This window comes from Thermoactinomyces sp. DSM 45892 (genome assembly GCF_900107305.1).
In the GTDB taxonomy this organism is placed as follows: domain Bacteria; phylum Bacillota; class Bacilli; order Thermoactinomycetales; family Thermoactinomycetaceae; genus Baia.
On sequence record NZ_FNPL01000006.1, the window covers coordinates 115,344 to 173,014 of the forward strand.

57 protein-coding genes (2 of these 57 cut by a window edge) are annotated in these 57,671 nt (G+C 42.0%); 13 read left to right on the top strand and 44 right to left on the bottom strand.

The genetic code is table 11. The annotated features are described in order from the left end of the window. From murF to BLU58_RS06520, 16 genes are all read right to left on the bottom strand, one after another. A protein-coding gene (gene murF / locus BLU58_RS06445; RefSeq protein ID WP_093291400.1) for a UDP-N-acetylmuramoyl-tripeptide--D-alanyl-D-alanine ligase crosses the window boundary here: on the bottom strand, nucleotides 1-1,022 show its 5' portion. The gene continues 370 nt to the left of window position 1, outside the view; 1,022 of the gene's 1,392 nt are visible here — the first part of the coding sequence; the start codon lies at nucleotides 1,020-1,022; its stop codon lies beyond the left edge, outside the window. Beyond that, a complete protein-coding gene (locus tag BLU58_RS06450; RefSeq protein ID WP_093291401.1) occupies nucleotides 1,019-2,506 on the bottom strand; it encodes a UDP-N-acetylmuramoyl-L-alanyl-D-glutamate--2,6-diaminopimelate ligase in 1,488 nt (495 codons plus the stop codon). The genes murF and BLU58_RS06450 overlap by 4 nt, the downstream gene beginning before the upstream one ends. An 88-nt stretch (nucleotides 2,507-2,594) precedes the next feature. Beyond that, nucleotides 2,595-4,526, bottom strand: a complete 1,932-nt coding sequence (locus tag BLU58_RS06455) for a stage V sporulation protein D (RefSeq protein ID WP_093291402.1) — start codon at nucleotides 4,524-4,526, stop codon at nucleotides 2,595-2,597. 120 nt (nucleotides 4,527-4,646) lie between these two features. Next, nucleotides 4,647-5,336: a spore coat protein gene (locus BLU58_RS06460; RefSeq protein WP_093291403.1), complete on the bottom strand. Its 690-nt coding sequence runs from the start codon at nucleotides 5,334-5,336 to the stop codon at nucleotides 4,647-4,649. A 120-nt stretch (nucleotides 5,337-5,456) separates the two neighbouring features. Next, nucleotides 5,457-7,244, bottom strand: coding sequence for a peptidoglycan D,D-transpeptidase FtsI family protein (locus tag BLU58_RS06465; RefSeq protein WP_093291404.1), 1,788 nt, complete (start codon nucleotides 7,242-7,244; stop codon nucleotides 5,457-5,459). Between the two features lie 57 nt (nucleotides 7,245-7,301). Next, a complete protein-coding gene (ftsL, locus tag BLU58_RS06470) occupies nucleotides 7,302-7,685 on the bottom strand; it encodes a cell division protein FtsL (RefSeq protein ID WP_093291405.1) in 384 nt (127 codons plus the stop codon). 107 nt (nucleotides 7,686-7,792) lie between these two features. Then, a complete protein-coding gene (gene rsmH, locus BLU58_RS06475) occupies nucleotides 7,793-8,725 on the bottom strand; it encodes a 16S rRNA (cytosine(1402)-N(4))-methyltransferase RsmH (protein ID WP_093291406.1) in 933 nt (310 codons plus the stop codon). 18 nt (nucleotides 8,726-8,743) lie between these two features. Beyond that, nucleotides 8,744-9,175 (bottom strand): division/cell wall cluster transcriptional repressor MraZ, encoded by a 432-nt coding sequence (mraZ, locus tag BLU58_RS06480; protein WP_072331757.1) that lies wholly within the window; start codon nucleotides 9,173-9,175, stop codon nucleotides 8,744-8,746. 127 nt (nucleotides 9,176-9,302) lie between these two features. Further along, nucleotides 9,303-10,565 carry an adenosylhomocysteinase gene (locus BLU58_RS06485; RefSeq protein ID WP_093291407.1) on the bottom strand — a complete coding sequence of 421 codons (1,263 nt, stop codon included), beginning with the start codon at nucleotides 10,563-10,565 and terminating at the stop codon, nucleotides 9,303-9,305. A gap of 191 nt (nucleotides 10,566-10,756) precedes the next feature. After that, nucleotides 10,757-12,397, bottom strand: a complete 1,641-nt coding sequence (gene bshC, locus BLU58_RS06490) for a bacillithiol biosynthesis cysteine-adding enzyme BshC (protein WP_176786530.1) — start codon at nucleotides 12,395-12,397, stop codon at nucleotides 10,757-10,759. Nucleotides 12,398-12,510: 113 nt separating this feature from the next. Continuing rightward, nucleotides 12,511-13,461 (bottom strand): ketopantoate reductase family protein, encoded by a 951-nt coding sequence (locus tag BLU58_RS06495; RefSeq protein WP_176786531.1) that lies wholly within the window; start codon nucleotides 13,459-13,461, stop codon nucleotides 12,511-12,513. Between the two features lie 80 nt (nucleotides 13,462-13,541). After that, nucleotides 13,542-15,080 carry an acyl-CoA carboxylase subunit beta gene (locus BLU58_RS06500; RefSeq protein WP_093291410.1) on the bottom strand — a complete coding sequence of 513 codons (1,539 nt, stop codon included), beginning with the start codon at nucleotides 15,078-15,080 and terminating at the stop codon, nucleotides 13,542-13,544. 14 nt (nucleotides 15,081-15,094) lie between these two features. After that, nucleotides 15,095-15,871, bottom strand: a complete 777-nt coding sequence (locus BLU58_RS06505; protein ID WP_093291411.1) for an enoyl-CoA hydratase-related protein — start codon at nucleotides 15,869-15,871, stop codon at nucleotides 15,095-15,097. A 15-nt stretch (nucleotides 15,872-15,886) separates the two neighbouring features. Beyond that, nucleotides 15,887-16,771 carry a hydroxymethylglutaryl-CoA lyase gene (locus BLU58_RS06510; protein ID WP_093291412.1) on the bottom strand — a complete coding sequence of 295 codons (885 nt, stop codon included), beginning with the start codon at nucleotides 16,769-16,771 and terminating at the stop codon, nucleotides 15,887-15,889. A gap of 1 nt (nucleotide 16,772) precedes the next feature. Then, a complete protein-coding gene (locus tag BLU58_RS06515; protein WP_093291413.1) occupies nucleotides 16,773-16,991 on the bottom strand; it encodes an acetyl-CoA carboxylase biotin carboxyl carrier protein subunit in 219 nt (72 codons plus the stop codon). A 4-nt stretch (nucleotides 16,992-16,995) separates the two neighbouring features. Continuing rightward, entirely contained in the window at nucleotides 16,996-18,342 is a 1,347-nt protein-coding gene (locus BLU58_RS06520; protein ID WP_369813690.1) for an acetyl-CoA carboxylase biotin carboxylase subunit, read from the bottom strand. Nucleotides 18,343-18,483: 141 nt separating this feature from the next. Between BLU58_RS06520 and BLU58_RS06525 the strand changes: the two genes are divergently transcribed. Beyond that, on the top strand, nucleotides 18,484-18,957 hold the full coding sequence (locus BLU58_RS06525; protein ID WP_093291414.1) for an N-acetyltransferase: 474 nt from the start codon (nucleotides 18,484-18,486) through the stop codon (nucleotides 18,955-18,957). A 36-nt stretch (nucleotides 18,958-18,993) separates the two neighbouring features. Here BLU58_RS06525 and BLU58_RS06530 read toward each other — a convergent pair whose 3' ends face one another. Beyond that, the gene (locus BLU58_RS06530) at nucleotides 18,994-19,659 is read right to left on the bottom strand and encodes an RsfA family transcriptional regulator (protein ID WP_093291415.1); all 666 of its coding nucleotides are present in this window, start codon (nucleotides 19,657-19,659) and stop codon (nucleotides 18,994-18,996) included. A 154-nt stretch (nucleotides 19,660-19,813) separates the two neighbouring features. Continuing rightward, nucleotides 19,814-20,584, bottom strand: a complete 771-nt coding sequence (locus BLU58_RS06535; protein WP_093291416.1) for an enoyl-CoA hydratase/isomerase family protein — start codon at nucleotides 20,582-20,584, stop codon at nucleotides 19,814-19,816. A 134-nt stretch (nucleotides 20,585-20,718) separates the two neighbouring features. Here BLU58_RS06535 and BLU58_RS06540 point away from each other — a divergent pair, with 134 nt between their 5' ends. Further along, entirely contained in the window at nucleotides 20,719-20,952 is a 234-nt protein-coding gene (locus BLU58_RS06540; protein ID WP_243649399.1) for a DUF2626 family protein, read from the top strand. Between the two features lie 48 nt (nucleotides 20,953-21,000). On the opposite strand, the gene BLU58_RS06545 is transcribed toward BLU58_RS06540, so the two are convergent. From BLU58_RS06545 to BLU58_RS06570, 6 genes are all read right to left on the bottom strand, one after another. Beyond that, entirely contained in the window at nucleotides 21,001-22,116 is a 1,116-nt protein-coding gene (locus BLU58_RS06545; RefSeq protein ID WP_093291418.1) for a class I SAM-dependent methyltransferase, read from the bottom strand. 81 nt (nucleotides 22,117-22,197) lie between these two features. Further along, nucleotides 22,198-22,512 (bottom strand): rhodanese-like domain-containing protein, encoded by a 315-nt coding sequence (locus tag BLU58_RS06550; protein ID WP_093291419.1) that lies wholly within the window; start codon nucleotides 22,510-22,512, stop codon nucleotides 22,198-22,200. A 12-nt stretch (nucleotides 22,513-22,524) separates the two neighbouring features. Then, complete coding sequence (gene resA, locus BLU58_RS06555) at nucleotides 22,525-23,052, bottom strand: thiol-disulfide oxidoreductase ResA (RefSeq protein ID WP_093291420.1); 528 nt, start codon at nucleotides 23,050-23,052, stop codon at nucleotides 22,525-22,527. 16 nt (nucleotides 23,053-23,068) lie between these two features. After that, nucleotides 23,069-23,788, bottom strand: coding sequence for a cytochrome c biogenesis CcdA family protein (locus BLU58_RS06560; RefSeq protein WP_093291421.1), 720 nt, complete (start codon nucleotides 23,786-23,788; stop codon nucleotides 23,069-23,071). Between the two features lie 25 nt (nucleotides 23,789-23,813). Then, nucleotides 23,814-24,386 carry a TlpA family protein disulfide reductase gene (locus BLU58_RS06565; protein ID WP_176786532.1) on the bottom strand — a complete coding sequence of 191 codons (573 nt, stop codon included), beginning with the start codon at nucleotides 24,384-24,386 and terminating at the stop codon, nucleotides 23,814-23,816. A 22-nt stretch (nucleotides 24,387-24,408) separates the two neighbouring features. Then, complete coding sequence (locus BLU58_RS06570; protein WP_093291463.1) at nucleotides 24,409-25,038, bottom strand: MBL fold metallo-hydrolase; 630 nt, start codon at nucleotides 25,036-25,038, stop codon at nucleotides 24,409-24,411. Nucleotides 25,039-25,164: 126 nt separating this feature from the next. Here BLU58_RS06570 and BLU58_RS06575 point away from each other — a divergent pair, with 126 nt between their 5' ends. Beyond that, nucleotides 25,165-25,758, top strand: coding sequence for a YhcN/YlaJ family sporulation lipoprotein (locus tag BLU58_RS06575; RefSeq protein ID WP_093291423.1), 594 nt, complete (start codon nucleotides 25,165-25,167; stop codon nucleotides 25,756-25,758). A gap of 73 nt (nucleotides 25,759-25,831) precedes the next feature. Continuing rightward, nucleotides 25,832-26,101, top strand: coding sequence for a DUF2197 domain-containing protein (locus BLU58_RS06580; RefSeq protein ID WP_093291424.1), 270 nt, complete (start codon nucleotides 25,832-25,834; stop codon nucleotides 26,099-26,101). Between the two features lie 59 nt (nucleotides 26,102-26,160). On the opposite strand, the gene BLU58_RS06585 is transcribed toward BLU58_RS06580, so the two are convergent. From BLU58_RS06585 to BLU58_RS06610, 6 genes are all read right to left on the bottom strand, one after another. After that, entirely contained in the window at nucleotides 26,161-26,439 is a 279-nt protein-coding gene (locus BLU58_RS06585) for a hypothetical protein (protein WP_093291425.1), read from the bottom strand. 328 nt (nucleotides 26,440-26,767) lie between these two features. Next, complete coding sequence (locus BLU58_RS06590; RefSeq protein WP_093291426.1) at nucleotides 26,768-27,040, bottom strand: YlaH-like family protein; 273 nt, start codon at nucleotides 27,038-27,040, stop codon at nucleotides 26,768-26,770. 11 nt (nucleotides 27,041-27,051) lie between these two features. Continuing rightward, nucleotides 27,052-27,885, bottom strand: coding sequence for a deoxyribonuclease IV (locus tag BLU58_RS06595; protein ID WP_093291427.1), 834 nt, complete (start codon nucleotides 27,883-27,885; stop codon nucleotides 27,052-27,054). A gap of 71 nt (nucleotides 27,886-27,956) precedes the next feature. After that, complete coding sequence (locus BLU58_RS06600) at nucleotides 27,957-28,712, bottom strand: glycerophosphodiester phosphodiesterase (RefSeq protein WP_255404630.1); 756 nt, start codon at nucleotides 28,710-28,712, stop codon at nucleotides 27,957-27,959. A gap of 22 nt (nucleotides 28,713-28,734) precedes the next feature. Beyond that, nucleotides 28,735-30,225 (bottom strand): leucyl aminopeptidase, encoded by a 1,491-nt coding sequence (locus tag BLU58_RS06605; RefSeq protein ID WP_176786533.1) that lies wholly within the window; start codon nucleotides 30,223-30,225, stop codon nucleotides 28,735-28,737. 114 nt (nucleotides 30,226-30,339) lie between these two features. Then, nucleotides 30,340-30,534, bottom strand: a complete 195-nt coding sequence (locus tag BLU58_RS06610; protein WP_255404631.1) for a hypothetical protein — start codon at nucleotides 30,532-30,534, stop codon at nucleotides 30,340-30,342. A gap of 334 nt (nucleotides 30,535-30,868) precedes the next feature. On the opposite strand from BLU58_RS06610, the gene BLU58_RS06615 reads away from it, so the two are divergent. Both BLU58_RS06615 and BLU58_RS06620 read left to right on the top strand, forming a co-directional pair. After that, nucleotides 30,869-31,507, top strand: a complete 639-nt coding sequence (locus BLU58_RS06615) for a YktB family protein (protein ID WP_255404632.1) — start codon at nucleotides 30,869-30,871, stop codon at nucleotides 31,505-31,507. Between the two features lie 296 nt (nucleotides 31,508-31,803). Continuing rightward, entirely contained in the window at nucleotides 31,804-33,276 is a 1,473-nt protein-coding gene (locus BLU58_RS06620) for an aminotransferase class I/II-fold pyridoxal phosphate-dependent enzyme (RefSeq protein WP_093291430.1), read from the top strand. An 85-nt stretch (nucleotides 33,277-33,361) separates the two neighbouring features. Here BLU58_RS06620 and BLU58_RS17270 read toward each other — a convergent pair whose 3' ends face one another. Both BLU58_RS17270 and BLU58_RS06625 read right to left on the bottom strand, forming a co-directional pair. Further along, nucleotides 33,362-33,523 (bottom strand): GapA-binding peptide SR1P, encoded by a 162-nt coding sequence (locus BLU58_RS17270; RefSeq protein WP_143123726.1) that lies wholly within the window; start codon nucleotides 33,521-33,523, stop codon nucleotides 33,362-33,364. A 175-nt stretch (nucleotides 33,524-33,698) separates the two neighbouring features. After that, a complete protein-coding gene (locus BLU58_RS06625; RefSeq protein WP_093291431.1) occupies nucleotides 33,699-34,181 on the bottom strand; it encodes a hypothetical protein in 483 nt (160 codons plus the stop codon). Nucleotides 34,182-34,297: 116 nt separating this feature from the next. Between BLU58_RS06625 and BLU58_RS06630 the strand changes: the two genes are divergently transcribed. Continuing rightward, entirely contained in the window at nucleotides 34,298-34,711 is a 414-nt protein-coding gene (locus BLU58_RS06630; RefSeq protein WP_093291432.1) for a DUF1885 family protein, read from the top strand. Between the two features lie 63 nt (nucleotides 34,712-34,774). On the opposite strand, the gene BLU58_RS06635 is transcribed toward BLU58_RS06630, so the two are convergent. The 3 genes from BLU58_RS06635 to BLU58_RS06645 form a co-directional block, all read right to left on the bottom strand. Further along, nucleotides 34,775-35,881 (bottom strand): M23 family metallopeptidase, encoded by a 1,107-nt coding sequence (locus tag BLU58_RS06635; RefSeq protein WP_093291433.1) that lies wholly within the window; start codon nucleotides 35,879-35,881, stop codon nucleotides 34,775-34,777. A gap of 186 nt (nucleotides 35,882-36,067) precedes the next feature. Beyond that, nucleotides 36,068-39,793 (bottom strand): dynamin family protein, encoded by a 3,726-nt coding sequence (locus BLU58_RS06640; RefSeq protein WP_093291434.1) that lies wholly within the window; start codon nucleotides 39,791-39,793, stop codon nucleotides 36,068-36,070. Nucleotides 39,794-39,927: 134 nt separating this feature from the next. Further along, complete coding sequence (locus BLU58_RS06645; protein WP_176786534.1) at nucleotides 39,928-40,353, bottom strand: DnaA N-terminal domain-containing protein; 426 nt, start codon at nucleotides 40,351-40,353, stop codon at nucleotides 39,928-39,930. Between the two features lie 370 nt (nucleotides 40,354-40,723). On the opposite strand from BLU58_RS06645, the gene BLU58_RS16875 reads away from it, so the two are divergent. After that, nucleotides 40,724-41,443: a serine/threonine-protein kinase gene (locus BLU58_RS16875; RefSeq protein WP_255404633.1), complete on the top strand. Its 720-nt coding sequence runs from the start codon at nucleotides 40,724-40,726 to the stop codon at nucleotides 41,441-41,443. A gap of 47 nt (nucleotides 41,444-41,490) precedes the next feature. Here BLU58_RS16875 and BLU58_RS06655 read toward each other — a convergent pair whose 3' ends face one another. After that, on the bottom strand, nucleotides 41,491-43,032 hold the full coding sequence (locus BLU58_RS06655; RefSeq protein ID WP_093291436.1) for a sigma-54 interaction domain-containing protein: 1,542 nt from the start codon (nucleotides 43,030-43,032) through the stop codon (nucleotides 41,491-41,493). 69 nt (nucleotides 43,033-43,101) lie between these two features. After that, nucleotides 43,102-44,307 carry a methionine gamma-lyase gene (gene megL / locus BLU58_RS06660; RefSeq protein ID WP_255404634.1) on the bottom strand — a complete coding sequence of 402 codons (1,206 nt, stop codon included), beginning with the start codon at nucleotides 44,305-44,307 and terminating at the stop codon, nucleotides 43,102-43,104. 171 nt (nucleotides 44,308-44,478) lie between these two features. Here megL and BLU58_RS06665 point away from each other — a divergent pair, with 171 nt between their 5' ends. Then, the gene (locus BLU58_RS06665; RefSeq protein WP_176786535.1) at nucleotides 44,479-45,114 is read left to right on the top strand and encodes a lysoplasmalogenase; all 636 of its coding nucleotides are present in this window, start codon (nucleotides 44,479-44,481) and stop codon (nucleotides 45,112-45,114) included. A 133-nt stretch (nucleotides 45,115-45,247) separates the two neighbouring features. Then, nucleotides 45,248-46,405, top strand: coding sequence for a sulfate adenylyltransferase (gene sat, locus BLU58_RS06670; RefSeq protein ID WP_093291438.1), 1,158 nt, complete (start codon nucleotides 45,248-45,250; stop codon nucleotides 46,403-46,405). A 135-nt stretch (nucleotides 46,406-46,540) separates the two neighbouring features. Here the strand turns inward: sat and BLU58_RS06675 are convergent, their stop codons facing one another. From BLU58_RS06675 to BLU58_RS06695, 5 genes are all read right to left on the bottom strand, one after another. Next, nucleotides 46,541-47,449 (bottom strand): ABC transporter permease, encoded by a 909-nt coding sequence (locus BLU58_RS06675; RefSeq protein WP_093291439.1) that lies wholly within the window; start codon nucleotides 47,447-47,449, stop codon nucleotides 46,541-46,543. A 3-nt stretch (nucleotides 47,450-47,452) separates the two neighbouring features. Beyond that, nucleotides 47,453-48,466, bottom strand: a complete 1,014-nt coding sequence (locus tag BLU58_RS06680) for an ABC transporter permease (RefSeq protein WP_093291440.1) — start codon at nucleotides 48,464-48,466, stop codon at nucleotides 47,453-47,455. A 71-nt stretch (nucleotides 48,467-48,537) separates the two neighbouring features. After that, nucleotides 48,538-50,157 carry an ABC transporter substrate-binding protein gene (locus tag BLU58_RS06685; RefSeq protein ID WP_093291441.1) on the bottom strand — a complete coding sequence of 540 codons (1,620 nt, stop codon included), beginning with the start codon at nucleotides 50,155-50,157 and terminating at the stop codon, nucleotides 48,538-48,540. An 86-nt stretch (nucleotides 50,158-50,243) separates the two neighbouring features. Next, nucleotides 50,244-51,197 (bottom strand): ABC transporter ATP-binding protein, encoded by a 954-nt coding sequence (locus tag BLU58_RS06690; protein ID WP_304442027.1) that lies wholly within the window; start codon nucleotides 51,195-51,197, stop codon nucleotides 50,244-50,246. Next, nucleotides 51,178-52,173: an ABC transporter ATP-binding protein gene (locus BLU58_RS06695; RefSeq protein WP_093291443.1), complete on the bottom strand. Its 996-nt coding sequence runs from the start codon at nucleotides 52,171-52,173 to the stop codon at nucleotides 51,178-51,180. The genes BLU58_RS06690 and BLU58_RS06695 overlap by 20 nt, the downstream gene beginning before the upstream one ends. A gap of 244 nt (nucleotides 52,174-52,417) precedes the next feature. Between BLU58_RS06695 and BLU58_RS06700 the strand changes: the two genes are divergently transcribed. After that, a complete protein-coding gene (locus BLU58_RS06700) occupies nucleotides 52,418-53,152 on the top strand; it encodes an endonuclease/exonuclease/phosphatase family protein (RefSeq protein ID WP_093291444.1) in 735 nt (244 codons plus the stop codon). Here BLU58_RS06700 and BLU58_RS06705 read toward each other — a convergent pair. Next, nucleotides 53,149-54,369 (bottom strand): peptidoglycan DD-metalloendopeptidase family protein, encoded by a 1,221-nt coding sequence (locus BLU58_RS06705; RefSeq protein ID WP_093291445.1) that lies wholly within the window; start codon nucleotides 54,367-54,369, stop codon nucleotides 53,149-53,151. The two genes, BLU58_RS06700 and BLU58_RS06705, sit on opposite strands and share 4 nt — an antisense overlap. A 170-nt stretch (nucleotides 54,370-54,539) precedes the next feature. Here BLU58_RS06705 and BLU58_RS06710 point away from each other — a divergent pair, with 170 nt between their 5' ends. Both BLU58_RS06710 and BLU58_RS06715 read left to right on the top strand, forming a co-directional pair. Continuing rightward, entirely contained in the window at nucleotides 54,540-54,725 is a 186-nt protein-coding gene (locus BLU58_RS06710; RefSeq protein WP_093291446.1) for an H-type small acid-soluble spore protein, read from the top strand. Nucleotides 54,726-55,083: 358 nt separating this feature from the next. Next, on the top strand, nucleotides 55,084-56,355 hold the full coding sequence (locus BLU58_RS06715) for a cation:dicarboxylate symporter family transporter (protein WP_093291447.1): 1,272 nt from the start codon (nucleotides 55,084-55,086) through the stop codon (nucleotides 56,353-56,355). A gap of 208 nt (nucleotides 56,356-56,563) precedes the next feature. Here BLU58_RS06715 and BLU58_RS06720 read toward each other — a convergent pair whose 3' ends face one another. After that, a protein-coding gene (locus BLU58_RS06720; RefSeq protein WP_093291448.1) for an acyltransferase family protein crosses the window boundary here: on the bottom strand, nucleotides 56,564-57,671 show its 3' portion. Its footprint extends 8 nt past the window's final position; only the last 1,108 of its 1,116 coding nucleotides appear in the window; its start codon lies beyond the right edge, outside the window — the gene reads right to left on this strand; the stop codon is at nucleotides 56,564-56,566.

The following is a 57,671-nucleotide window of genomic DNA, read 5'->3' on the forward strand; positions in this document are numbered from 1 at the left end:
GGACTTGCGTTATAGCAATCATTTATGATTGGCATTCCATTTTTAGCAGTAATCATCTCCAAGCGCATACCTGTTAAACCAACATGCAAAAGCCCCTGAGCGATCTGTTCCTCACTCATGTGAAAAAAGCGCCCTACGGCAATCGCATAGCATGCATTCACTATATTATGACGACCTAGTAGCGATAGATGATAACGATGATGAGTTTGTTTGGACTGGAACGTAAAACCTTTTGTGCCCAACATCTCTATGTCCAGCGGCATCTCATCATTCTTCTCTTTCCAGCCAATTCGAATCTGTGTCTGTGGAATCTTCCGCACTTTTTCAGCTAGGAGCGACTCATCCCCATCATAAATAAGGGTTCCATTTGATGATAAGCCATCTATAATCTCCAATTTTGCATCGGCAATACCTTCTCTACTTCCAAAGTGAGCTATATGTGACTCTCCTATATTGGTCACAATGGCAACTTGTGGCATTGCAAGCTGAGATAACAGGGAGATCTCCCCAACATGATTCATTCCCATCTCCACAATCGCAATCTCTGTCTCTTCTGGGATACTAAGCAGTGTAAGAGGGACCCCAATATGGTTATTTAAATTTCCCGCTGTTTTATGAACCCGAAATACTTGACCTAAAACAGCAGCCACAAGATCCTTCGTGGTAGTCTTGCCATTTGAGCCTGTAATTCCAACCACCGGAATCGCAATCTCTTCGCGATATTTCTTAGCCATCTGTTGCAGAGCTGTCAATGTATCTGGTACCACTATCAACGGTATATCACAAAAGCCTTCCGGGATGGGTTCCAGCTCATTCCACAACGCAACAACTGCACCCGCTTCTATCGCTTGAGATAAAAATTGGTGACCATTAAAACGATCTCCTACGAGCGGCACATATAATGCCCCTTGCTGAAGACTTCGAGTATCCGTACTGACAGAAGAAATCATCCTATCTTTATCTTCCACAAAGACCGTCTGTCCACCTGTCGCTTTTTGAATCCAAGTTATACTCCGCTTCATTTCAAATCCTCCAACATAAACTGCCTTGCGATCACTCGATCGTCAAAATCATTTTTTACACCATTGATTTCTTGATAAGTCTCATGACCTTTTCCTGCAATCAGAATTACATCGCCTGATTGAGCATGCAGAATCGCATATCGAATCGCTTCCGCTCGATCTACAATGGTATGTATTTTTTCTGCCTTCACACTCAGTACACCCGATAACATATCCTCTAAAATCGCCTCAGGCTGTTCCGTTCTCGGATTATCTGATGTATAGATAGCCAGATCACTATAGTCTGCTGCTATCTTCGCCATCAAAGGACGCTTCGTACGATCACGGTCGCCACCACATCCTATCAATGTAATCACTCGTTTCGAAGCAAATTCACGTACGGTTTTTAACGCATTTTCCAAGCTGTCTGGGGTGTGCGCATAGTCAACCACAACAGTAAAATCTTGACCTGCATGAACAGGTTCAAAACGTCCGTCTACACCTGGAATTTGTTCGAGAGAGTTTATGATTTGCTCTAACGATAAGCCTTCAATCAGGCCGACACTAATAGCAGCAAGCATATTCAAAACATTAAATTTCCCCATTAGCTTCGTATTCACTGCACCATTCCCACAGAATGTATGCAAATCAAAGCTTGTTCCTTGTGGAGTAATGCGAATGTTACTTGCCATTACATCCGCTGATTGATCAATTCCAAATGTAACCACTTGAGCTGGTGTGATTCGGGCATAATATGAAGAAGCGGGATCATCCGCATTTAACACTGCATAACACTGCTCATCCGAAGAAGTAAGATACTGGTTCGCCAGTTGGTTAAATAGCAAACCTTTTGCTTCCCGGTACTGTTCCATCGTTTCATGATAATCCAAATGATCTTGTGTTAGATTGGTAAATACACCAATATGAAACTTACAACCTCGAGTTCTGCCCTGATCAAGCGCATGTGAGGATACTTCAATGAAGGAATACTCACAACCTTCATCACGCATCATACGAAAACTCTTTTGTAACTCAAGGATTTCAGGCGTTGTATTGGAAGTAGGGAGCTCCCGATCTCCAATTTTCATGCCAATCGTTCCGATTAATCCTGATTTCTTTTCATGATCAAGGAAAAGATTCTGAAGTAGGGTAGAGGTGGTTGTCTTCCCATTCGTCCCTGTGATCCCAATCAATTTCAGTTCATGTGTAGGGTGTCCGTAGTAAATATCTGCTACAATGGCCATGGCCCGGCGAGTATCAGGCACCTGTATCACTGTCACATGAGGCGGGACCTCCACCATCTCTTCTACCAGTATAGCAATAGCACCTCTTTGGACCGCTTGTGAAATATAGCGGTGTCCATCAACCGTAAACCCACGAACCGCAATAAAGAGATTACCTGGCTTTACTTGACGTGAATCCATCTCTATTCCACTAATTTCCACTGCCACATCCCCAGACACCCGCTTCAGTAAAAGCGACTGGATCACATTTTGAAGAATCATCTCTTTCCTCCTCAATCCAAAAAACAAGGTATGTATGAAATAAATAAATGCCAGGTTTTGTCCTGGCGTTTATTATACCATCTTTATTTTAATCTCCCATCATGGTTTTGTCACCCAAATACAACTGGATTGATGAACCCTTTTTGACTCTTTCCCCAGGAGCCGGAATCTGATCAATCACCACATTCCCTTGCCCAACTGGCTTTAGAGGGAAATCAAACAGACTGTTACGAATTTTGTCTAGCTCTTGACCGATTAAATCTGGTGTCTCTACGATTGGAGTTGTAAGAGGTGTATCTTCAGGTGGGATCTGATTCTTGCGCTTAGGAATCCCCAGATGGCGCAAACTATCACCGATAATATTTCCTACAATAGGCGCTGCTACCACTCCCCCAAATTGAATCCCTTGCGGATTATCCACTGCCACATATACCACCATTTTGGGATCGTCTGCAGGAGCAAAGCCTATAAACGAAACAATATGATTATTCGGCAAATAACCTCCATTTGGACCCACTTTTTGAGCTGTACCCGTCTTACCACCTACACGATAGCCATCCACGAAAGCTTTTCGTCCCGTGCCCTTGGCAACTACACTCTCCAACGACTCCCTTACTACTTTGGAAGTAGCTTCGGAGATGACTGTCCCCTCTACTTTCGGTTGATACGCTTCTATTATCTTCCCAGTATCTGGATCCACCCACTCTTTCATCACATGAGGAACCACCATCTTCCCTCCATTTATAGCCGCTGAAACAGCTCGTACCTGTTGAATGGGTGTGACGGAAACCCCTTGACCAAATGCAGTCGTTGCTTGTTCTACGGGTCCCATCCGCTCTGGTTTAAATAGAATCCCCTTAGCCTCACCGTTCAAGTCGATACCCGTTTTTTTGCCGAAACCAAATCGATTCACATAATCCAGCAACTTATTCTTTCCTAATCGATTTCCTAATTCCACAAATCCGGGGTTACAAGAGTTCTCCACCACTTCCAAGAACGATTCATGACCGTGGCCCCCTTTTTTCCAACATCTGAGACGGGCGCCGCTTACCATGACATACCCAGGATCATGAAACGACTCGGTCAAATTTACTTTTTTCTCTTCCAACGCCGCAGCAAGAGTAATGATTTTAAAAGTAGAGCCTGGTTCATACGTTTTCCAAATCGGTAAATTTCGGTTATAAATCAATGAATCGGTGGTCTGATATTCATCCGGACGAAAGGAGGGTTTACTGCTCATTCCCAAAATTTCACCATTGTTTGGGTCCATCGCGATCGCCAAAACGCTTTCCGGATTATACTGAGCCATAGCTTGATCTAACTCCCGCTCGATAATAGCTTGCACATCTAAGTCTAGAGTCAGCCTAAGGTCTTTGCCAGGCTTCGGCGGGATAAACTCTTCTTTCGAATTAGGCATTCTTTCTCCTTTCGCATTAGAAGCAAAGGAAATATAGCCTTTTTGTCCGCTTAATTGTTTATCATAAATGAGCTCTAAGCCTGCTAAACCTTGATTATCTCCACCTGTGAAACCAAGCATATGTGCCGCCATCGTCCCATAGGGATAATATCGTCTACTATCTTCTGTTATGAGGACACCCGGCAATTGCATCTCTTGAAGAATGTTAGCCTTCTCTTCAGAAATCTTCTGACCGATACTCTTTAGCCATACCTTTGATTCTTTTTTGGAAACAAATTCGAGTATTTTTTTCTCGTCTCCTTCAAGTACCTCTGCTAATTTCTTTGCTGTCCCAGCCTTGTCCTTAATCATGGCAGGAAAGAGTAGGACGGATGGAGCGCTTATATTATAAGCAATTTTCTTGCCATCCCGATCTAGAATCATACCCCGTTTCGCTAAAAAGTCGGCATCTCTACTTCCTAGCTCCTCTGCTTTTCGCGCCCACCATTCTCCTTGCGCCAACTGTACATAAGAAAGTCTACCGATCAATGTAATCATCACTAGGACTGCTATGATCAGTACGACAAACAACCTTTTTTTCACTATCGATTGTATCGCACGCATAAGAGTCCCCTCCTTGTCCCACTTGTTCTCCTATACCTATTCATCTAGATTCTGATACATGACAATTATATTCCAAAGAAAAGACCCTTCCGGCCTACTGGACAGAAGGGTCTAAACAGCTTAATGCGATTGGGGTGACCCATGATTCATAGAACTCGAAGGAGAAGGTGTCTGATTAATCGGTACTACTTTGCTACCTTGTGGTTGCCTAGAAGCTTGCGACTGATTGGTGGCCAGACCAAATGAATTTTGCATCTGCGCCATATCTGCCTCAGCCAATTGAGGTACTTGGTAATATTGATGCTTGTTTTGATACAAGAAGATTTCATATGCCATCTCAATACAGTTTGGAATGCTATCAGCCAAAACCCGTCTCACGACTGGATTAGTTGCTTCCGTGGCAGCCACTGTTCTGATGCCAGCCAATGTCTTCAGCATGATCAGCATATGACCAGAAATACCTTCATCCTTCACTTCCATCACTGAATGAATCGGCTTCTTAGGCTGCGAAGGCTTCATTCCGTAGACGATGGTATCATTATGCTGCGTCATTTGATAACGAAGCGTTCCATGTGCAGGATCTTCCCCTGTGGAAAACGCCTGTACTAGCATATTGTACTCATCTGTCAAAAACTTGTATTGACGGTCCAGAATGGTTAGTAGCTCTGAACACTTGACATACTGTCGGGACATCGTATATGAATCTAACGTGCTCACTGTTACGGATAAAACCTCGTGTATGTCAAATACTTCATGGCCACTGTGGTTTCGTTTTACCGTGCCAACGTGCATGTTTGGAGCGTTATTCATGAGAATCCCTCCTTAGGTCATATGATGTGCCCAATCTTATACTGTCCCAAAAGGCAAACACCCATGTAGGTAAGTATTGGAGTACAAAAAAGGGAAACGCATATTCACGTTCCCCCCTCACTATTTAATTTCTGGTTCTGTTTCCAAAGAAGGCACACGTAAAACTTGCATAGTCTGCTGGATGATATCCTTGGCAACAGGAGCAGCCATTGCACCACCTGAGGCATCTGCACCCTTTGGCTCATCAAGTGCCACATATACAATAACCTTGGGATTATCTGCTGGAGCGAAACCAATAAAGGAAGTGATATAGGTATTAGGTAAGTATTTACCCGTTTTTGGGTCTGGCTTTTGAGCAGTGCCTGTTTTTCCTGCCACCCGATAGCCGGGAACATCTGCCTTTTGCCCAGTACCTTTTTTAATGACATCGCGTAGAATTTGTTTCACCTCGGTTGTGGTCTCAGGACGAATAATCTGATGCTTCTCAACCGCTGGTTGTTCAACCGTTTTTTTCGTTTTTGGGTCGATCACTTCTTTTAACAAGTGAGGCTTGATCAGGTTTCCACCGTTCGCAATGCTACCCACCGCTTGGACTTGTTGAATTGGAGTTACGGCAATTCCTTGACCAAAAGCGGTTGTTGCTAATTCGGATGCGGCTAGCTCTCGACCAAAATAAAAACCGCTTGCTTCGCCCGGAAGGTCAATTCCTGTTTTACGACCTATCCGATCTGTCACCCGACCAAATCCAAAGCGATCGATATACTCATATAATTTCTCAGCACCCAAATGTTCTCCCATCTTCACAAAGCCAACATTACTGGACTGGATAACCCCTTCACGGTAGGAGATATCACCCCAACCGCCTCTCTTCCAGTCACAAATCGGATTGTTTAAACCTGATACTTGAATACATCCGGAAGTATATGTACGATCTGCCTCAAATTTACCTTCCTCGATAGCCGCCGCAAGGGTCACAATCTTAAACGTAGATCCTGGTTCAAATTGGCTTTGTACCGCCATATTATGTCCATTTTCTGTACTATAAGTAGTAGACGCTTTTCGGAGGTCGAAAGTCGGCCTACTTACCATCGCCAAAATCTCTCCATTTGATGGATCAGCCACAATAGCCGTTGCACCTTTGGCTTCATACTGTTTCATAGCCTGATCTAATACTTTCTCCACATGGCTCTGTATACTCGCATCGATGGTTAAAACAAGATCCTTTCCATCAATCGGCGGTTTGTACGACTCAGGTCCATCAGTTACCATCATACCATTAGCCGCTTTTTTATATTTCACATAGCCATCTTTACCACGGAGCAAATTTTGATACGTACTTTCAATTCCACCGACTGGCTTTTCCTCACTATTCAGGAAGCCTAATAGGTGCGCTGATCCAGCTTCGGTATATTGACGCTGGGTGGTTTTATAAGCGTAAATCCCTTTTAGTTCTTTCTTTTGCTTTAGTCGAAGGTAGTTCGCATACACTTCCCTTGAAAAATAAATTTTGCCTGCTTCTCGATCTCTTAATTCTGCATATTTCCCTTTTTTACGCAACAAGCTAATTAAATTTTCTTTCGAAATCTCTAGAAGGGAGGATAGTTGTGTTGCCGTTTTGTCTATATCTTTCTCTTTCAGTTGGCTTGGATCAGCAGTAAAAAAATAGGCTGGTTCTTCCCAAGCCATAACATAATTTTTACTACGATCATAAATGGTTCCACGTTTCGCTTTTAAAATCGGGTTGTTATTGTTCCAAATTTTCTCTGCATCCTTTGTTAGCTCAGACGAGGCAACCGTTTGGATCCACAGCAAGCGAAACGTAACACCTGTCAATAATCCTAACAAGACCAACCCGATGATAAGGGAGCGAAATTTACTTCGTTTTCCTGTCTGCTTTTCTGTCTGCATAAAATGGTTCTCCTCGGCAAAGAAATTATCTAAGATTCTTAATTATTCCATTATCATCTATGGTGTGTTCTTTTCTTTTCCTGCCGGAGAAATTTTCTTGCTTTCAATGATTTGCAAACCATTCTGTTCAGCATATTGACGAATTCGTGCATCGCTCTGGAGCTTGTTTTTCTCCGCTTCTAATTGAAGGTTGGCTTCTTTGACTTGTTGAATTTCTTTGTCAGCCTTCTGGATGGCAAGATTTAATTCCGCGGTTTCAGCATATCGAGATACAACTAAAACGGTCAGGGCTACGCATATAATGACACTTCCGATGTATAATAGCTTTTCTGGTACAGTAAGCCCTTTGATTAAGGGTTGTTTTTTTGCTTTGACCTGTGTATTTGTACTTGTAGGGGTAAGCGGTCTTGCTACCGCAACATTACCACGTTCCTGTCTCATCCAAATAGCCTCCTTACGCTACCTATACATTTCTTTTTTTCGTAACTCTCTTTCTTAACCTATACCCTGTTTGTAAGACCTTGTCACATGAAACAAGGTCTTATTATCTATATTTTTTCAGCAACACGTAATTTCGCAGAACGTGCACGAGCATTTTGTTCCAATTCTTCAGCGCTAGGCGCGATCGGCTTACGTGTGATGATCTTTAGCTTTGGTTTTTGGTGACACGTACATATAGGGAAATTTGGAGGGCAGATACATCCCTTTGCCTGTTCCAAATAAAATTGTTTACAAATACGGTCTTCTAGTGAGTGGAATGTGATCACACTGACTCTACCTCTAGGAGCTAGAATCTCCATCACTTGCTCCAACGCTTCTTCAAATACAGTTAATTCTTCATTTACTGCGATTCGAATTGCCTGAAATGAACGTCTAGCTGGGTGAGGTCCACTACGTCTTGTGGCAGCTGGAATCGCCTCTTTGATGATCTCGGCTAACTCCGTTGTCGTTTCAATCGGCTTACTTGTTCGATACTCCACAATCCGCTTAGCAATGCGACGACTAAACTTCTCTTCTCCGTATATGTACAGAATTCGAGCAATCTCTGCCTCGTCGTATTGGTTCACTACCTCAAATGCCGTCCGTTCCTGTTCCCGATCCATTCGCATGTCCAAAGGGGCTTCATAGTGATAGCTAAATCCCCGTTCACTCTCATCTAACTGTGGGGAAGAGACTCCTAGATCAAACAAAATCCCATCTACCCCAGTAAATCCTAAATCCTTCACTACTTGTGCGATATGACGAAAGTTCGTTTTTACCAAGTGAACTTTGCACGTCACGCCTTCTAGCCGCTTCCTTGCGGCAGATAATGCCTTCTCATCTTGATCCAAACCAATTAACACACCGTCTTGACTTAATCGACTTGCTATCAATCCGCTATGACCCGCTCCACCTAATGTGCAATCTACATAAATTCCATCTGGTTTGATTTTTAGTCCGTCTACAGCTTCATCTCTTAATACCGTTACATGATTAAACAATGGTGCTCATCCTTATCCTTAGAAATCCAGATCTACTAAGCTTTCGGCGATCTCGTTAAATGACTCTTCTGAAGCAGAATAATAAGAATCCCATTGTTCCTTGCACCAAATCTCAACACGAGTGGAGACGCCGATCACAACACATTCTTTCTGCAACTTAGCAAATTCTCGTAAATGTGGGGGAATATGGATACGCCCTTGTTTGTCTAACTCAGCTTCACTCGCTCCTGAAAAAAGGAATCGTGTGAACTTCCGGGCATCTGCTTTGGTAAATGGGAGTGTTTTACATTTCTGCTCTAATTGTGTCCATTCTGACCGAGGGTATGCAAATAAGCAATGATCCAAGCCACGGGTTACAACAAAAGACTGACCAAGTCCTTCGCGGAATTTAGCTGGCATGATGAGTCGACCTTTATCGTCAACCGAATGCCGGTATTCCCCCATAAACATCTTGGATCCCTCCCCTCGTCACCACTTCCCTCCACTTTCCTCCACATTGGTAAGTATACCACACGCAAAATAAAAAATCCTGCACGCAAATGCAGGATTAGAACATTTATACAATTTTTGGGATTAATCAATCCAATTGCCAGCTAGCTAGATATTTCTCTTGTTCATCTGTAAGTGAATCAATTTGGATTCCAAGAGATTCAAGGAAATAACGAGAAACCTGTTCATCAATTTCGTATGGAACTTCCATCACTCGCTTGCCAATACGTTGATAATTTTCATGAACAAAGAGCAATGATAGTGTTTGCAGGGCAAATGTCATATCCATAATCTCAGCTGGGTGACCATCTCCTGCTGCAAGGTTTACGAGGCGGCCTTCTGCAAGTAGATAAATCTTACGACCATCTGCTAACACAAACTCCTCAATATCTTTACGAACTGTTTGCTTACTTACTGCCATCGTTGCCAAGCCCTCGGTATCGATCTCAACATTAAAATGACCTGCATTGGATAAAATAGCACCATTTTTCATTGATTTCATGTGCTCAGCCGTAATAACTCCTTTATTACCTGTTACCGTAACAAAATAATCTCCTTGCTTCGCCGCTTCTGCTATGGGCAACACAGTAAAACCATCCATATGTGCTTCCGTCGCTTTCACAGCATCGATTTCCGTTACAATGACTTTCGCCCCTAAGCCTTTGGCACGCATAGCAACCCCGCGACCACACCAGCCATAACCAACTACGACAACCGTTTTACCCGCTACTACTAGGTTTGTCGTACGATTGATTCCATCCCATACAGATTGACCTGTTCCATAACGATTGTCAAACAAATATTTAGAAAGTGCATCATTTACCGCAATCATGGGGAATTTTAACTCGCCTGTTTTTTCTAACGCTTGAAGGCGTAAGATTCCAGTCGTCGTTTCTTCACATCCACCTCGAACTTGCTCAGCCAAATCAGGACGCTCTGAATGAAGAACCGTCACAAGATCCCCACCATCATCAATAATTAGATCGGGTTTGGTTTCTAGTGTTTTAATGAGATGGTCTTTATACTCTTCTGGTGATGGATTATATTTCGCAAATACCGTTACACCATCTGCTGCTAGCGCCGCACACACATCATCTTGGGTCGAAAGTGGATTACTACCCGTAATCACGACCTCTGCACCTGCATCTCGAATCACTTCTGCTAGGTTAGCTGTTTTCGCTTCTAAATGCAGGGAAATAGCTACACGCAACCCAGCTAATGGACGATTTACCTTTAATTGTTCACGTAAACGATTCATGACAGGCATATGATCCGCTGCCCAGTTAATTTTTAGTCTTCCGTCATGTGCTAATGCCGGATTTGCAATAATACTACGGTCTAATGAGTTCATAAAAGCACTCTCCTCTAGATTTATTAACTTGCTTCGATTTGTAGACGAAACAATGGATCTGTCTTATGGATAGTATGTAATAGAAAGGACATGTATGCATTATAACATACTTAACCACTCGGAATAACATGAATTATATACTTGATACTATTTTATTATATCGGAACCACTTGCAAGAAAGAAATAGATCTTTAGAAATGAACCATAAAATGATGAGTTGGTTGTTTGTCACGCAGCAACTGCAAAACGCGATCAATCCAATCAAGTCCATAAGCGTTCCAATAGTAGATCAGATTATAAACTCTTTCTTGAGGTTGCTCATTCGGAGAAATCCCTTGTAACAATTCATCCCATTGGCGTAAGGTGGTCTGATGGATATCACTCATCGTACGCTCGACAAATCGTTGATAAAATTGGATTTGCTCGGTCACTTTCTCAATGTTTTTTTGTCCCATCTCTTCCGTCTGTCTTCCTAGCTGAGAATGGATCTGTTTAATCATTGGTTGATATAGATCGACCACTTGTTTCTTCATCGCATCAAATAAAGGGTCGATTTGCAAAGTAAATTGGGCTTTTAACCACTCTTCTCGAATCAAAGTCCCCTCCGTAAGATATGTCTCCCATGAATGTCCAAATTCCCGTTTTCGAGTATCGACATGACGTTCTACCAAGGTCATCTGGAAGCGCGGATACACAATCGGCATAGACAAACCTGTGTGAGTGAAGGCTTCTTTCAAGACTCCCCAGTAAGCTACTTCACCCGGACCCGCTACAAAAGCTAAAACAGGAAACAAGTATTCCTGCATCAACGGACGTGTCGCGACATTATTACTAAATCGCTCTGGCGTATGCTGTGCAATATGGCAGATTTCGGGGGTCGTAAAGGTTTGTTTTCCTCCTCTAGTGACCCACTGATCACCTTCCCGATCTAAAAGAACGCGCTCGTTATCCGTGATCAAAAATAAATTCGCTTGATTTGGTTGAGTATGGATTGGGTCCGCATAACCAGCTTCTTGGAATTGTTGAACACTCTTTTGGATGGATGCTTGGATTTGCTTACTCTGATGAATCAAACGAAGAAAGAAATCTCGTTCTATCTGCCTGACACGAGGATCGGCAGAATCAATCAATACCAGACCATACTTAGCAAATAAGGAATGAAGGAGACGCGCAAAAAAACGCCCCCAAGACGGCTTGTCATGGGCAAGTGCTAAACAAGCTTCTAACCACTCCGTTTTATATGGCGTATCCACGTAGTGCTCACTTATTTCCTGCAGCCAATTTTGCAGATCTTCCGGATCGATTGTAAGATGAGAGACTGCTTCCCTATTGTTTTTTTCTACCTCAACTCGGTATCGCTTTTTTAATATGCCTTCTTTCCTTTGTATCCATATATGATTTACTTCATCTAAATCATGATCTTCTCCTGCAATCCAAAAGACTGGAATAACCGGCTTACCTAGTTCCTGCTCTTGCTTTCGAGCTAGTTCAATAATGGTAAACACTTTATGTATCGTATAAAGAGGCCCTGTTAATAAACCCGCTTGTTGGCCACCGATCACAACCAATGAATCTTCTTGTCGCAAACGCTCTAAGTTGGATTCTATTTCAGGGTGGAGTAATTCAGGTTGATGATAATTGTATAAAACCTCTACCAATTTCTCGCGATCCACTCGCTGAGAAAGGCTAGCAAAGACCTCCTGTGCACGCACCGGATAAGAAGAACTTTTCAATGGATGATGTGAGAAAAAAGAATGAACTGGATGCTCTAGTTCGAGATAATCGTTCATTAGTTGGTTTTGCCAAGGATTCTTTATACACTCAATCTTCATTCGTGATTCCTTCTTTTCTGATTTCAATTTAAAAAGGTAAGTTACTAAATAAATAATACCATAAAATATGATGTGCATACAAAGATGTTCGATAGAAAAACCCGAGGAAAACACTACAATGTATTGGTATTGCGCTTATTATGTGCCTCTTTTGCCTTTACCAACGTGTAAAGCATCTCATGCCAGTAGACAGGGACGTTATGTTCCTTTGCATACTGGATGATCGCGCCGTTGATTGAATCAATCTCTGTCCGTTTTCCACCCTGAATATCTTGAAGCATAGATGAGAGATTTTGTGATGTTAAGTTGCATACTTCTCTTATTTTTTTGATCGCTCGAGAGTGATCTAGCTCCACCCCAATACGATTGGCCACCTGACATGTTTCCCCCGTTAGCTTTTCCATTATGTTCTCTAAATCTACACTTAGCAGTTCCCCATTTGGCACTTCTAGTATCGTCGTCAGTGGGTTGATGGCCGCATTTACAGCTAGCTTTTCCCACATACGCCGCAATATCATACTCTCTTTTCGAATGGGAGAAATGACGATTGGTTGTATGGCCTTCACGAAATCTTGCAGAAGTGGTTTCCACTCCCCTTGATGAGGAAAGGTTCCAATCCACGTTTCTCCTTGGCCGGTATGGACAACATAGGTATCGCTTTTTCGATAAGCACCTTCTGTAGTAAGAGCTACATAGGTATCCGGACGATAGTGTAGTTCATCGATGGCTTTCTCTTGCCCTAAACCATTTTGCCAAAAAAGGATTTGGGTAAACGGGTGCGAGCAACGTTGAATCGGTTCCATGACGTTTTGTAACTGATATTGTTTTACCGTAATGAAAATGATATCAAATGGGGAGAGTTCACTCGTTTCTTCAATTGGACAACTTGTAACGTTAGTATGTACTACTTGACCATCTAGCTCCTCGCAGGAGATACCTGCTTGTACAATCTTCTTATGTTGTGCGGCAGTATGTGTTAGGACTGTGACCTCATAGGGCAATCGAGATAATCGAGAGGCCCATAATAATCCGATTGAACCGGCTCCCACTATAGCAATTCGCATGGTTTTTGTTTCTCCCCTCTCCGTGTACATAACGAAAAGGAGCCATGATGGAAGACTCCTTTTTGTTTTCATATCACTTATTATACTGGGTACACGGGATGTTTGCGTTCACTAAATATCATTTCTTTGCTTTCGTACAACTCTAAACGCTCTTTTAGCTCATCCCGCAATCGCTCAGGGGCAATGATACCATCGATAATGAGCTCACTTGCTAAACGGTATAAATTGATATCTTCTTGATATTCTTCTCGTTTTTGCTGAATAAATTCATTACGCTCTGACTCTTCTAGCTGAGCGATTTTATTACTATATACCGCATTTACAGCGGCTTCGGGGCCCATGACGGCGATTTTCGCTGTTGGGAGAGCTAAGCAACAATCGGGCTCAAAAGCAGGACCTGCCATCGCGTAAAGCCCTGCACCATATGCTTTACGGACAATGATTGAGATTTTCGGTACGGTTGCTTCTGACATCGCTGCAATCATCTTAGCCCCGTGTCTGATAATCCCCGATCGCTCTACCTGTGTGCCAATCATGAACCCCGGGATATCGGATAAGAAAATCAACGGGATATTAAAAGCATCACATAACGTGATAAAACGGGCCGACTTATCAGCCGAGTCGACAAATAAGCTACCGGTCTTCATTTTAGACTGATTCGCAATAATCCCAACAGCCCGTCCATCTAACCGTGCAAATCCCGTTATAATCTCCTTTGCAAATAATTCCTTCATTTCAAAAAAAGAATTCTCATCAATAATGGCACGAATCAGTTCTTTCATATCAAAGGCTACGTTTTGATTATCGGGAACAATCTCTTCTATACTCCTGATTCCTGCTTGGATCGACTTGGCTTCTATTATAGATGTCTTCTGTTTGTAATTAGCTGGGAAGTAGCTTAGATAGCGACGAGCCAGCTCAATCGCTTCTTCTTCATTTTTCGCTAACACATCTCCACAACCACTTACCGAACAATGCATTCTAGCTCCACCCATCTCCTCCAACGTTACTTTTTGACCAATCACCATCTCTGCCATTCGTGGGGAAGCAAGATACATACTGGCATTCTTATCTACCATGATTACAATATCGCAAAATGCAGGAATGTATGCACCACCTGCTGCAGAAGGACCAAACAAAATACACACTTGCGGCACCATTCCAGACATTTTCACTTGGTTATAAAAGATCCTCCCTGCACCTCGGCGATTGGGAAACATCTCCAACTGATCGGTAATTCGTGCACCGGCTGAATCAACTAAGTAGAGCATCGGAACCTTTAACTTTTGGGCGGTCTCTTGAATGCGAATGATTTTCTCCACTGTACGGGAGCCCCAAGATCCTGCTTTTACCGTAGAATCATTTGCCATGACACATACCGTCTGGCCATTCATCTTCCCTGTCAACGTTACTACACCGTCCGCAGGAAGCCCCTCTTCCAAACAATTCGCAAATAATCCATCTTCCACACGAATCGTTCCCGGATCTAATAATAACTCTAAGCGATCTCGAACAAACAATTTGCTTTGCTCCGCATTTTTTTCATGATACTTGGTTGCCCCACCAGCTCGAATCTTTTGAACCCGTTCCTGTAATTCTTTTGCCCACTGATCATTCATCTTAAAACCTCCTCCTATTTCCCTTGATAGTTCGGTTTTCGTTTCTCAGCAAACGCCCGTAAACCTTCTAGACGATCCTCAGTTGGTAATAGCGTTTCATACGCCTTTGCTTCCACCCATATCCCCGTTCGCACATCTGTTTCAAGGCCACGATCAATTGCAAACTTAGCTTGAGCAAGGGCAAGTGGCGCATTCACACACATCTGGCTAGCCAGTTCTAGTGCTTTTTCCATTCCTGTCTGGCTTTGCTCCACATAGTTAGCGATTCCACAATCAAGTGCTTCGGCAGATGTCAAACGTCTCGCTGTAAAAATCAATTCTTTTGCTTTACTACTCCCGATTAGGCGTGCTAAACGCTGCGTTCCTCCTGCTCCCGGAATAATGCCTAAAGAAGTTTCGGTTAATCCTAGCTGAACATGACTTTCGACAATCCGCATATCGCATGATAATGCTAACTCCAAGCCACCACCAAAAGCGTACCCATTCATCACACCGATGACAGGTTGGGGTAACTCTGATATTTCCGTAAACGTGTCCCGAATCGTCATTAAGAATTCCCGGACCTGCCGCTCAGACATCGTTTTACGCTCTTTTAAATCGGCTCCCGCACAAAAAAATTTCTCTCCTGCTCCTGTTAACACAACCACTCGAATATCCCTACGACAAGATATTTCTCTGACCACTTCACGAAGCTTACATAATGTCGGAAAGTTAAGCGCATTCCCGGCATCCGCTCGATTTAGTGTAAGAGTAGCAATCCCTTGTTCCACCTCAACTACTACCTCTGACATGGAATGAACCCCCTATTATGCAAAATGGGCACGTAATACTTTCGAAGGTAATTTTTTTTCTAATTGTCCTTCCAACCATTGACTAGTGCGGCATAGCTCATCGAGATCCACTCCGGTGTCAACCCCAGACCCTTGGAGTAAATAGACCAAATCTTCTGTTGCTAAATTTCCAGAAGCGCCTGGTGCGTACGGACAGCCTCCAAGCCCTCCGATCGAGCTATCAAATGTTTGAATGCCCATGTCGAAGGCTTGATAGGCATTGGCCACTCCCATCCCTTTCGTATCATGAAAATGAACCGCTACTTTCTCTGCTGGGAACTGGCTCAAAAGGGATCCTAGAATCCTCTTTACACTTACTGGAGTAGCAACTCCGATCGTATCTCCCATCGATATTTCGTAAACACCTAAATCGAACAAGCGCTCACTCATTTCATGGACCTGATCAAGCGAGATTTCTCCTTCATAAGGGCAACCAAATACCGTGGAAAGATATGCTCGTACTCGTAATCCTTGTTCCAACGCCACTGGAACGAATTTCGCAAAATCAGCCAAACTCTCTTCCCTCATTCGATTCACGTTTTTTTGATTATGCGTTTCGCTCGCTGAACAAAAAATAGCAATCTCTTTTAAAATAGAGTGATTAACCCGTTCTAATCCCTTGGCATTCGGGACAAGTACACGATAATTCACATCGGAGTACGTGGGCAATCTCTCTACTAATTCATCGGCATCAGCCAATTGTGGGATCCATTTGGGATGGACAAACGAGGTAGCTTCGATCTCCTTTAATCCGGAGGCAACTAACCTCTGGATAAGTGTTTTTTTTGCTTGAGTAGATAGGAATCGTTTCTCATTTTGTAATCCATCACGAGGTCCCACTTCCACGATTCGCACATTCATCTTACATCCCTACTAACTCAAGTAAGACATCGCCTTCAGCAACAAAATCCCCTTCATTTACCATGATTTTTGATACCTTTCCATCCATTTCTGCAGAAAGAGGAATCTCCATCTTCATCGACTCTAAAATGATGACATCTTGACCACTATCGACCACGTCACCCTCACTCACTAACACTTTCCATACCGTTCCGGCCATACTTGCTTCTACCTTATTCATCTCTTCACTTTCCCTTCCGATTAGCTAGAATCGTTGTATCATATTTGCCAGAGACAAAGTCGGGATGATCCAGCAATTCTACTAGTAGTGGTAAGTTACATTTGATGCCCTCTATCTTCATTTGAGCGAAAGTCTCTCTGCTTTTTGCGAGTACTTCCTCTCTACTGGAGCCCGAAATAATGCATTTCGCAATCATCGGATCATAAAAGGGAGTAATCGTATTTCCTGCTTCTACCCCAGCATCAAAGCGGATTCCGTCCCCTTCTGGGAATGAAAACACTTCGATTTTTCCGGGTGATGGAAAAAAAGTGACTGGATCTTCTGCATATAAACGATATTCGATTGCATGACCTTGTGGTTGTAAGTCTGTTTGCTTCCATGGAAGCGCTTTCTCTTTTGCGATTGCTAACTGCCATGATACGAGATCAAGACCCGTAATCGCCTCTGTAACCGGATGTTCCACTTGTAAACGAGTGTTCATCTCAATAAAATAGCAATTCTCTTGCTGGTCGACGAGAAATTCAACCGTTCCGGCTCCGTAGTAACCAACTGCATGAACCGCTTGGAGGGCCGCCTGATACAGCCTTTCGCGCGCTTCCTGACTAATAGAGGGTGATAAACTTTCTTCGATCATTTTTTGATTACGACGTTGAACCGAACACTCTCTTTCAAATAGATGAAGTGCATTTCCATGCTGATCGGCTAATACTTGTACTTCAATATGACGGGAGCGCTCTAAAAATTTCTCCAAGAAGACAGCGGAGCTTCCAAAGTACATCTCTGCTCGTTTCTGTGTAGTTGCGAAATGTTTCTCTAAGTCGTGATCGGAATGACAAAGCACCATTCCTACCCCGCCGCCTCCTGCACTTGCTTTCAAAAGTACCGGATAGCCAATTTGGTTCGCAATATGCACGGCTTCTTCCCATGTTACGATTTCTTCCGATCCAGGCACAACTGGAACTTTCGCCTCGATCATCATCTGCCGAGCCATTACCTTGTCTCCCATCTGGGCGATTACACTTGGCTTCGGTCCAACCCAGATTAAGCCAGCATCTAGCACCTTTTGTGCAAAGGTAGCATTCTCAGAAAGGAGCCCGTAACCAGGATGGATAGCATCTGCACAAGCCTTCTTGGCAACATCTATCATCGTATCCATTTGTAGATAGCTTTTAGCCACAGGCGGCTCCCCTATTAAATATGACTCATCCGCCATTTTAACAAAAGGCATCTCTAGGTCTGCTTGCGAATAAACAGCTACTGTTTGAATCCCTTGCTCTCTACAAGTTCGAATAATTCGAGAGGCAATCTCACCACGATTCGCAATCAGTAATTTTTGAATCAAAGCTATCACCTCTTCCTCATAATAAATTTATTTAAGTTAATAAGATTCCAATTTAAAATTCTCTGTATAGACATTCAATTCCTGCTAGCAAATCAAATTCGTGTATAATAAAAGGAGTAAAAGACGATTTATGATAAGGGGGAACTCCTTGTGGCGTACAAAGTAGAGCGTCTACAAATTAATTACAAAACCTTAGAAGAATTCCAGAAATTTCGCGAGTTTGGTCTCCCAGAACTTTCTATGCTAGAAGACTTACAAGATAATCTGGTGGAGAACGACAACTACTCCTCTCCTTTCTACGGTATCTACCTGCAAGGTCAATTAGTTGCCCGTATGAGTTTATACGAAGTGGGTGCAAAGTATGACCGCTACTTCTCTCCCCCTCAAACCTTTTATGAACTATGGAAACTGGAAGTACTATCTGAATATCGTGGCCAAGGACTCGGAAAAGCACTCGTACAATTCGCTCTGAGTCTAAGCCATCCTATCAAGACCAATGCCAGACATCGCTCCGATCCATTCTGGGATAAAATCGGTTTTATTCCTTGTAAGTATAATCCCGTTCGAGATCGCGGGGAAAGCCCTTACGTCTGGCTACCAGAAGGAACTACTCTACAAGAATGAAAATAGGAAGCCCACTTTTCAGTAGGGCTTCCTCTATTATTTGTCCACTCTCTCTAAGTTCCCATTTGCCTCCATACGAAAGCGAGACTTAGCCTCTTCCTCTTCCTCCGATAAAATGGATAACTTACGAGCACGATCCATAATTTGAACCAGCATCCGATAATCATCATTTACCATGCGATAATCTCTTTCTACATGATTCAACTGGTTCTTCATCTCTTGATTTTCATGTTGCAGGCGAGCAAGATATTCCTCTCGTTCCATCAACTCTTTTTCCAACTGCTTTTGCTGACGTTTTAGCTCTGTCATCTCATTTTTATGTTGACGCAAATAGCGAATAATATGGTCCAAAGAGTACACAGGATCAGATCCCTCTTGATACTCTTCAAACTCTATTCTCGGCATAGACTGCTGACTCATATTTACACTGCTATGGGATAGAGATGAAGTGCTTGAAATTCTGACACGCTCTTGACTCCTCTTTTGCCGTTGGCTTTTCGCAATTTGAATCGCAGCATCATACTGTTTGCGTACTGCACTATTCCACCGAAAGCCACACGCTGCGGGAGTACGCCCTAATCTCTCTGCCACTTCTTCAAATGCAGATAGCTGGGTTCCTCCCTCTCGAATATGACGCAAGGTTATCTCTGCTAGAATCAAATCATCTTCCGTAGTCCAAGCATCTTGACGTTTGACAGCCATAGACTTCCTCCTACCTTTTTAGATCCATAGACATACTAGTCTTCGCTCTATTTGTATGCAAAACATAAGAATTGTAGTATCTACTCTACTCTTTTTTTATTGCCGAAAGAGAGTGCTTGTATACATGTAGCCTAGTCTGATAGGAGGAAAATGTTCATCTACCGCGACGAATCAAAAAGGAGTCCACTGCTAGGCGATGCTCTTCTGTCTCCCAAAACAATCCACACTTCTTAGCCTCTAATTCAAATAATTCAGTACTAGATGCCCCTTTTTCTACTCGTTTTGCTAGCTTCTTGTAGTGACTGATTAGATCCCGAGAAAGCTTCGTATAGGGTTGTAACCAATCATGAAATGGATCATCAAATGATTGATCTTCTTCTCCTAATAAAAAATCTATCATCCCCAACTCCATTCCTTCTCTGGCAGAATACCTTTTTCCGCTTAATAAAATTTTCATAGCAGTTGAAATCCCTACCTTTTTCATCAATCGCACTGCCCCACCCCAACCCGTCGTAATTCCAAGGCGCACTTGAATCATACCGAGTGTCGCATGATCATTTGCAACAACCCAATCACAACTCATTGCGATTTCACACCCACCCCCGACAGCAGGCCCTTCGATCCTCGCAATCGTGAGAACAGGTAACTGGTAAATACGTTCTAAAATTCCTCCCATGCGCTTCATAATCGGCTCTATCTCCGCGCAAGTGTGTAGCTGATGGAACTCTTCTAAATCCCCACCTGAAACAAAAGCGTTTGTATCTCCTCGAAAGATAATGATTTTTATCTGTGAATCTTGCTCCCACTCTAATAATAACTGCTCTAGCTCACTCATCATTTGCTGATTCACAGCATTTCGAACCGTTGGTCGATGAAATTGAACGATGGCAACATCACCCTGTTTATGATATTTTACGGTTTCCATTTCTAAGCATCCTTTCTCTTTTGCTTGCGACTCATGAATGCACTTAGTATAATGTATTTGGTTATACTAGCTAAATCAAGATTATCACGAAACAGCAAACCCATACATAGGAAGGAGTGGGGCTTGTGGATCGCATGTTTAAAGTATTAGGATTCTGGGCATTTATCATCGCTATCATGTTCTTAGCAGGTGGCCATCATTTTCAAATTCCCGCAATCCTATTCTTCGTGCAAGCACTGCTATTTTATATCTTCGGTGCTATGAAACTTACCGAAAAAACCTACATGTACTTGTTTGGCGGTTATATGTTTATCTCTTTCGTCGGCATGGTTTGGTATGCAAACTTTATGATGAAAATGCCTGCTTAACAAGTACTAAGTGGCCAACTAGGAAATTCCATAGTTGGCTTTTTTTGTTTAAAGTGTACATTTCGTTTGTACAAGCACTTGAAATGCTTCTCCCATCCACTGCGGGTGCACTAACTGCTGAATCGCTCGTCTTGCTTTTTCAGTTGAAGAAAATGGATCGGGACTTGGAGACGGCATTAACTCTAAAATCCCCTGTTCGAGTAAAAATTCAGACTGTAACTGATGTGAAATCGTCTCTAACTCGTACGTTTCTCCCCATTGTTTGAGTAAATCAAAATTTACATGCGCCGTCAGGTCCACCTCCCCCACTCGGTCTGGAAGATGGGACACAATCTGGTGCTCACAAAACCCACGAATCGTCCCTTGGTAACGAAAATCGACATAAAGTTCATCCATCGAAACTCCGTAATCAATCGTAAAAATGACTCCCGTATTCATCCATGTAGAAAGCGTTTGTAGCCACTTCTTAGCATAAAGATTCATTTCAACTCGTTGCCCTACCTTAGAGGGAGTCGGAAGCTCCTGAATAGCTTGTGACAACTCTTCCGATGAACAATCCCCTAGTTCCTCTAGCCATCTCCCATCACCCTCCCTGATGTAAACTTCTAGCCACCTCGTTCCATCCCATTCTAGAAGATGAATAGGAAATGCGTCTACTAACTCATTACTCGTTAGAATCGTATAGTCTCCCGGTTGAATCTCTTCTACTTTTTCACACCACTGGATTGAATACGGACTCATCGATTGCAAGCGTTCCTGTTGAATCTTCCTATGCATGCTACTTGTCTCAACTAAATAGATCTCCATCTCATCTGAGGAGACCCCAAATCCAGCCAAAGCTCGGATCATCTGTTCCATGAGACGACCGTCTCCTGATCCCATCTCGACTAACTGCCAGACAGAACCTTTTGACACTTGACTCGATTTCCATTTCTCCACTTCACTTACAAATGCCTTTGCCAACACAGTTCCATAAACATCGCCAACGTGCGCATTGGTATAAAAATCACCTTTTTTTCCTAATTTTATACGATTATGAGAATAATAACCCCACTTAGGATGATAAAGAGATGTATTCATAAATTGTTGATACGAAATGTGCTGATTCGGATGTTCACGGATCAAAGTTACGATCTCTTTTTTTAAACACTCCACTGTACTCACTCTTTTTAGCCTCCTCAAACACACAGAAAAGAGTGAACTTAATTGCCCACTCTCTGTCTAATCTTATTTCATTAATGACCATTACTCAACAGGGCCCATCCACTCTAACATACCGCCCTTTAGATTGTATAAATGGGTATACCCGTGATCTGCTAATACTTCTGCAGCATACACACTACGTACACCACTCCGACAAATCAGAAGGATATTTCGACCCTTAAAATCCGCTAACTCCGCTTGACGTTGCTCCAATTCATCTAAAGGAATATGAAGCGAATCAGGGATGTGCCCTTCTTCATATTCTTCTATCGTCCGAACATCCACCCATACATAATGATCTTTCTCTTCTTGATAACGATTACTTACCTCACTTGCTTCTATATGTTGATAGCCCATAAAATCCTCCTGCTACTTTTTAGGTAAAATTTCATTTACATACACTTCTAATTGTGCCAAATTCAATTCTCCCATGTTTTGTCTCACTACGATTCCTTTTTCATCAATAAAAAAAGTACTTGGAATCGGTCCAACACGGTACAGACGAGTAACATCTTTATCCGGATCTAACCAGACTGGGAAATCGAGATCATACGACTTCATAAAGGAGTGAACGGCTACGTCGCTTTCCCCTACATTTACGGCTACAATTTCAAATCCCTTGTCTCGGTATTTCTTATACACTTGCTTCATCGCTGGCATCTCTGCTTTACAAGGCTCACACCACGTACCCCAAAAGTTTAACATAACGCCTTTTCCCTTTAGATCACTCAGCGACTTTTTTTTACCATCCAGTGTCGTTAAAGTAAAGTTTGGAGCCACATCTCCTCTATCCGGCTGCTTCCCACCACTACTCATCTGATAAATTGTATAACCTACCATCACTATTAAGACTACAAAAATAAGGCGTCGTACCCAGTATCTTGTCTGTTTGTTCATCCCACTCACCTGTTAGTTAGAATCCTTGGAAGCCCGTCCACTTAATAAGATATTGAGTAATCCAAGTCAATTTATCAAAGTAAAGCAACAAACCGAATACAATCATCACATAACCGCCGATTTTCATGATTCGCTCTGAATACTTGAGAATCCAGCGAGTTTTCCCTACGAAGAAGGCCATGATGAAAAATGGAATCGCAAAGCCAACCGTATATAGAGTCGTGTAAAATAGCGCTCTCTCTGGCTCACTCGAAGCCAGACCTAAAACCCCCCCTAAAATAGGACCTAGGCAAGGAGTCCAACCAGCCGAATACCCAAATCCAATCAAAAACGAACTTAGATAGCTAACTCGTTTCGTGGAAATGGTAAGTTTCTTCTCTTTCATCAAAAATTTGGGTTGAAAGATCCCCGCCATAAAAAGCCCCATAACCACCATTAAGATCGCACTTAGCATCCGAATCGTCTCTTTATAGGATACGAATACTTCGCCAATCCAGCTCACCGTAAAACCTAGCGCATAAAAAATCAATGAAAACCCCAACAAAAAGAAGAATGTGTGAGTCATCGTCAAGCGAATCATCTCTTTACTGCGCTCTTCTCCACGAATCTGTGTCACCGAAATCCCTGTTATATACGACAGATAGGATGGATAAAGGGGTAAACAACACGGTGAGATAAATGATAAAAAACCCGCTGCAAAAGCCAACCAAGCTGTTACATTTACGGCTACGTCCACTTCTCTCTCCCCATCTCATAAATCTCTAATTAAGATACTGCTTCTTCAAACGTGCGAATTTTTGTTCGTCAATTGGACCCGGTTGATAGTAAAGAATCTTTCCTTTCGCATCAACCAACACTTGCGTCGGAACCCCGCTAATCTGATATTGTGCAGCAATTCCCTTCTCATTTTGCTTCGGTTGATCTAAATAAATGGGCATCGTAAGCTTGTAATTCATCACAAAGCCCTGTATATCTTCGATGTCATCTCCCGAAGTTAAGTTTAACAGGACGAAATTAACATCATCTCTATGCGCTTGATACATTTTTTGAATATCGGGTGCCTCACTTTTACATGGACCACACCAAGAAGCCCAGAAGTTGATATAAGTAGGCTTCCCGTTAGTTTCATACAACTCTTTCTTCTCACCTTTCAGTGACTGCGTGATGAAATTAGGAGCACAGTTTCCGGGTTTAATCCCAACTGGGCCTTCACATAATGCTTTTTTGGATGTAGTAGGTGAGCCTTGCTCCTTGGACACGGCAAAGTTATAAATCAGCGTCCCGATAATCGCTAACGCAATCAATACCACAATAAAGCGATTCCGTTTTTCCATCTTTACCACCTTTTTTCTACCATTATTCCATGAGAAAAGGGTTACTTTTTCTTTCTCTGTTGATGGTCGTCTTCGGTCCATGACCACTATACACAACCGTATTCCCAGGCAGTTCCATTAACTTCTTTTTGATTGAATCCATCAACGTTCGATGACTCCCGCCATAGAGATCAGTTCGACCAATCGAATCACGAAATAGTGCATCACCACTAAACACATGGACTCCATCGTAAAAACTAATACTTCCTGGCGAATGGCCTGGTGTATATAACACGTCAAATTGAAACCCAGCGAGCTGCAGGGTTTCGCCGCCAACTAATATATGTTCAGCTGGACGAGCCGTTAGCTTTGGCATCATAGGCCATCTCCCGGATCCATTCTTCATCGGATCTCCTAGCCAGTCCTCTTCTTCTTGATGTATGTATACAGGGGCACCCGTATGAGTGCGAACTTCCTCCACACCACCCATGTGATCAAAATGTGCATGAGTGAGCAAAATGGCCTCAATTTCCAACTGTAACTTCTCAATCCTCTGTAGCAGACGATCTGGATTCATTCCTGGATCAAAAACAATTCCTTTTTTTGTCTGCAAATCGTATACAAGATATGCGTTTGTCATAACAGGACCAAGCTCAAACATTTCTACTTTCATAATCGGATCCAACTCCCTCCCCTGACATTGTACTAAAACCATTCTATTTGGCAAAGAGGACAAGACATACTTCTTTTTAATTTGGGCAATCTAATGAACAAAGTTTGTTCGAAAGGATGATCGTTTATGAAAAGAGGAACATGTAAGCTCATTAGCAGTTTCACCATTACAGCTTTATTTATAACGATTGCAACGGGATGTAATCAGAATAACAAGCCACCTTCCAACGATGCCAGTCCGAAGGCTCAAAATATAAGCTATAAGCAAACAGCACCGGACACATCCCTACCGGCTAAACAAAATAGAGCGAAAAACGATTCTGATCACCTCGTTCAATTAGCCAAACAAGTACCTCAAGTAAAAGAAGCAAGTGCCATTGTACTGGGAAAATATGCGGTTGTCGCCATTGATGTAAATCCAAACTTAGACAGTGCCCGGGTTGGTACAGTCAAATATGCAGTGGCACAAGCTCTTCGAGATGATCCGCAAGGAAAATCAGCGCTAGTAACAGCTGATGTGGATTTATTACATCGTATTAAGAAGATGAATGAAGAAATCAGTCAAGGTCGTCCCATAGCCGGTATTATGAGTGAATTAGGAGCCATCGTCGCCCGAATCGCCCCCCAACCTTCAAATGAAGTAAAAAAGCATGAACGTGATGAAACAAAACAAGATCGTAATGATGCCAATCAATCTCCTGCAAGCGATAGAGGGCGCTAAGAGACTCTCTATTTGTTTGACGGTTCATTTGCTGTATACTAGAAGTATCTTGATATGTAAGGAAGTACCTACTATGAAAATCATTTGTATTTTATGCGAACAACGATTCGAGCCAGATCGGCGTCAAAAACATAAATTGCGAAAGCACCCTCACATGATTCAAATTTGCTTTGACTGTCACAGTCGCATTTCCGAACAGGTGGAGGAACGAGAAAAATTATTACCTCCTCCTGAACGAGCCAATACCCGTGTTTTTTCAGGTAAGCGGAATCGTTCGAGATGGAAGAGTGCTAGTAATGTTCTCGACAGCAATTTATCAGCCAAACGGGCAGATAGTATGTAGCACAAAGAAGCCTTCTCTGTTGGAAAGTATCCATGAGAGAAGGCTTTTTTGTTGCACATTTATTCGTTTGTATTATATCGTGGCTCTGCTTGGATTTGTTGGATAAGTAGCTCTGCTTGATCCAGACGGTATGACTTTGTATGTGTGGTGCCCTCTTGCTCGTATGTAACTTGATAGCAGTCCTTCGTTTTTTCAAATGAGAGGCTTTCTACTCCGTGGTCTTCTTTTAGCATGTCTGTGAAAAATTGGACCGTATCTTTAGCAGATCGGTCACTGGAACGGTTTTTGGCTACGATGCTGATTTGGAGCCAGTTGTCTAAGGCATCTTCTAGGCGCATAGTAGGTTCCTCCTTATTTTGCTTCCATTTACTTTTCTAAAGAGTGGAAATTTTGTTAAGGGCTTTTTGGTAGGCCGGATGTATCGGGGCATATATCTGACCACAGCCCAAATAGTAAGCCCACAAGGATGTGAAAAGCAAGTCCGCTTACTAACCTCGCTGTAGTCAGGTACATTGCCCTTTATACATTTTCGGTTCTATAGCTTTATATTGATCAGGAGAAGACAAGCTATCCATTTACACTCCCTACTAAACGGGATTATTGAAGCCTCGATCACTCAATAGCTTGTTTTTCCTAACTCTTTTCTAACTCGTTGTTTTCCCCAATCTAACTCTTCGACTCATTCCTCTTACTAATCGTCAAGCGAACCTTCGTCACCACAATTAACACAACCGTAATCAACAACGCTTGTATCATCGGGAACCCTAATACTTGCATCACAGTAATCACAAAACAACCGATAGCGAGAAACAGATACACCAATAGATTTTTGCGTAGTGATAATCTCGTCGCAAAAGTAGACTGATAAATAATCGCAGTCAAGACGAAGATAATCACATAGAGTGCGGGGAAATGTAAGGTCTTAATCCATTCAAACATAGGTATTCCTCCTAACTCAGTAATTCATTTCGAACGTAAACCATCTCGTCAGCATATTCGTTTTCATCGTCGGCGGGGGTTTCTAGCACAATTGGTAGATGGTCAAACGCACCTGTACGTAGGAAAGCACTCAATGCCTCTGCCCCGATTTCGCCTTTTCCAATTTTTTCGTGACGATCTTTTCTGCTGTTGTAAGGCGCTTTACTGTCATTAAAATGGATTGCGACAAGCGCGTCAAGATAACCTGTCGCTTTCATCTCTTCGATGAGCGCATCTACGGTTTCTTTTTCCCAAGTACCTGCCGCAAATGCATGACATGTATCAAAGCAAAAGCCAATTTTTTCGGGCGCATCTGTCGCATTGCGAATCGCTACTAAATCACGAATCTCAAGACCTAGTTCACTACCTTGACCAGCTGTATTTTCTAGCAATAGTTTAACAGGACCTTCATACTCGCGAAGGATTTCGTTTAAGGTTTCAACCATTCTCTCTGTTCCATACTCCACTCCCTCACCAACATGTTTCCCGCAGTGAACAACAGCTCCAAGTGCCCCATACGCCTCTGCAATAGCTAGATCCTCTCGAATCGAACGAACTGTAACTTCATGTAGGTCTTCCTTCGGAGTAGACAAATTTGTTATATAAGGGGTGTGAGCGATTACGGCGATTCCTTGCTCCGCACAGTATTCGCGGCCCTTTCTTGCATCTGCTTCATCTAATTTCTTCGGGCGTAATCCGCGTGGGTTCTTCGTAAAAACCTGAAAAGATTGTGCACCTAGTACATGTGCTTTTTGAGCCGCTTTTTCAAATCCCTTTGCAACACTTATATGGCAACCAATTTTCATGACTTGTCCTCCTCGTTACAAAAAAAAGCGCCAAAAATGAGGCGCCTTAACCTTTGAACATCATACCATTTTCATTCCTTTTCCCGCAAGGTGGATTGAACCTGCTCCCTTACACCTTGAGCCACCAAGGGATCATTGGTAATCAGAGCATCGACTCCCCATTCAAGTAGGATCTTCTGATAAACAGGATCATCCACCGTATAAGGGCGAACTGCAATTCCCGCTTCGTGGCTGCGTCTTACAATTTCCTCGTCTACAGTGGGGAAAAACGGGTGGATAGCAGAAGCACCTAATTGAATTGCATAATCCCAAGGGTCTATTAGGTTGCATTCATACAGAACTCCCAAAGGGAGATTAGGGCGTATCGAGTGCAAATAATGTAAGCTAAGATGATTAAAGGAAGAGAGAATGACTCGTTTTTGGAAACCGAAACGATCTATCTCTCTCAATACCTTCTCTTCCAAGTTCGGATATCGAATAATATTGTTTTTCAGCTCAATATTGAGCCATAACGATGTAGGTTCTAATAATTCTAGTACCTCTGCTAGCGTTGGCACACGCTCTTGAACAAAATGAGGAGAGAACCAAGATCCAGCACTATACATGCGAATCTCTCCTAGTGTCAGATCTTTAACCCAGCCTGTACCATCTGTCGTACGATCGATCGTCTCATCGTGTATGACCACGATCTCACCATCACTTGTCAGATGAACGTCCAACTCAATCCCATCAGCACCAACCTGAATCGCTTCTTGGAAAGCGGCCATTGTATTTTCGGGAGCAATCTTTGAAAACCCCCGATGAGCATAAATCTCTGTCTTCTTCACAACGTCTCCTCCCATCGATTCCCTATAATCCCATTTGCAGTGCTAGATGGATCAGTGTCCTTGTCCCTGCCCCTGTAGCTCCCTTTCGATAAATTCCAGAATCTTTCGGGGAGAAGGCAGAACCGGCTATATCGAGATGAACCCAAGGCGTATCCTCTACAAAATGCTGTAAGAACACCCCCCCTTGAATCGCTCCAGCAGCGCGCCCTCCCTCATTTTTGACATCTGCAATATCACTATGCAAGTAATGGTCATATTCTTCCTCTAATGGGAATTTCCAAACCGGTTCACCTGCAAGTCCCGCAGCTACGGACACATCTTGTAACAACGTATCATCGTTTCCCAGCATCAGTGCTTTCTCACGACCTAAACAAACCACTGCCGCTCCTGTCAACGTTGCAATATCGACTAACTTAGTCGCGCCAAGTTTCCTTACATAAGCGAGGCCATCTGCTAGGATTAACCTGCCCTCTGCATCAGTATGAGTCACTTCGATCGTCTTTCCACTCATCGCCTTAATCACATCGCCTGGGCGATAAGCGTGCGAGCCCGTCATATTTTCACACGATACAATAACTGCGACTACATTGCAATGAGGCTTTAGCGTGCCAATCGCATCCATCGCTGCCAATACCGCAGCCGCTCCACTCATATCCGACTTCATCTGCTCCATACCCTCATGTGGCTTTATTTGGAGACCACCGCAATCAAACGTAACCCCTTTGCCGACAAGCCCGAGTACCTCCTCGTCATCGGGTGCACCTTGATAACGTAACATAATGAGTTTAGGCGGCTCTGCACTTCCTTTGGCCACAGCAAGAAAGGCATGTGCATTCAATTCTTCCAAACGATCTTTATCTACTATATCAATCTCTAAGCCACAACGCTTGGCTATCTCGTCTGCATAGCTAGCCAATACCGTTGGCGTCAAATAATTAGCAGGCTCATGACACCAAGTACATGCCTTCTTACTGGCTTCTGCAAAGACTTTCCCTCGTTCCATCCCTGCTTCAATCGATGTCTTGCTAAGCGTTTGCTCGGAGAATACCACTTTTTGAATCCATGTATTACGGCCTTTTTGTTTGTAGTTAGGCAATTCATAGCACCCTAACTCCACACCTTCTACTACTGCTTGCACTAAATCTGCGGAACCAAAATATTTCTCTAAAAACTCTGGCACACTAACAGCAAGTTCCTTTACCCCACTCTGCTGTGCTTTTCGCGCACCAATTGCGATGCATTGCCGAAACCTCTGAGGACTCCACTTCTTCTCGTTGCCCATCCCCACCAAAACGATCTTCTGTGCTGCAATTTCGCCTCGTGTATGTAACAACATACATTCTTCAAAGCAACCTGTAAACTCCTCAGAATCCATCAGTTGAGAAAGGTAGTGATTTAATCGTAAATCAATCAACTTCCCTTCCTTCGATAAATGAAGAGTGTCGGTGACGAATAAGATAATAGCATCTACTGCTACTTGACTTAGGGCTTTCGAAGTACGATTCCATTCCATACACATCCCCACTCTCTCCATAAAAAAATAACGTGCACCTATACAGGCTACACGTTATTTTTCGACATCAATTACCCGAACCCTTTTATTGAAATATTCAATAAGATACCTTGTCTATAAGGCCTCTAACATAATCATCTCTCGACGTAATTCTACTAGGCGTTTTTTACTCTCTTGCATCTTCTGCGAGCAGTTTTCCATCATGGCTTCATGGAGAAGAGCCAATTCATAGTCAAGTTCTAGGCGTAAAACAGGTATGCGCTCCTCTGGCCCCTGGCACTTAAACGCTTTTAATACCTCTTCCATCATTACCTGCACCCCTTTTGTAGGTGATTTATTTATTCATTTCACAGATGTTGGAAAAGTTGAGCTTGGTTTCAGGATGCCCGCATAGCTCTGAGAATAAACATTTCCACAACTCAATTCAATTTCGATTGATTCTATCCATGAGTGGCATAGTTTGCATATTTCATGTGAAAAAGACAAGGCATATGCAATAGGAAATTCATTAAATCTCACTATTTTTTTCACAATTACAAGTAATACAACTTTCATGTATCTAAACATAATCCGGTAAAATCATTGGTACGGTCTTCAAATCAGGTTACAATAAAGAGAAAATCAAGTAGATTAAGGTGATTTCATGACAACCAAAATGCAAATACCTGTATTCACCGAATCTGATTTCTCTGTATTTCAGATCCCCGGATTAGAAAATCGCATGGAAGCATTACAAAAAACGATTCGCCCTAAGTTTGAGGCGTTTGGTCAAATCATGGCACAGAATCTCACAGCTAGGTTAGGTGATGAGGTATTTGTCCACATAGCGAAACACGCTCGTAGAACGGTAAATCCGCCTGATGAAACGTGGGTGGCATGGGCTACTAACAAACGCGGGTACAAAGCACACCCCCATTTTCAACTAGGTTTGTGCGAGACACATCTGTTTGCATGGTTCGCGTTAATTTATGAATGTGATAAAAAGCAACCTTTTGCCCGTAAGTTACAGAACCATCTACCACTCTGGAAACAAATCCCGAAGAATTTCTATGTTAGTGAGGATCATACGAAGCAGGATGTGATCCCGGTGCAAGAGATTTCGGAAACTCGAATTGTAGAGATCTTAGATCGTTTATCGAAGGTGAAAAAGGCAGAGTTTTTATGTGGGTTAGTGATTCCAGCTGAGGAAGTAGGTACGTTATCGGGGGAACAGATTTTAGGGAAATTAGAGGAGACTTTTGAGAAGCTGGTTCCGTTGTATCGATTTGCCTGTCAGGCTTAGGGATAGATTAACTTAGGCCTATTGTTATGGAGATGGCTCGGGGCAATATATCTGACCACAACTCGCTAAACATCGCAGTGGCCAGACACATTGCCCCTATTCCATTGTCATTTGCTGGTGTGTTTGTGTCGTGTGAATTTATTACGACAAGAGGTTTATCTATCTTTGCCACCTACATAGCAAAGTAGATAAGCCTCATTATTGTTGATATCAAAATACTTCCCTTCTATTACGAAACCATTTTTGTTATACTAAATCGTCACGCAAATTACAATAGAAAGTAGGTGGCGTATACGGTGAATCAGCAACAAACCCCTTTGTTTACACATTTGAAAGCGCATGCAAAGCGGAATCCGATTCAGTTTCATATTCCTGGCCATAAAAAAGGACAGGGCATGGACCCGGAGTTTCGGGAGTTTATTGGGGATAATGCCCTGTCAATCGATCTAATTAATATCGCCCCTCTTGATGATTTACATCATCCTAAAGGAGTAATTAAAGAAGCCCAGGCTTTAGCCGCAGAGGCATTTGGCGCGGATTATACATTTTTTTCTGTACAAGGAACCAGCGGTGCCATTATGACGATGGTTATGTCAGCTTGTCACCCTGGTGATAAGATAATCGTCCCGAGAAATGTACATAAGTCTGTACTCTCCGCCATTATTTTTGCTGGAGCACATCCTATTTTTGTTTATCCAGAGATGGACAAAAAAATCGGGATCGCCCACGGTATTACTATTGAACAGGTGGAAAAAACGATCGAAAAGCACCCGGATGCTAAAGCGGTATTGGTTATCAATCCAACTTATTTTGGATTTGCAAGCCATTTAAAAGAATTAGTCGAGCGCGTACATGCCCATGGAATTCCAGTATTGGTGGATGAAGCACATGGCGTTTTAACCAATTTCCATGAACGCCTCCCGATTTCCGCTATGGAAGCAGGAGCTGATCTAGCCGCTACGTCTGTCCATAAATTAGGTGGTTCCTTAACACAAAGCTCCATCTTAAACCTAAAGAGCCATATGATTTCGCCTGAACGTGTTCAATCGATTATCAGTATGCTAACAACCACTTCCACTTCATATATTTTGCTAGCATCACTTGACACAGCGCGCCGTTACCTTGCTACAAATGGACGCGCCATCGTAGAAAACACCCTTCGACTTGCTGACACAGCACGTAAGCGAATTAACGAAATTCCGGGACTCTCCTGTTTGACTCGTGAGTGCTTAATTCATGGAAACGATGCCTTATTCGATATGGATGAGACTAAATTAGTCATTCATTTAGAAAATGTCACTATCAATGGTCATGATGCAGAAGTTTGGCTACGAGAAAACTATAATATCGAAGTGGAACTAAGCGATCTTTATAATCTACTATGTCTCGTTACCCCTGGTGATAGTGACGAAACCATTCAAATCTTAACCCAAGCACTTGAGGACTTATCCCATCATTTCTACTCAGAGAATATGAGTACGAAGAAAGAAATCCATCTCCCTGAAATTCCAGATCTCGTCCTCTCGCCACGAAATGCCTTTTACTGTGAAACCATCACCATTCCTTTCGTTGAATCGGCCGGTCAGATCATGGCAGAGTTTATCATGGTATACCCACCCGGCATCCCAATCTTAATGCCCGGAGAACGAATTACCGAACAAAACATCGCATATATTCACGAACATATCGAGGCAGGCCTCCCAGTTCAAGGAACAGAAGATCCTACTATCGAACTAGTAAGAGTCATCAAAAAGCTAGAAGAAGATTAGCGTTAATAAAAGTCGATATGAAAGAAGAGGTTACCTATACCGGCAACCTCTTTTCTATGACCCTATTTATATATTTTTTATAAATCTAGCACTCACTATTACGTGCCCACTTATGATTGATCAATCCTACTATATCCCCTTCACCTGAATCACAATCGTCCGGACATGTTCCATATAAAACACCTGACTTCTCACCCTCCACAAACACAATAACCCGATCACAACGCTGACAAACGATCATCTCCATCTCGCAGCCCCCTGCCTATTTATGATTCCAGATTCATTTAATATATACTTATAATATATTATGACATACTAATTACGTCAATAAAGGAAATGAAATTCCGCTCTCTCAACATGAATGTAAGAAAAAAGCTACAAAAAACGCCCCGTATGGGGCATTTAAGGGCCATCTAAATAAGTTATACTAAATCGTCATCAAAAAAATCAGGTTCCTCTGCATCAGGATGATAATAAGCAATCATTCTATTTTCAAATGATGAACAAACCTCCGTAAATAAAGTTATATCCTCATCATGAATTTGACTTAATGGATTTGATTCGACTACAAAGATCCCGTATACGTTCTGCCCCAAGTAGAGTGGGATGCAGATGAGGATGCGATTCAAATTTCGTTCTCGATATAAGCCCCCACGAACTGCCGTAATACTTAACGGACCCTCTCCAAACTTTTGAACACGAGGTAAACCAATAGAACCCGATTCATGACGACGGACGAACTCAGGATATTCTGTTAGATAAACAGCGATTCCCTGATAATCTTCTACTCTACTTTGAATATGATTACACACTTTCTGAAACATTAAAGGAAGATCCTTTCGATGCTTATCAATCAAATCCCCTACTTCTAATCGTATTTCATCTAATAAATCAGCCTTATCCACGTATGATCCCCCTTCATTTCTCTTTCTATATTCTATACGAATCATTTGGAAAATTCGAATTCAACATGCTACTATGAAGTAGACACACGCTGGCAAACGTGAGAGGAGCAGAAATCGTGAAAAAAAGTACTTATATACGTTTAGTAAAAGGATCTACTCAACCCGATATTTCCCTTGATGAGGTACACTCCCTGCTTGATCTGTACGTTTCTCGGATGAAAAAAACAGGTGAACAACTAGATTGGGATTATGCTTCGGCTGCTTTTCCTTACAAGCCTATCGTTCGAGAGGAAAATGGAGTCTCTTATCTTACCCTAACTCCTACAGACACTGAGCTCTATTACGGATTCTGGCTAGGAGTGGGAAAAGAGGATGATAACACACCCTTTATTCAAATCGTCCTTCCTACCTCCGCCACCCATGGAGATGTAGGAAAGGCGAATGAATATGCTAAGTTCTTAGCGAAAGAATTAAAGGGTCAACTATCTTTATTCAACCAAAGTGTACTTCATAACGAATTAAAAAAATAATCACGTAAACGAATCAATCTCCTAGCCGTCAAAGGCAGGAGATTGATTCGTTTACGATCTAATTTAATGATATTGTCCAAACATCCGGAACAAGATTTTATACTTTTCATCAAGGTTTGGATACTGTTTCCAAAACCATTCTCCATATAAGAAAAGATCTAAGTGAAGGTGAACGCCTTCATTATTTCCTTTAGCACCATCGCTAGTACCTGAATTCCCTACATTTCCTATATAGTCTCCTGCCTTAATCTTCTCCCCCACACGAAGCTTGGGTTCGATTCGAGAAAGATGGATATAACGAGCTAGTAGACCATTTGAGTGCTGAATCCATACTGTTCTACCACGTACACGATCCAATAGATCCTGAGGGGTTTGTCCATTATTATGGGTGGCCTGTGCTAATATTTTTTCACGTTCTGGAGTAGTCATCTCTTTATAATCGTGATCCACACGAACAATCGTACCTTCAGCTAGTGAGTATACAGGCGTATTCTTCGTAACCGGTACACCGATCGTAGGTGTATAAAAGTCAACTCCTTCATGGATCCCTTTACGGTATGTTCGGGCTGCTCCTGGGAGCGATGAATCATTTTTTTTCATCTTCGATCCCTTGATTGGAGTCTGAACAAATGAGAGGTACTCAGCCATCTCATCTGCACTCATCTTCGAGATCTTCTCTTTATTTTTAGCATATGATTTCGCATCACTTGAATCCGACGAGGGTTGAAATACTCCTTCTAAAAATGACTCTGGGAGCCAGAAATCTTTATCCTCCCACCGCATATTCCCAGCAGTAAGCGGATGATAAATTCCATTTCGCATGTAGACGGGAACATTTCGCACCAATTGGTAGTTATCCTGGTTTACTGTCAATTCAACTATACCGTCAATTTCTCTACTTTTCGCCTGAATCAACTTTGACTGAACGAGATTCATTAATGGATAGTAACTAATTCCACTGATCTTTTTTGATGGTAGACTTTTCATCTGTTGTATGGCAGGAATCGATGTTCCCTCGTTTTTCTTTGACGAATCTCCCGAATCCTCTACCTTATCTGTAGACTTATTAGTAGTTTGGTTAGATGTTAACCCAGCATAGTTATTAGGCGGGAGTAGTACAAGTATAATCGTCAATAAAACTGCTGCTACATAAATAGATGGCCTTTTCATCCATATCTCCTTTTTACATAAATAAGTTAAAGAAACAAACAAAGCGTGCGGAAATCCTACACGCTTGTAAAAAAATCAAGTAACACTACATCACAATTATCCAAATTTCGGTAATACAATCTTATCCACTATCATAGCATAGCAACCTAATCTGCTCTAGTGTCCAATATGTAACATATCACGCAATCAAAATACCTCGTTCCACTGCTCCACAAACTCTTCTAAGACCACTTCTGTTTGTTGATAATGACGTAAGTCTACATGCTCCGACAACATGGATTCCAGCTCTTGGTAGTATTCAGTGCTTTGCTTACTTGCAATCGCTTGTATGCGCTGAAACTCCCCTTGCCAAGTTTGCTGAAAATGAGTTCTACACTTCTCCTCCATCTCGGTTATTTCTGGAATGACGATTTCCTCTAATCGTTGTTTCATCGAATCTCTCATTTGAAACCGCTCTTTCTTCTCAAAAAAAGCTTTGGCATTGCGATAATAGGCCAACTGCTTCCGAAAGTCAGATACGCTCACATTCTCCATAACTCCTGTTAATTCAGGAATAGCAAAAGAAGAAGGAATCTCTGTACTCCACTGAAACCCTGCGGGATAAGTCAACATCTTCTCTCCTAGGTCACGAACTTGTTGCTCCAGACGAATACGCATCCATTTCTCCATTCGAAGGGTAGTGGCACGATATTCTTGTAGCAAATCATGTTGTAAGAACTGGATCATTTCTAGTAAACATGTATGCAATTGTCCTTTGATATCTCCTAAGTCTTCACGCAAAGAGCCTGGATGAAAAATCGCTTGGAATTCATCCTGAAAACGTAATAACCAACGCTTCTGGACATAGTAGAAAAGTTCGTGGATCTCCTGCTGTAAGGCTTGTTGATCAGTTCCAGTCTCGTAATGAGCGATAAACTGCTGAACCTGTACTCGCTCTTTTTCTAATTCGACCTGCCGGCTTTTCTTTTCTTCCATCCCGATTTGAGTTGTTTGAATGATCTGTTTGGTCATTTGGAGTGCTCTTTTTACATCTTGATAAATGCTATGTAGAGAAAGGTTCATCAAATCATGATGAACAAACTGTGCAAATGCTTGTTCAAATGGTATAAATCCAGAATCCTTTAGAAACGCGTGTGCTGGTAATTCGGACTGCTCCTTAGACTTCTCTGATAATCCCCACAAGCTTGAAATAGCAAACATCCTAGGCTCACGAATCCCAAATTTTAATAGCTGATGCTGCAAATACGTTTGTACTTCTGTTAATTCATCCTGCGACCTTGCTAAATCAGCAGCATTGGTGATAAAAAACATCTTATCCATCGCGAAGGAGTCCTTTACCCGTCCTAGTTGAATTAAGAACTCCCGATCCGCCTTGGAAAAAGCATGGTTATAATATGTAACAAATAAAATGACATCGGCATTCCGGATATAGTCAAAAGCAACTCCGGTATGTCGTGAGTGAACAGAATCGGCTCCCGGTGTATCGACCAAAGTAATTCCTTGTCTCGTCAGTGGACCATCATAATAGAGATTTGCATACTCAATAAAACAAGATTTCTTTTCATTCGCCACGTACTCTTCCATCTGTTTGAAAGAGATTTGAATCTCGCTTCCCTGATGGAGTGTAAACCACTCAATTCCCTCTTGAAGCGCTTGTAAAAAAGGAATCACCGTTTTCTGGCTAGGAGTCATATTTTTAATCTCTAGTAACAACGGGATCATTCGGATCGCTTGGTCAAGATGTAAAGCCTCCTTGTGAAATAAACGATAGATTGCCGTCAGCTCAGCTAGTAGCGTTTCTGCTGATTTTACTTTTAATAGAACCTGACCATGTGCATTCTGATCGTCAGGAGGACAGATTTGATTAATCGTTGCGGTCATCGGCCTCGGGGAGACAGGAAGAATTTCATCCCCCATCAGAGCATTAGCAAAAGAAGATTTACCCGCACTAAATGCACCAAATAAAGCAACGGTAAACTGTTTCTTCTCAGCACGCTCGCACTTTCGATGAATTTCAGCTACAACGGTCTGTACTCCGCGAATCCCTTGCAAAGACTCTGCTATTTCGCTTACATGCTGCAAAAACAATCGATTTCGTTCACTACTATTTGTAAACGAAATCGACTTTGAAGGAATAGTACATTCTTCTTTGTGCGACTCATTCGCTACAGGTTTTGCTTCTTGGGAAATGGTAGCTACGTCTTCTTTCATTAGCTTTTGCCATAACAGGTCAATAGAAGAAGAAACATTTGACATCCCTTGTTTTTGATCCTCTTCTATCCATGAAAGGTCAAGAGTCTCCTCCAAGTCAGGCTTAAACCACAGTTCTTCAAGTAGCGCACGCTCTCTAGTAAACTCTAGGTCAATTTGATCCAGAACAACTTTAGCCTTCTCTACTCGTTGCAGGGAAATCGCTTCTTTGTTTATTTGATCCTGTTCCGTTTTAATTTGGTGTTGCAATCTAGGTCTAATCAACTCATTCTGCCAACGAAGAGACTGATTTCGCATCAATCGCTTCATTTGATTTGCTACATCCTCCGTATAAATCAATACGGCATTCCCGGTTAAGTCAGTCCCCTCCTTGTACGCATCTTCCAACAAAGACTGATTCCACTCAAGTTTCTCTGTCATAACTTGTTGACCTATCTGCTCATCAAATAAGCCCTGTTGCTTACAAAACTGAATGATGTAATTCCGTATATGTAACTCTAACTGTGTATGTACCGTCTCCTTCAACTTCATAAAAAATGTATCCGCGCGAAGTTTCTTCTCTTGTACCGTCTTCCCAACAGAAAACAAGAAACCTACTTTAAAATTCGGTTGCAGAGATTCCAGATACTTCCTCCCTAACTCACGTACCTCGGAAGGCATGAGATATGCGTTTTTACAAATCTCATCTATACCTTTAACGAAAGATAATTCCATCTCTTCTAATCGATGTGACAACTCGGACTGCCTGTCACGACACTGTTGAATCTTTGCCTCTACCTCGTCAATCGAAACTCCGCTATCTTTGATAATCCGCTGCCACTCAATACATTCCTCCTGTTTATCATCCACTAATTGGCCTAAATACTGCTCCATCAAATACATTGCCTCTGCCTCTACTACGTGGATGCCTAGCTCTGCTCGATGCTCAATCCATTTATGTAAATCCGATTTTAAAGAATCTAACTCATTATGCTCATGATCCAAGTCACGTAAGGAGGTATAGTAGATCCCCTCTACTTGAAGATCCCAGTTTTCAAACGTCTGCTTTACACTTTGTTGATAGTTTTCAAATGATAGCTCCTGATCGCGATGTTTATCAATCTGATTAATCACGATATAAATCTTCTTATTACGTTCCGCCAATCCTTTTAGAAATTGTAAATTCCCTTCCGATTGTACATGGTTGTAATCCATCATAAACAAAATGAAATCGGCCATATGTAAAGTTGATTCTGTGGCAATCCGATGGGCATCGTCCGTAGAATCCACTCCCGGTGTATCCAGAAGAGAGACCCCTTTTGGTAAAGAAATCGACTCCTTCGAAATCTCTACTGCCACAATATCTTCGCCATTTTTACATAACTCCCGTAAGTCTTCATCTATATAAGATCCAGCAAACGTATACCTTTCCCCACTCGTTAAGACAAGCGTGACTTGATTTGCCCCGTTTCGGATCTCAACTACATTGGCACTGGTCGGAATCGGGCTGGTTGGTAGTATCTGCTCTCCAAACAATTCATTCATCATGGAAGACTTTCCAGCAGAAAAATGACCGCAAAAAGCAATGCTAAACTCTTGATAAAACACTTTACGCATCAAATCTTGTAGCTTATTCGCATATTCCATTTGCTTTTTCTCTCTCATCCGACAAGATACATATTCTAGCTGGTGTAGTAAGCACTCATGTTGTTTTTTCATCATCAATTCCCAGACTCCTAGCAAGCGATTCTTTTTCTCTATCTTAAAACAACTCACGTTTTAGGCCAATAAAAAAAGAGGGAAGTTCCCCTCATTCAAGTATGTATGATTTCAAATAATGGCATACCCGTCATAACCTATGACATTTTCTCACGTTGTAACAGAAATAAAATCGTATCTAGCTTCTCTTCCATTTGACGTAGTCGTGTATAAATTGATTTTTGGGATTGTGTTTCCAAATGGATGCCGTCATTGGCAACTGCTAAAGGGATATCTTCTACTAGCATGCTCCGAATTTCGACATAACGTATCTCTTCCACTACTTCTACCAACGCATCTGTAATCAAATGGAAATATCGATTCCTTAACCATTCTGCCGCAAATGCACTCGATGTTTCCAAAACAAAGGTGTTCTCTTCGACAGTGGGATGAATGCTACAAAACCATGTTTGATAGCTGGGTTGACTCACTTTTTCTTTAATGATCATAAGAGCTTCAGCCCATATCACTCGAGCATCTAGCGAGGTTTGTAAATCTGTCATAGATATAACTGTCTGATTCATATTCATCCACCTTTCACATCTCCCAATAGCAGTTTACCACTTTTGGTAAATAATTGAACAGCAGTAATTTGGTATAATGTGAAAAAATTTGCCGAAAGGAAAAAATGCATAGGAAAAAACCTTATAATCACTGGGTTTTCATTGACAAATTTCTTGCAATAAAATGTTACCTTTCGCTATCACAACTATTTTTTTCAGAATACACAGACCTACTATAAATATTCCTTATATGATAAAATTTTCCTATTTATCTACCATCCATAAGTTTCTGGTTTCATCCCCTACTCCTAGGGGTAAAGCCGAGATAACTACTTTCCTATACATAGATTAGTAGGGACAAATTTTTATCAAATTGTAAGGGGGAACCTTCATGCGTGAACGATATACAGATCAAGAAACGATCCATTATGTACAAAATCTAGTATCACACAATCGTTTGGATCATCAGTTGCCTCTACTTGGAGAGGGCCTAAGCGGAAAAGTATACGGTCTCGAAGATTATGCAATCAAAGTATATAAAGACGACTACAGCGAAAAAAATGACTCCTATATGTTACACCATCTTCAAGATCACTCTGCCTTTCCGACACTCCACTATCACGAAGACAAATTTATGATTGTGGATCGGATTCAAGGAAACACCCTTGCAGATAGTATCAAAGCGGGAGAAAAGTTATCAGATCATCAATTTGCTCAAATTGAAGACATCGTAACAGATCTCTACGATCACGGGATCGTTGCCCAAGACCTGCATCTCCATAATATGATGATCGATCACGACGGCAAAATGAAAGTGATCGACGTGGGTCGATTCTTCCACACTGATTATCCTGAACTATATCAAGATATTTTAGAAGATCAATTGAATCTCACCCAATATCACATGGGCTTCTTCTCTTCCATTAAAGACAAATTAAAAAAGAAGAAGTACTATGGCTCTTCTTCCCATCGTCGTTATCGTAAACATTCTTCCTCTGACTATCGCCATCATCGTCATCACAGTTCATCCTCACGTCGTAAACGCCATTATTATGGGTCCTCCTCTTCTCATCATCGTAGACATAAACGTAAAAGCTTCTTTAGCTCATAAAGTGAATCAGCCTCTCAGAGTTCAAAAAAATCTGGGAGGCCATTTTTTTATAAATCATATTTTTTTATCTTCTTCAATAAGGCTGTATGGCTCATTCGCAACTGTCTAGCTGCTTGGCGAATGCTACTATGCTGTTCCAATGTACGTTTGATAATTCTTCTCTCTGTCAGCTCCAAATGAGGCTTTAATCCAACCATCTCCAACATTTCACTTCGGTCCAATCCATTTCGACCAGGTGAAATGGAAACCCGATGAATTTCCGTCTCATGATCCGGGCACAAGTAGACACTACGCTCCATTACATTTTGCAACTCTCTCACATTCCCTGGCCAGTCGTGCAGATATAACTGTTGACGGGCATACTCTGATAAACGCAATACAGGTCGTCTCACCCATTCGCATGTTTTTTTCAAAAAGTGATTCGCTAGTAGTAGAATTTCACATTCCCTCTCTCTCAATGGGGGAATCTCAATCGGAATCACATGCAATCGGTAATACAAATCCTCACGGAACTTTCCCTGTTTCACCCACTCTCCTAATTTTCGGTTCGTTGCCGTAATCAAGCGAAATTGTAACGGGATTACTTTATTACTCCCAATTCTTCTAATCGATTTTTCTTCTAATACCCTCAATAGTTTCGATTGCAAGTGAAGAGGAATCTCCCCCACCTCATCTAAAAACAAGGTACCGTTACGAGCTGTTTCAAATAATCCCTCCTTCCCCTCTTTAGATGCGCCCGTAAAAGAGCCTGCTTCATAACCAAATAACTCACTTTCAAGTAATTGCTCCGGAATCGCCGCACAGTTGATCGGGATAAAGGGACCGTTTGCTCTTAGGCTTTCATAGTGAATGGCTCTAGCAAACAGTTCCTTTCCTGTTCCACTCTCTCCAGATAAGAAGATCGTCACATCGCCTTTCGCTACACATCTGGCTGTCTGAATACAGTTTTTCATTCCTTTACTCTCATGGATAATCTCTTCAAAATGCGTCATCTCCGAGCGCTGCACAGATTGAATCCACTCATTTGCTTGTTGCAAATCACGAAACACCACAACCCAACCTTGGGAATCATTTTCCGACATGCAGATCGGATAGAAGTCAGCAACGACTCGAATTACTCGATTTCCTTCCATATATATGGTCAAAGAGGAGGTTTCTTTTTTCATCAATCTCTCACAGTCTTCCTTCGTTATCCCCCATAAAGTCGGTAATTCCATTCCTTTGTATGTCTTTTCATCTGTTTGTAGGAGGGTCTCCGCGGCTAGATTCATCGTGTTCACTAGCAGATTCGAATCGACGAGGATCACTCCATTACTAATCGTAGCAAGTGTTGTCTTCAGTTCATTCGCATGTAATTCAGAGGGCAAGAAAGGAATCACATGTACCTTTCTCACTCCCGATGTATGAGTAATATGACGACACAGTTGATCCTGTAAGGCAGAAGGAAGCGAATTGGTCTTTAGATAGATAAAATGAGGTTTCACTTCCATCTTGACGATGTCTAATTGAAATGATAGAAATGATTCCATGACATCGTGGGTAATCCCCAACCAATTCTCGGTCTCAATCTGAAAAGTCATCATCTGCATAGGAGATCATCCTTTGAGTCGAATTTTATAACTATTGTAGCAAAATTTGACCCTATTTCGCATGTTCATCTATCTTTCCATAGCTTGACGAAGATCTTCGATAATATCTTCTACCTCCTCTATTCCTACCGAAAGCCGAACGAGTCCATCGCTAATTCCCATCTTCCATCTCTCTTCTTGCGGTACAATCGAGTGGGTCATCGATGCCGGATGTTGAATCAACGTATCTACATCACCCAAGCTAACCGCTAGGCGACATAGATTCAATCGATTTAGCATATGAACAGCCGCTTCATAACCACCTGTTAACTCAAAAGCGATTATGCCACCAAATCCCTTCATCTGCTTCTTAGCTAGTTCATGCTGTGGAAAACTAGGTAAACCGGGGTAGTATACCCGACTAACAAAAGGATGAGATTCTAAAAATTCTGCCACCAACTGCGCACTACCATTGTGTTGTTCCATTCGAAGTGCTAGCGTTTTTAGCCCTCTGAGCAATAAGAAAGCATCCATAGGAGCGAGAATACCCCCCAAATCTTTTTGTGTCGTCATCTGGATTTGTTTCATCATGTCATGGGAGCCCGCAATCACACCGGCCACTACATCTCCATGACCTCCAATATATTTCGTTGCGCTATGGATGACAATATCACATCCATATTCAATAGGGCGCTGTAGGTATGGAGACAGAAAGGTATTATCCACTGCTGTATAGATCCCCGTTTCCTTGGCAACTTTTGATACCATTGCTAAGTCGATTAACTCCATAGTTGGGTTAGCTGGGGTCTCTAGGTAGATTAACGTCGTATTAGGACGGATTGCTTTACGAACCTCTTCCTCATCCGTCATCTCGATCAAGGAGACCTCGACTTGATAGCGTTCTTCCATCAACTTTAATAAACCAAAGGTACATCCATACAAACTACGCGAGCAGAGAATGTGGTCTCCGGTCCTCACTATCCCCATCAGAACAGCTGATATCGCCGCCATACCAGAACCAAAGGCTAATGCTGAATCGGCTCCTTCCAATAAGGCAATCTTCTGCTCTAATAGCTGTACCGTTGGATTCCCTAAGCGCGTATAAACATATCCCTCTTCCAAACCAGAAAAGCGATTGGCACCCTGCTCCACACTTTCAAAGACAAAGGTAGAAGTTTGGTAAATGGGAGGTACTAAGGAACCGATTCCCCCTTCTACTTTTATCCCGTCACCATGAATTGCTTGCGTAGCAAATCCCCACTCTTTTGGCATCATTTTCGTTAACAGTTTACTCATTACGATTCCCCTTTCACGGCTGATCCTTTTCAACATAGAATGATGCAAGAATCATGCCAAAGGGAAAAACGCGGATCATCACGAATATAGGTAATAATAGTGGTTTGATTTATTTCCAATGGTAAGAAAAGATACCAAATCAAAAAAAGCGAACATAAGATGGTGAATATCATGACACAATTTTTTCTAGGATTAGGCTCTTTGATTGCGGTGATCTATCTCATAGCAATCTGGTTTCAACATCAGAAAGTACACGAAATGTTAAAAGCGGTCCCCATTCTCTGTTGGAGCCTTGTAGTTGGAATGACTCTCCCAGATGGAGGAGCCTTTGGTTACTATCTATTAACAGGACTTCTATTTTCCGCTCTGGGCGACTTATTTTTACTTAATCATGATAAACATTTTCTAAAAGGGTTAGTTAGCTTTTTTATTGCTCATGTGGTGTATGTAGTAGGATTTGCCTCTATTCCAACGAGTGGGAACTCCTTTCTTTGTCTGGGGATCTTACTATTAACCGCACTTCTTTATATGAGTTTTCTTCGTCGGATCATCATGGAGGAACACTCATCGGTTGCATTTTTTCTATCTGTTTGTGCATATATCCTTATGATTACAGCGATGGTTTATACAGCTTGGCTTACATCTCAGTATTGGCTCATAGTAGGTTCTCTGCTCTTTTATATATCGGACTTTACACTCAGTTGGAATAAGTTTGTCCGTCCGTTTAAGAAAGCAGACGTAGTGATTATGATTACTTATTATGGTGCGCAGGTTAGCTTGGTTGTTGGGTATCTCTGTTATATGTAAAATAGACGATTTGTGTTCTAAATTCAACGGAAGGAGAATCTATTGATGACAAACAACAGATTTTCCTTCTTTCATTTAATCTATTATTCTGCCAATAAGTCGAGTTGCTTCTAATCGATTAGGAGGTAAACGAATGATTCAACCACATGGCGGTACACTTGTCTCAAGAGAACTATCTAGTGGAGAGAGGGAAAGGTGGCTCCAAAAAAGAGAGGAGTATCCTGTCATCACGATCTCAGAGCGTACATTCTCAGATCTTTATTGCATTGCCACAGGCGTGTTTTCACCCCTAACCGGATTTCTTACCAAAGCTGACTATCATAGTGTTCTTACGGATATGCGTTTAAGCAATGGACTGGTATGGTCGATTCCGATTACGCTACCCATCCCGCCGGAACAAAAAAATGAGATCTCCTCTTCCGAATATGCCTTTCTCCAGCGAAAAGATAAATCTATCGTGGGATTAGTCGAAATAGAGAGCATCTACCAAGTGGATCAACAAAAGGAAGCACAATTCATCTACCGTACAACGGATCCGAATCATCCTGGAGTTGGTAGTTTATTGAGACAAAGCTCTCTCTACTTAGGCGGTTCGATCTGGCTCTGGAAACGCCCTCAACTCGATCCTTTTACAAACTATCATCTCACACCTTCCTATACACGGAACTATTTTCACGAGAAGCAGTGGAATACGATCGTAGGGTTCCAGACTCGTAATCCAGTTCATCGTGCCCATGAATATATTCAAAAAGTGGCCCTGGAAACGGTGGATGCTCTATTTCTCCATCCACTGGTCGGGGAAACGAAAGCGGACGACATACCCGCAGAAGTACGAATAAAAAGTTATGAGACCATTCTGAAATATTATTACCCTACAGAACGTGTGCTTCTTGGTGTCTTCCCTGCCGCTATGCGCTATGCGGGTCCACGAGAAGCGATCTTCCATGCAATCGCGAGAAAAAACTATGGCTGTACCCACTTTATAGTTGGACGTGATCATGCTGGGGTAGGAAGCTACTATGGAACATATGATGCACAACATATTTTCCAAGAGATCTCATCTGATGACCTCGGAATCCAGCCCCTATTTTTTGAACATAGCTTCTATTGTCGACGTTGCTTGGGGATGGCTTCCTACAAAACATGTCCCCACTCTGATGAAGATCATGTGATCTTATCTGGTACCAAGGTACGGAAGATGCTAACATCTGGTGAAGTCCCACCGCCAGAATTTTCCCGCCCCGAGGTAATTCGTGTTTTAATAGATGGAATAACCAAAGGATCATCATAAAGAGCCTTGTCTGTCACGGAGCATGTATCAGCCCACAGCTCCGAGACATCGTCCCTCTTCCACACTAAAAAAGAACAGCTCTACCTTATAGGTGAAGTCTGTTCTTTTATCGTATTTCTTCTAGATCGCACAACCTCACTGCTTCATTCGCGGATCAAATATATCACGCAAACCATCGCCTAATAGGTTAAAGCCCAGTACCGTCAACGCCACAGCAACTCCTGGAAAAATCATCGTCCATGGGGCCAACTGGATATATTGGCGAGCATCTGCTAGCATCGTCCCCCACTCGGGTTCAGGAGGCTGGGCACCTAATCCGAGGAAGCCAAGTGCCGCCGCTTCAATCACAGCCGTGGCAAAACCAAGTGTTCCTTGCACCATGATCGGAGTCCAACAATTAGGCAGAATATGATGAAATAAAATCCGACGATTCTTCATCCCCATTGCCCGAGCGGCTAGAATATAATCCTCTGATTTGACACTTAGCACTTTCGATCGCATTAGACGACCAAACGTAGGAATATTAATAATCGCAATCGCTAAGAGAGCATTGCTCAAGCTTCGTCCTAGCATGGCTACAATGGCAATCGCGAGGAGAATGCTTGGAAAAGCAAGGAGAATATCAAAAAAACGTGAAATGATTGTATCTCTCCATCCTCCATAAAATCCAGCAACCAATCCGAGGAGACTCCCCACCATAATCGATCCCGAAATAGCAAAAAGTCCCACCCATAGAGAGATTCGTGTCCCATAAATCACACGAGTAAATATATCACGCCCCATTTCATCCGTTCCAAACCAATGTTCTACGGAAGGAGCTTGCAAGAGTGCCTGACTTCGAGCCGTATATTCGTAAGAAGTGATAAACGGAGCGAGAAGGGCAATAAGCAAAAAAGATAGCACGATGACACTTCCAATCACCGCAGAACGGTGTCGCAAGAAAGCTCGCACGAAATCGCGAAAGGGTGACTCTACTATTTCCTTTTCTGGAGCAATCGGGGGCTCTGGCTGTGTAAATGTTACTGGCTGTGTATGTGCGCTCATCGTTTAATCCCCCTTCCCATATTGAATCCGCGGATCAACCCATGCATATAGCAGATCAACCATTAAATTAATCAAGACGAAAATCGTAGCCAAAATTAAAATTCCCGATTGAATAACTGGATAGTTCCGTGCATTAATCGCATCAAAAATATAGCGACCTACCCCGGGCCAGCTAAAAATCGTCTCCGTAAGCACAGCTCCGCCTAATAGAAGCCCCAACTGTAAACCAACAACCGTTAACACAGGGATAAAAGCATTTTTCAAGGTGTGCTTATAAATAACCCAAAACTCGCCTAATCCTTTTGCTCGGGCCGTTCGGATATAATCGGAACGCATCACCTCAAGCATACTCGAACGAGTCATCCTCGCAATAATCGCCATGGGAATCGTCCCTAACGCTACGGCAGGCAATATTAAATGTAAGAGAACATCCTGAAAAGCATACCAATTCCCTTGAATGATGGCATCAATGGTATAAAAGTTCGTGATCGAATCAAATTCCATTCGCGGATCAAGTCGCCCATTAGAGGGAAATAAATCAAGCTCCTGAGCAAAAAACCATTGTTCCATTAACCCTAGCCAAAAAATGGGCATCGATACGCCTATCAGCGCAATTAGCATAGCCGTATAATCAAACCACGAATTTTGTTTCCAAGCAGAAAGGATTCCGAGATTTACTCCAAAGAAAACCGCAATCAGCATGGCAACCACTGCTAACTCCGTTGTCGCCGCCAAAAACGGCTTTATCTCCTTTGCAATCTCTTGCTTCGTTATTAGGGAAGTTCCCAAATCCCCCTGTAAGATATCTTTTACATAGGTAAAATATTGAATATATGCCGGCTTATCAAGTCCTAGGTTTTCACGAATCTCTTGTATCTGGGCTGGTGTCGCTTTATCACCCACGATCGTTCGTGCAGGATCGCCTGGAATCGCGTGAACCACTGCAAATGTGATAATCGACATACCGATCAACACGGGGATGAGCATAATAAGTCGCCGGATTATATAGGAGATCATGAGCGGTTCCCCTCTCTTTTCTGTATAAAAAGTGACATTGCATATCATTGCAATGCCACTTTTTATCCTTACTATTTTTCCATGGATACGTTTAATAGTTTGTCAGATCCAGTTGGATGTGGAATCCATCCCGAAATCTCTGCACGGGCAGCTTCTGGAACAGTGGCATGAACCAATGGTACCCAAGGAGCATCCTTCTTAATGATTTCTTGTGCTTTTTGATAAAAATCGGTCCGAGCTTTTTGATCCGTTGATTGCTGTGCCTTAATGAGGACATCATGCAAGGTATCATTTTTATAAAAAGCAACGTTTCCGGCATCAGGAGTACGTGTATTATCTTTATCTAGCAGGACGTATAGGAAGTTATCTGGATCCCCATTATCTCCCGTCCATCCGTAGAGAGCCATCTGATGCTCCCCTTTTCCCACACGGTCTTTATAAGTCTGCCAATCATATGTGACGATCTTAGCCGTAACGCCGATTTTCTTTAAATCCTCTTGCATGAATTCAGCCACTTTTTTCCCATTTGGCATATAAGGGCGTGGTTCTGTCATCGCATAAAATTCCACTTCAAAGCCATTTGGATAGCCTGCTTTCTCAAGGAGCGCCTTCGCTTTCTCTAAGTTATATTCATAGTCTTGGGTCTCTTTATTGAATCCCCACACTACATCGGGCATCGGATTCACTGCTGGTTTCGCATATCCCGCAAAGAAACTCTCAATGATGCCTTTTTTATTCGTAGCAAGGTTAATCGCCTGACGTACCTCTAGCTTATCAAATGGCTTCTTCGTCGTATTCAGTGCCAAATAGCCCACGTTCATCCCCGGACGCAACTTCAGCTGTAATTTCTTATCTGCTTCCACTAACTTCGCATCATCAGGATTTAAGCCATCCATCATATCGATATCACCTGATTTCAAAGCAGTAAAACGTGCCGCATTATCAGGGATCGATTTAAAGATGACTTTATCCATCTTAGGTAGGCCCTTTTCGTAATAGTCAGGATTTCTTGCCAGCGTAATGCTATCATTTTTCTTCCACTCAACAAATTTAAACGGCCCAGTCCCTACTGGTGCCTGATTAAATTTGACACCCTCTGGGTCCTTTTTAATTGCTTCAGGAGAACCGATTCCAAAACTACTCATCGCTAAGTTATTGAGAAATGGACCTTGAGGCACGGCCAGTTCAAACTTAACCGTATTCGCATCTACCGCCGTGACCGATTTCATGACATGGCCTTTATCTCCTTTAAAGCCGCCAAACATATAACCGTAGTAAGGGAAATCTCCCTTATGGTACGGATTTTTTTTATCCATCCAGCGTTCAAAGTTGAATACCACAGCTTCTGCATTAAACGGAGTTCCATCATGGAACTTGACGCCCTGCTTCAAAGTAAATGTCCACGTCAATCCATCAGGCGTTTTCTCCCATTTCTCAGCAAGTCCTGGAACTACTTCCGTACTATCATCTTTATAATCAACCAAAGTATCCAAAATCTGCTTTGTAACCTTTAATGACTCACCATCGGTTTGTTGACTTGGATCTAGGCCCACCGAATCCGCGCCACGTCCATAAATGAGTGTTTTGGACTTACCACTTCCCGCATTCGGATCTTTCCCACCACAAGCAACCAAGAAAGAAGTAGCAAGCAATGTCACAGAAAGAGAAAGAATGAGACCACGTTTTTTCATACAGAAACCCCCTTAGAATAGTGATACAGCATCATCCCAAATCTAGGCCCGTCACCTCCTTGATGAAATGCAGGTTTCCCATGTATCTACAAATGGCACGCCGAAAAATGTCCTCCACCCTGATCCGTAAACTCTGGGCGCACTTCTTTACAAATATCCATCACAAGTGGACAACGTGGATGAAAAGCACATCCTTTAGGCAGATTCGCCGGGCTTGGAACATCACCCGATAAAATAATTCTCTGCTTCTGGAAATCCGGATCCGGTACAGGAACGGCAGAAAGCAGTGCTTGCGTATATGGATGAAGCGGCTTCTCATACAAATCATCCCGATCGGCCAACTCCACCAGACGTCCCAGATACATAACGCCTACCCGATCACTAATATGCTTTACCACACTTAAATCGTGGGCGATAAACAAATATGTCAGTTCAAACTTTTCTTGTAAATCAGCCATTAAATTTAGCACTTGCGACTGAATCGACACATCTAAAGCAGATACAGGCTCATCCGCAACAATTAGCTTCGGTTTTGTCGATAAAGCTCGGGCAATCCCGATTCTCTGCCGTTGTCCCCCGCTAAATTGATGTGGATAACGCATCGCATGTGATTGATTCAGCCCGACCAGATGTAGGAGCTCCTGAACTTGTTCCTTCCGTTCTGGACCATTTCCCATTCCGTGAACGATGAGCGGCTCTTCTAAGATATCAAATACTTTTTGCCTGGGATTTAAAGAAGCAAATGGATCCTGAAAAATCATCTGCAGATCACGTCGTGCCTTCCGCATCTCTTCCTCGCCCAAAGCAAGCAATGACCTTCCCTCAAATGTAATCTCACCCGAGGTTGGCTCGTGAAGACGTAAGATTGCTCGACCTGTTGTCGACTTTCCGCACCCACTCTCTCCAACTAGGCCTAACGTCTCACCTTTTTTGACAAAAAAACTAACCTCATCAACAGCCGTAATCTCACCGGTTCTTTTTCCAAATAATCCTCCCCGAATAGGAAACGTCTTTCGCAGATTATGTACTTGTAGCAACAACTTTCTCCACCTCCTGATGCAAGAAACAACGACTTAGATGACCTTCTTCCACCGCAATCAAATCAGGAGAACTCTCTCGACAAATATCCATCACATACTCACAACGCGGGGCAAAACGACATCCTCGCGGCATCTGATGAGGATTAGGCACCTGACCCGGAATAGAATAGAGACGATCTCTTTTATCCTCTATCTTCGGAATCGAATCCATCAAACCTTGTGTATATGGATGCTTGGGATTACGAAACAATCGAAAACGGTCCGTCTGCTCTACGATTTGTCCCGCATACATCACCACAATTCGGTCACACATCTCTGCAACTACTCCTAAATCATGTGTGATGAAAAGAATGGATGTTCCAAATTCTTTGTTTAAACTCTTCATAAGATCAAGAATTTGCGCTTGAATCGTAACATCTAAAGCAGTAGTCGGCTCATCTGCAATCAGTAGCTTCGGATTTAGCATCATCGCCATCGCAATCATAACTCGCTGGCGCATTCCTCCAGATAGCTGGTGAGGATAATCATCCAAAATTCCTTCCCGGCTAATCCCTACTTGTTGGAGCATCTCTACAGCTTGCTTACGCGCTTCTGCCTTACTCATCTTCCGATGGATACGCACTACTTCCATTAACTGATTTCCCACTGTAAAGAGTGGGTTTAAAGAAGTCATGGGCTCCTGAAAAATCATCGCTACCTGATCTCCACGGATTCTACGAAGCTCTTTCTGGGAAATCTTCGTGAGATCCATCCCTTCAAACTGGATCGACCCCGCCACCATTTTTCCAGGCGGCTGAGGAATCAGGCCCATGATCGCCAAGGATGTAACACTTTTCCCACATCCAGACTCCCCAACCAATCCGACTACCTCTCCTCTTCCTACTTCAAGGCTGACACCGTCAACCGCTCTTACGATCCCTTTATCGGTAAAGAAATGTAATTGTAATTCGGCAATCTCTAATACTGTCTGGGTCACTGAATCACCTCGTTTATTCGGAAACACAAAAAACAATAAAATACAAATATAGAGATAATAGATAAAAATATGTATATAACAAATATTAAAATCATACCTATTGTTCTATATATTATCACAATAACATTCTTATTTTCGACAATTTTTTTTATGAATCTCCGTTGAAGTTGGTTAAAGTTAACCATAATAGACACAAGAACTATCTATATATCTTCCATCCCATTTCTAGAGAGGCGATCATACTTTGAAGTTACGTGTCATGACCTTTAATATACATCATGGTAAAGGAACCGATCGCAAAATCGATCTACAACGAATCGCTAACATCATCGCCGATCATCAGTGTGATGTAGTTGGTTTAAATGAAGTAGATTGCTATTTTTCAAAACGAAGTCACCATGTCAATCAAATCGATTGGCTGGCCAAGATACTCGGCATGAACTATGCTTATGGACATGCTATTTCCTCACCTGCAAAGAAAAGAGGAGAACCTAGACGATATGGAAATGCAATCTTGTCGCGTTATCCCATCTCCTTCAAGCAAAATCACCTATTCCAATTTCCAACTAGACTGATGGAAAATCGCTCCTTGCTAGAGTCACACATCCAGCTTCCCAGCCAAACGATCCATGTATGCACCTCGCACCTTAGCCTAAACCCATGGATTCATCGTAGGCAAGTTAACTATATTCTCCATCATTGCGTAGATCACTCATTGCCCACTATCGTAATGGGAGATTGGAATATGAGACCGAAATCAAAACCATGGAAAAAGGTTGCCCATCACTTTATGGACGTCTGCCAAGTAAACGATCCCACTCTGCGATACGCAACCTTTCCTTCGTTACGCCCTAGAACGCAACTAGATTATATCTTTGTCAGTCGTGATCTCTTTGTTCAAAGTGCAGAAGTGGTCCAAAGCAATCCCATTGCTTCAGACCATCTTCCCTTACTCACAACACTATCTCTCCGTTACTAGTTACATGTTGGAGCAACTGCAGTCGTTGATCCCGTCCATACATAGGCATCACTAACCCACTGTCCATTACCGATGCGATCCCATATATTCGTGGTTTTCGATCTACCTGTAAAAGTCGTACCCGTGGCCGTACATGCTATAGTTACAATCTCTCCATCATTCTTCGTTCCCACGATTGGATAGTTACTTCCTGGTCCAGATCTCACATTCAGAGTGCCTCTTCCCACTACATCCACAATCCCTTGGTTAGGGGCAAGTGCTCCATAATGATATAATCCTTGACCTGGGTAACGAACGGTACTTCCATGCATCGCATACCCTCCATAGGCGGAATTGCCCGACCAAAATACCCAACCACCGATCTCACGGCCATTGATCGAAACATATGCATTATTGTAGCGGAGTGCAAAGTGTACGTGTCTTCCTGAGGCATATCCCCCGCACGATACATCTGTACCCGTATATCCGAGAAATGTGCCCACATCGACCCACGATCCATTTGGCCGGATGTTATTCAACAAATGATAGTAATCAGTGGCAAACCCGTTTGCATGAATAATCCGAATCCAACCCTGTCCATTTCCACACATAGTGTAGGCATTACCTGAACCCGCTGCCAAAACTTGTTGATTCCCCCCTGCTAGATCTAGGGAGCTATAAGGAGTATTTTGCCCACTATAACCATGCGGTCCACCTGTTAACGTCCAAGTAGCACCTAAAGCAAAAGGCAGCCTCAATTGATCTTGATCCGCCATAATCTTGACATCACTACTACGATTGGCAAACGCCTTCTTTTCATTGCTATTCACAACCGTACTAGGTGCATCTTGTAACCAACTCTGGAATAACTGACTCCCTTCCAAAGCCACCTTCCATTCTGCCTCTTCCATCTTCGCAACATAAATCCAACCTTCTGGATACGCCCCTTTTTCCTTAGGTGCCTCAATGACAGCTGTACCAAATACCCACTTCTTGTCTGGGTCTTTTCTCTGAACATTTACCTGTGCACGACTCTCTACATCCGCGGCTGAGATAGACGCCTTTTGCTGAGTCTTTTGCTGAGTCATCTCTTTCGTAACCGCCTCTGTCAAATTCGAGAGATCGTCCTCACTAAATTGAGACGTTGTGACATTCTCCCAAACTGGAACCGCCACAGTCGGCATCAACACTAACAATAAAGCAAACCCTATGCACCAATACATCCACTTCTTCCTCATTTGTTAACCCCCCAAAAAATTAATCTTATTAATTTTAAAATTCATTATATTGCTTATATTAGTAAATGTTGTTGTTTTTAATTCGTCTATTTTTATTTATTGGTTTCAACTCGCATGTTAATAAAAGGATCAGAACATACTACGAATACCATGAAAGGGAGGTAATATCATTGGATATACAAAGAGCAAAAGAAATTATCGCTTCTCCTAAGACCATACATGTGAACTACAATGGTAATTCGATTTGGATTGACCAAGTAAATGAGGACGGCGTTACAGCTACTGTGCATATACAAGGAGCACATCAAGAAAAACAACAAGTTAGACTTTCCGATCTAAGCGAAGTAAATCATTAGATTGAAAGAAGAAGGGAGCTACCGCATAGTCAGCTCCCTTCTTCTTTCAATCTGTATCTTAGTCATTTCGGTAATCAATTTAATTTCTATATATTTAATGAAATTAGATAAATAAAATCACATAACAGAGATCTTCTTATGCTGTAAAAATCCATAGATAAACTATATTCATTCACAATATAGTATATTAATTAATAATTAATTACACATAAAATGTTTTCCTTTATGTTATCAAATAAAAACATTGAATATATATGTGAAATTTAATATGATTATTTAGTGCAACTCGCCCATAATTAAATAAATTTCTATAGGATGTTCTATTGTTCTTTACTAAATAACTATCAGAGGTGATCATATGAAAAAATTTGGCCTAGCTTGGCAAATTTTATTTGGGCTGGTTGTTGGTGTAATAGTAGGTGCCATTTTCTACGGAGACCCTACGATTGAGACATATCTAAAGCCGATTGGTGACGTCTTTATTCGACTCATTAAGATGATCGTAATTCCAATCGTCATTGCCAGTATCGTAGTAGGTGTCGCTGGAGTGGGTGATACGAAGAAGTTGGGGAAACTAGGCGGTAAAACCATTCTCTATTTTGAGATCATTACCACCATCGCCCTCGTACTCGGATTGCTACTCGCTAATATATTCCAACCAGGTGCAGGCATTAAAATGGATGTACTGCAAAAAACAGATATTCAAAAATACGTAGACACAACCCATCAAGTAGAAAGTCATGGGTTTGCAGATACATTTGTAAATATCGTTCCAAGCAACCTGTTTGAATCCTTAGCCAAAGGCGATATGCTCGCTATTATCTTTTTCTCCGTCATGTTCGGACTTGGTGTTGCAGCCATCGGGGAAAAAGGAAAGCCCGTTCTTACCTTCTTCCACGGTGTCTCAGAAGCGATGTTCTCCATGACCAATCAGATTATGAAGTTTGCTCCACTCGGTGTATTTGCACTAATTGGTGTAACCGTTTCTAAGTTTGGGATTCAGTCCCTTATCCCACTTAGTAAACTCATTATCTTGGTATATGCTGCCATGATCTTCTTCATTGTTGTTGTACTCGGGATCATGGCACGTATCGTGGGCATTAACATCTTCCACTTATTCCGTGTCTTAAAAGATGAAATTATACTTGCTTACTCTACGGCAAGTTCTGAAACCGTTTTACCAAAGCTAATCGAGAAGATGCAGAAGTTAGGATGCTCGAAGGCGGTTACATCCTTTGTTATTCCAACCGGTTACTCATTTAACCTAGATGGTTCCACACTCTATCAAGCCATTGCTGCGATATTCCTCGCTCAATTATATGGCATTCATATGCCAATCAGTGCCCAAATCACGCTTCTTCTCACACTGATGGTAACCTCTAAGGGAATTGCAGGTGTACCCGGTGTATCCTTTGTTGTATTATTAGCTACTCTCAGCGTAGTCGGAATCCCACCTGAAGGGCTCGCTTTCATCGCCGGTGTAGACAGAATCATGGATATGGCCAGAACCGTAGTAAACGTATTCGGTAACTCCTTAGCCGCCATCGTTATGTCGAAGTGGGAAAAGGAATATGATAAAGAAAAAGAAACAGCGTACTTGAAGGAATTAAATATCATTCCATCCAAGTAATGCATACTTGTTTTATCCATAAAATAAAGACGCCATTTATCCTATTTTAGGGAAAAACGGCGTCTTTATTTTTGCTTTGTTCACTCATCCATCATCATTACTTTTCTCTGAGTATGTCCTTCTACAAGACATCAAAGAGCAAATTAGTCAATTCCCCCTATCGATCGAGAGAAAATCAAACATTTATTAGCTAAATTGCCTCTCAAGTTCACTCTTCTTCTCTTTTTTTTATTTTCTTAGCTATTTTAGCACCCATTTTGATAGATGGAATTTCAATGAAATAGTAAGAAAGGCTCGCAACTAATAATGCAACCACAAAACTTAGCAATAAAATTGCACTGGTTGGTATCGAGTTAGCTAATAAATGTACCATGAATAGAATGATGGGAAGATGTACTAAATAAAGACTGTAAGATATTTTCCCTAAGTAATGAATGGGCTTCTTTTTTAAAACGTTTGTTACTCTTATAGATGCTAAACTGATACTAATAAATATGACTGAACCAATAGCTGTAAACCAATCATCTATTATAAAGTTATGAGCAAAAGAAACATTGTAAAACAGAAAACTATATGAATACAAGCAAGTTGCTAGTAATAATAGAAAGCCTTTAAATAAAACACTTTTCGCTTGTAACCAATGAACAATAGTCTGATAGTATTTAGCCAATAACGCTCCTATCATAAAGATACCAGTATAATGAATTGTATAATCCAAACTTTTTACTTCTACCATAATCGAAAGGAATAACGCCAAACAAATTATATACTTCCAATTGACTCGTAATACAATCATCATGATAAATGGAAAAATAATGGAAATTCTCATTTCATGAATAAGCGACCAAATAACAGGGTTAAATTGCCTTGTATCATAATTCCCTATGAATAAAATGTGATTCCAGATATCTTGTATTGCTACTTCCTTATTCCATCCACGTGAAACAAAATCACTACCGCCCTGTATTGCCTCACCAATGAAAGGAAGCGCTAATAAGAAAGCTAATGTTAACGTCACAATGTAAGGAACATATATTCTGAAGAAACGCTTTATCACATATGGAGAATATTGTAGTTTAAAGCCCTCGCGATAATAAGGTAAAGCTAATACAAAACCACTCAACACAAAAAATAAAATGACTGCCCCATGTCCATCAAAGAAAATATGTAATGGACTATATTTAACTATATTTAACCAAAAATAATTCGTATTTTGACTCGTGTTTGGCTCAAAATATGGATAAACATATAGCAGATGACTAAAAACCACTGTCAAAGCAGCCATACCACGCAAAGAATCTAATTGTACTAAGTGC

Bases quoted from the DNA above. Each gene is read 5' to 3' on its own strand.
- BLU58_RS06450 (WP_093291401.1), bottom strand. From the start codon at position 2,506: ATGATTCTTCAAAATGTGATCCAGTCGCTTTTACTGAAGCGGGTGTCT.
- BLU58_RS06455 (WP_093291402.1), bottom strand. From the start codon at position 4,526: ATGCGTGCGATACAATCGATAGTGAAAAAAAGGTTGTTTGTCGTACTG.
- BLU58_RS06460 (WP_093291403.1), bottom strand. From the start codon at position 5,336: ATGAATAACGCTCCAAACATGCACGTTGGCACGGTAAAACGAAACCAC.
- BLU58_RS06465 (WP_093291404.1), bottom strand. From the start codon at position 7,244: ATGCAGACAGAAAAGCAGACAGGAAAACGAAGTAAATTTCGCTCCCTT.
- ftsL (WP_093291405.1), bottom strand. From the start codon at position 7,685: ATGAGACAGGAACGTGGTAATGTTGCGGTAGCAAGACCGCTTACCCCT.
- mraZ (WP_072331757.1), bottom strand. From the start codon at position 9,175: ATGTTTATGGGGGAATACCGGCATTCGGTTGACGATAAAGGTCGACTC.
- BLU58_RS06485 (WP_093291407.1), bottom strand. From the start codon at position 10,565: ATGAACTCATTAGACCGTAGTATTATTGCAAATCCGGCATTAGCACAT.
- bshC (WP_176786530.1), bottom strand. From the start codon at position 12,397: ATGAAGATTGAGTGTATAAAGAATCCTTGGCAAAACCAACTAATGAAC.
- BLU58_RS06495 (WP_176786531.1), bottom strand. From the start codon at position 13,461: ATGCGAATTGCTATAGTGGGAGCCGGTTCAATCGGATTATTATGGGCC.
- BLU58_RS06500 (WP_093291410.1), bottom strand. From the start codon at position 15,080: ATGAATGATCAGTGGGCAAAAGAATTACAGGAACGGGTTCAAAAGATT.
- BLU58_RS06505 (WP_093291411.1), bottom strand. From the start codon at position 15,871: ATGTCAGAGGTAGTAGTTGAGGTGGAACAAGGGATTGCTACTCTTACA.
- BLU58_RS06510 (WP_093291412.1), bottom strand. From the start codon at position 16,771: ATGAATGTGCGAATCGTGGAAGTGGGACCTCGTGATGGATTACAAAAT.
- BLU58_RS06515 (WP_093291413.1), bottom strand. From the start codon at position 16,991: ATGAATAAGGTAGAAGCAAGTATGGCCGGAACGGTATGGAAAGTGTTA.
- BLU58_RS06530 (WP_093291415.1), bottom strand. From the start codon at position 19,659: ATGGCTGTCAAACGTCAAGATGCTTGGACTACGGAAGATGATTTGATT.
- BLU58_RS06535 (WP_093291416.1), bottom strand. From the start codon at position 20,584: ATGGAAACCGTAAAATATCATAAACAGGGTGATGTTGCCATCGTTCAA.
- BLU58_RS06540 (WP_243649399.1), top strand. From the start codon at position 20,719: ATGTTTAAAGTATTAGGATTCTGGGCATTTATCATCGCTATCATGTTC.
- BLU58_RS06550 (WP_093291419.1), bottom strand. From the start codon at position 22,512: ATGGGCTATCAACATATAGAAGCAAGTGAGGTAAGTAATCGTTATCAA.
- resA (WP_093291420.1), bottom strand. From the start codon at position 23,052: ATGAACAAACAGACAAGATACTGGGTACGACGCCTTATTTTTGTAGTC.
- BLU58_RS06565 (WP_176786532.1), bottom strand. From the start codon at position 24,386: ATGGAAAAACGGAATCGCTTTATTGTGGTATTGATTGCGTTAGCGATT.
- BLU58_RS06570 (WP_093291463.1), bottom strand. From the start codon at position 25,038: ATGAAAGTAGAAATGTTTGAGCTTGGTCCTGTTATGACAAACGCATAT.
- BLU58_RS06575 (WP_093291423.1), top strand. From the start codon at position 25,165: ATGAAAAGAGGAACATGTAAGCTCATTAGCAGTTTCACCATTACAGCT.
- BLU58_RS06580 (WP_093291424.1), top strand. From the start codon at position 25,832: ATGAAAATCATTTGTATTTTATGCGAACAACGATTCGAGCCAGATCGG.
- BLU58_RS06585 (WP_093291425.1), bottom strand. From the start codon at position 26,439: ATGCGCCTAGAAGATGCCTTAGACAACTGGCTCCAAATCAGCATCGTA.
- BLU58_RS06590 (WP_093291426.1), bottom strand. From the start codon at position 27,040: ATGTTTGAATGGATTAAGACCTTACATTTCCCCGCACTCTATGTGATT.
- BLU58_RS06595 (WP_093291427.1), bottom strand. From the start codon at position 27,885: ATGAAAATTGGTTGCCATATAAGTGTTGCAAAGGGATTTGAAAAAGCG.
- BLU58_RS06605 (WP_176786533.1), bottom strand. From the start codon at position 30,225: ATGGAATGGAATCGTACTTCGAAAGCCCTAAGTCAAGTAGCAGTAGAT.
- BLU58_RS06610 (WP_255404631.1), bottom strand. From the start codon at position 30,534: ATGATGGAAGAGGTATTAAAAGCGTTTAAGTGCCAGGGGCCAGAGGAG.
- BLU58_RS06615 (WP_255404632.1), top strand. From the start codon at position 30,869: ATGACAACCAAAATGCAAATACCTGTATTCACCGAATCTGATTTCTCT.
- BLU58_RS17270 (WP_143123726.1), bottom strand. From the start codon at position 33,523: ATGGAGATGATCGTTTGTCAGCGTTGTGATCGGGTTATTGTGTTTGTG.
- BLU58_RS06635 (WP_093291433.1), bottom strand. From the start codon at position 35,881: ATGAAAAGGCCATCTATTTATGTAGCAGCAGTTTTATTGACGATTATA.
- BLU58_RS06640 (WP_093291434.1), bottom strand. From the start codon at position 39,793: ATGATGAAAAAACAACATGAGTGCTTACTACACCAGCTAGAATATGTA.
- BLU58_RS06645 (WP_176786534.1), bottom strand. From the start codon at position 40,353: ATGAATCAGACAGTTATATCTATGACAGATTTACAAACCTCGCTAGAT.
- BLU58_RS16875 (WP_255404633.1), top strand. From the start codon at position 40,724: ATGCGTGAACGATATACAGATCAAGAAACGATCCATTATGTACAAAAT.
- BLU58_RS06655 (WP_093291436.1), bottom strand. From the start codon at position 43,032: ATGCAGATGATGACTTTTCAGATTGAGACCGAGAATTGGTTGGGGATT.
- megL (WP_255404634.1), bottom strand. From the start codon at position 44,307: ATGAGTAAACTGTTAACGAAAATGATGCCAAAAGAGTGGGGATTTGCT.
- BLU58_RS06665 (WP_176786535.1), top strand. From the start codon at position 44,479: ATGACACAATTTTTTCTAGGATTAGGCTCTTTGATTGCGGTGATCTAT.
- sat (WP_093291438.1), top strand. From the start codon at position 45,248: ATGATTCAACCACATGGCGGTACACTTGTCTCAAGAGAACTATCTAGT.
- BLU58_RS06675 (WP_093291439.1), bottom strand. From the start codon at position 47,449: ATGAGCGCACATACACAGCCAGTAACATTTACACAGCCAGAGCCCCCG.
- BLU58_RS06680 (WP_093291440.1), bottom strand. From the start codon at position 48,466: ATGATCTCCTATATAATCCGGCGACTTATTATGCTCATCCCCGTGTTG.
- BLU58_RS06685 (WP_093291441.1), bottom strand. From the start codon at position 50,157: ATGAAAAAACGTGGTCTCATTCTTTCTCTTTCTGTGACATTGCTTGCT.
- BLU58_RS06705 (WP_093291445.1), bottom strand. From the start codon at position 54,369: ATGAGGAAGAAGTGGATGTATTGGTGCATAGGGTTTGCTTTATTGTTA.
- BLU58_RS06715 (WP_093291447.1), top strand. From the start codon at position 55,084: ATGAAAAAATTTGGCCTAGCTTGGCAAATTTTATTTGGGCTGGTTGTT.